At 32.8% G+C, this 56732-nt stretch carries 69 protein-coding genes and 3 pseudogenes (2 of these 72 only partly in view); 48 read left to right on the top strand and 24 right to left on the bottom strand.

Annotated features, from left to right (window positions below):
- Positions 1–248 carry the 3' end of an AI-2E family transporter gene (locus AC3EMB_RS14335; protein ID WP_000837894.1) on the top strand. The gene continues 838 nt to the left of window position 1, outside the view, so only the last 248 of its 1086 coding nucleotides appear in the window; its start codon lies beyond the left edge, outside the window; its stop codon occupies positions 246–248.
- Positions 249–488: 240 nt separating this feature from the next.
- Here AC3EMB_RS14335 and AC3EMB_RS14330 read toward each other — a convergent pair whose 3' ends face one another.
- The 7 genes from AC3EMB_RS14330 to AC3EMB_RS14300 are packed head-to-tail and all read right to left on the bottom strand — an operon-like array spanning position 489 to position 1671.
- Entirely contained in the window at positions 489–629 is a 141-nt protein-coding gene (locus AC3EMB_RS14330) for a YrzI family small protein (RefSeq protein ID WP_000668497.1), read from the bottom strand.
- Between the two features lie 27 nt (positions 630–656).
- Positions 657–797: a YrzI family small protein gene (locus AC3EMB_RS14325; RefSeq protein ID WP_000669802.1), complete on the bottom strand. Its 141-nt coding sequence runs from the start codon at positions 795–797 to the stop codon at positions 657–659.
- A 52-nt stretch (positions 798–849) separates the two neighbouring features.
- Positions 850–990 (bottom strand): YrzI family small protein, encoded by a 141-nt coding sequence (locus AC3EMB_RS14320; RefSeq protein ID WP_000669810.1) that lies wholly within the window; start codon positions 988–990, stop codon positions 850–852.
- Between the two features lie 26 nt (positions 991–1016).
- Positions 1017–1160, bottom strand: a complete 144-nt coding sequence (locus AC3EMB_RS14315; RefSeq protein WP_000668963.1) for a YrzI family small protein — start codon at positions 1158–1160, stop codon at positions 1017–1019.
- A 27-nt stretch (positions 1161–1187) separates the two neighbouring features.
- A complete protein-coding gene (locus AC3EMB_RS14310) occupies positions 1188–1331 on the bottom strand; it encodes a YrzI family small protein (RefSeq protein ID WP_000668965.1) in 144 nt (47 codons plus the stop codon).
- A gap of 28 nt (positions 1332–1359) precedes the next feature.
- A complete protein-coding gene (locus AC3EMB_RS14305; protein ID WP_095690687.1) occupies positions 1360–1503 on the bottom strand; it encodes a YrzI family small protein in 144 nt (47 codons plus the stop codon).
- Positions 1504–1530: 27 nt separating this feature from the next.
- Positions 1531–1671 (bottom strand): YrzI family small protein, encoded by a 141-nt coding sequence (locus AC3EMB_RS14300; RefSeq protein ID WP_000156193.1) that lies wholly within the window; start codon positions 1669–1671, stop codon positions 1531–1533.
- Positions 1672–2112: 441 nt separating this feature from the next.
- On the opposite strand from AC3EMB_RS14300, the gene AC3EMB_RS14295 reads away from it, so the two are divergent.
- The 5 genes and pseudogenes from AC3EMB_RS14295 (at position 2113) to AC3EMB_RS14275 (ending at position 4474) form a co-directional block, all read left to right on the top strand.
- Complete coding sequence (locus AC3EMB_RS14295) at positions 2113–2706, top strand: DUF4825 domain-containing protein (protein ID WP_423099305.1); 594 nt, start codon at positions 2113–2115, stop codon at positions 2704–2706.
- Between the two features lie 13 nt (positions 2707–2719).
- Positions 2720–3207: pseudogene (locus AC3EMB_RS14290) on the top strand (hypothetical protein).
- A 13-nt stretch (positions 3208–3220) separates the two neighbouring features.
- Positions 3221–3328 (top strand): annotated as a pseudogene (locus tag AC3EMB_RS14285) (DUF4052 family protein); the annotation flags it as partial.
- A 39-nt stretch (positions 3329–3367) separates the two neighbouring features.
- The gene (locus tag AC3EMB_RS14280; RefSeq protein WP_089171274.1) at positions 3368–3847 is read left to right on the top strand and encodes a CcdC family protein; all 480 of its coding nucleotides are present in this window, start codon (positions 3368–3370) and stop codon (positions 3845–3847) included.
- A gap of 117 nt (positions 3848–3964) precedes the next feature.
- Positions 3965–4474, top strand: coding sequence for a 2'-5' RNA ligase family protein (locus AC3EMB_RS14275; protein WP_053564188.1), 510 nt, complete (start codon positions 3965–3967; stop codon positions 4472–4474).
- A gap of 14 nt (positions 4475–4488) precedes the next feature.
- Here the strand turns inward: AC3EMB_RS14275 and coaW are convergent, their stop codons facing one another.
- The 8 genes from coaW to AC3EMB_RS14235 form a co-directional block, all read right to left on the bottom strand.
- Positions 4489–5310: a type II pantothenate kinase gene (coaW, locus tag AC3EMB_RS14270; protein WP_063547606.1), complete on the bottom strand. Its 822-nt coding sequence runs from the start codon at positions 5308–5310 to the stop codon at positions 4489–4491.
- 86 nt (positions 5311–5396) lie between these two features.
- Positions 5397–5795, bottom strand: a complete 399-nt coding sequence (locus AC3EMB_RS14265; protein WP_065484095.1) for a 3-hydroxyacyl-ACP dehydratase FabZ family protein — start codon at positions 5793–5795, stop codon at positions 5397–5399.
- A 56-nt stretch (positions 5796–5851) separates the two neighbouring features.
- On the bottom strand, positions 5852–7051 hold the full coding sequence (locus tag AC3EMB_RS14260) for an LL-diaminopimelate aminotransferase (protein ID WP_000222704.1): 1200 nt from the start codon (positions 7049–7051) through the stop codon (positions 5852–5854).
- Positions 7052–7345: 294 nt separating this feature from the next.
- The gene (locus AC3EMB_RS14255; protein ID WP_095690690.1) at positions 7346–7708 is read right to left on the bottom strand and encodes a hypothetical protein; all 363 of its coding nucleotides are present in this window, start codon (positions 7706–7708) and stop codon (positions 7346–7348) included.
- A gap of 169 nt (positions 7709–7877) precedes the next feature.
- Positions 7878–8177, bottom strand: coding sequence for a hypothetical protein (locus tag AC3EMB_RS14250; protein ID WP_098827927.1), 300 nt, complete (start codon positions 8175–8177; stop codon positions 7878–7880).
- Positions 8178–8330: 153 nt separating this feature from the next.
- Positions 8331–9533: an MFS transporter gene (locus AC3EMB_RS14245; RefSeq protein ID WP_445117241.1), complete on the bottom strand. Its 1203-nt coding sequence runs from the start codon at positions 9531–9533 to the stop codon at positions 8331–8333.
- A 293-nt stretch (positions 9534–9826) separates the two neighbouring features.
- Positions 9827–10261 carry an exosporium protein ExsC gene (gene exsC, locus AC3EMB_RS14240; RefSeq protein WP_095690692.1) on the bottom strand — a complete coding sequence of 145 codons (435 nt, stop codon included), beginning with the start codon at positions 10259–10261 and terminating at the stop codon, positions 9827–9829.
- 167 nt (positions 10262–10428) lie between these two features.
- Positions 10429–10581, bottom strand: coding sequence for a YqbF domain-containing protein (locus tag AC3EMB_RS14235; RefSeq protein WP_000291907.1), 153 nt, complete (start codon positions 10579–10581; stop codon positions 10429–10431).
- Between the two features lie 478 nt (positions 10582–11059).
- Between AC3EMB_RS14235 and AC3EMB_RS14230 the strand changes: the two genes are divergently transcribed.
- The 9 genes from AC3EMB_RS14230 (at position 11060) to AC3EMB_RS14190 (ending at position 16761) form a co-directional block, all read left to right on the top strand.
- Positions 11060–11428 (top strand): hypothetical protein, encoded by a 369-nt coding sequence (locus tag AC3EMB_RS14230; protein ID WP_098852637.1) that lies wholly within the window; start codon positions 11060–11062, stop codon positions 11426–11428.
- Between the two features lie 195 nt (positions 11429–11623).
- Positions 11624–12409: a class I SAM-dependent methyltransferase gene (locus AC3EMB_RS14225; RefSeq protein ID WP_053564193.1), complete on the top strand. Its 786-nt coding sequence runs from the start codon at positions 11624–11626 to the stop codon at positions 12407–12409.
- A 69-nt stretch (positions 12410–12478) separates the two neighbouring features.
- The gene (locus AC3EMB_RS14220; protein WP_000621885.1) at positions 12479–12667 is read left to right on the top strand and encodes a DUF3970 family protein; all 189 of its coding nucleotides are present in this window, start codon (positions 12479–12481) and stop codon (positions 12665–12667) included.
- A gap of 77 nt (positions 12668–12744) precedes the next feature.
- Positions 12745–13710: a nucleoside hydrolase gene (locus AC3EMB_RS14215; RefSeq protein WP_182812906.1), complete on the top strand. Its 966-nt coding sequence runs from the start codon at positions 12745–12747 to the stop codon at positions 13708–13710.
- Positions 13711–13889: 179 nt separating this feature from the next.
- Positions 13890–14132, top strand: coding sequence for a GlsB/YeaQ/YmgE family stress response membrane protein (locus AC3EMB_RS14210; RefSeq protein ID WP_000638309.1), 243 nt, complete (start codon positions 13890–13892; stop codon positions 14130–14132).
- Between the two features lie 79 nt (positions 14133–14211).
- Positions 14212–14607 (top strand): hypothetical protein, encoded by a 396-nt coding sequence (locus tag AC3EMB_RS14205; RefSeq protein WP_000834885.1) that lies wholly within the window; start codon positions 14212–14214, stop codon positions 14605–14607.
- Positions 14608–14929: 322 nt separating this feature from the next.
- Positions 14930–15076, top strand: coding sequence for a hypothetical protein (locus AC3EMB_RS14200; protein ID WP_000959551.1), 147 nt, complete (start codon positions 14930–14932; stop codon positions 15074–15076).
- 135 nt (positions 15077–15211) lie between these two features.
- Positions 15212–16066, top strand: a complete 855-nt coding sequence (locus AC3EMB_RS14195) for an aminopeptidase (protein WP_488517780.1) — start codon at positions 15212–15214, stop codon at positions 16064–16066.
- A gap of 23 nt (positions 16067–16089) precedes the next feature.
- Entirely contained in the window at positions 16090–16761 is a 672-nt protein-coding gene (locus AC3EMB_RS14190; protein ID WP_488517078.1) for a YjgB family protein, read from the top strand.
- 170 nt (positions 16762–16931) lie between these two features.
- On the opposite strand, the gene AC3EMB_RS14185 is transcribed toward AC3EMB_RS14190, so the two are convergent.
- Positions 16932–18146, bottom strand: a complete 1215-nt coding sequence (locus AC3EMB_RS14185) for an MDR family MFS transporter (RefSeq protein ID WP_098127925.1) — start codon at positions 18144–18146, stop codon at positions 16932–16934.
- 101 nt (positions 18147–18247) lie between these two features.
- Between AC3EMB_RS14185 and AC3EMB_RS14180 the strand changes: the two genes are divergently transcribed.
- From AC3EMB_RS14180 to AC3EMB_RS14160, 5 genes are all read left to right on the top strand, one after another.
- Positions 18248–19984, top strand: a complete 1737-nt coding sequence (locus AC3EMB_RS14180) for an ABC transporter substrate-binding protein (RefSeq protein WP_488517077.1) — start codon at positions 18248–18250, stop codon at positions 19982–19984.
- Between the two features lie 159 nt (positions 19985–20143).
- Positions 20144–20767, top strand: a complete 624-nt coding sequence (locus tag AC3EMB_RS14175) for a YhbD family protein (protein ID WP_000102246.1) — start codon at positions 20144–20146, stop codon at positions 20765–20767.
- Between the two features lie 13 nt (positions 20768–20780).
- Complete coding sequence (locus tag AC3EMB_RS14170; RefSeq protein WP_001258371.1) at positions 20781–21491, top strand: bactofilin family protein; 711 nt, start codon at positions 20781–20783, stop codon at positions 21489–21491.
- 18 nt (positions 21492–21509) lie between these two features.
- On the top strand, positions 21510–22217 hold the full coding sequence (locus tag AC3EMB_RS14165; protein ID WP_454485014.1) for a cytoplasmic protein: 708 nt from the start codon (positions 21510–21512) through the stop codon (positions 22215–22217).
- 23 nt (positions 22218–22240) lie between these two features.
- Positions 22241–23776, top strand: a complete 1536-nt coding sequence (locus AC3EMB_RS14160) for an MDR family MFS transporter (protein ID WP_000229636.1) — start codon at positions 22241–22243, stop codon at positions 23774–23776.
- Positions 23777–23830: 54 nt separating this feature from the next.
- Here the strand turns inward: AC3EMB_RS14160 and AC3EMB_RS14155 are convergent, their stop codons facing one another.
- Positions 23831–24151 carry a hypothetical protein gene (locus AC3EMB_RS14155; RefSeq protein WP_001062742.1) on the bottom strand — a complete coding sequence of 107 codons (321 nt, stop codon included), beginning with the start codon at positions 24149–24151 and terminating at the stop codon, positions 23831–23833.
- A gap of 252 nt (positions 24152–24403) precedes the next feature.
- Between AC3EMB_RS14155 and AC3EMB_RS14150 the strand changes: the two genes are divergently transcribed.
- A complete protein-coding gene (locus tag AC3EMB_RS14150) occupies positions 24404–25183 on the top strand; it encodes a BC_2878 family exosporium-associated protein (RefSeq protein ID WP_095690699.1) in 780 nt (259 codons plus the stop codon).
- A gap of 310 nt (positions 25184–25493) precedes the next feature.
- The gene (locus AC3EMB_RS14145) at positions 25494–26264 is read left to right on the top strand and encodes a GNAT family N-acetyltransferase (RefSeq protein ID WP_454485010.1); all 771 of its coding nucleotides are present in this window, start codon (positions 25494–25496) and stop codon (positions 26262–26264) included.
- 402 nt (positions 26265–26666) lie between these two features.
- Here the strand turns inward: AC3EMB_RS14145 and AC3EMB_RS14140 are convergent, their stop codons facing one another.
- Positions 26667–27098, bottom strand: a complete 432-nt coding sequence (locus AC3EMB_RS14140; RefSeq protein ID WP_029442581.1) for a GNAT family N-acetyltransferase — start codon at positions 27096–27098, stop codon at positions 26667–26669.
- A 224-nt stretch (positions 27099–27322) separates the two neighbouring features.
- Here AC3EMB_RS14140 and AC3EMB_RS14135 point away from each other — a divergent pair, with 224 nt between their 5' ends.
- From AC3EMB_RS14135 to AC3EMB_RS14100, 8 genes are all read left to right on the top strand, one after another.
- A complete protein-coding gene (locus tag AC3EMB_RS14135) occupies positions 27323–28183 on the top strand; it encodes a DegV family protein (RefSeq protein ID WP_016081238.1) in 861 nt (286 codons plus the stop codon).
- A 290-nt stretch (positions 28184–28473) separates the two neighbouring features.
- A complete protein-coding gene (locus AC3EMB_RS14130; protein WP_488517076.1) occupies positions 28474–30057 on the top strand; it encodes a M3 family metallopeptidase in 1584 nt (527 codons plus the stop codon).
- 12 nt (positions 30058–30069) lie between these two features.
- Entirely contained in the window at positions 30070–30816 is a 747-nt protein-coding gene (locus AC3EMB_RS14125) for a WecB/TagA/CpsF family glycosyltransferase (protein WP_488517075.1), read from the top strand.
- Between the two features lie 15 nt (positions 30817–30831).
- On the top strand, positions 30832–31830 hold the full coding sequence (locus AC3EMB_RS14120; RefSeq protein WP_488517074.1) for a phosphotransferase: 999 nt from the start codon (positions 30832–30834) through the stop codon (positions 31828–31830).
- Positions 31831–31850: 20 nt separating this feature from the next.
- Positions 31851–32552, top strand: coding sequence for a 5'-methylthioadenosine/adenosylhomocysteine nucleosidase (locus AC3EMB_RS14115; RefSeq protein ID WP_226606927.1), 702 nt, complete (start codon positions 31851–31853; stop codon positions 32550–32552).
- 19 nt (positions 32553–32571) lie between these two features.
- Positions 32572–33231, top strand: coding sequence for an HAD family hydrolase (locus AC3EMB_RS14110; RefSeq protein WP_488517073.1), 660 nt, complete (start codon positions 32572–32574; stop codon positions 33229–33231).
- Between the two features lie 54 nt (positions 33232–33285).
- Entirely contained in the window at positions 33286–33990 is a 705-nt protein-coding gene (locus AC3EMB_RS14105) for an alpha/beta hydrolase (RefSeq protein ID WP_488517072.1), read from the top strand.
- A 335-nt stretch (positions 33991–34325) separates the two neighbouring features.
- Positions 34326–34778 carry a GNAT family N-acetyltransferase gene (locus tag AC3EMB_RS14100; protein ID WP_053564206.1) on the top strand — a complete coding sequence of 151 codons (453 nt, stop codon included), beginning with the start codon at positions 34326–34328 and terminating at the stop codon, positions 34776–34778.
- 188 nt (positions 34779–34966) lie between these two features.
- Here AC3EMB_RS14100 and AC3EMB_RS14095 read toward each other — a convergent pair whose 3' ends face one another.
- Positions 34967–35383, bottom strand: a complete 417-nt coding sequence (locus AC3EMB_RS14095) for a hypothetical protein (protein ID WP_000591776.1) — start codon at positions 35381–35383, stop codon at positions 34967–34969.
- A gap of 121 nt (positions 35384–35504) precedes the next feature.
- Between AC3EMB_RS14095 and AC3EMB_RS14090 the strand changes: the two genes are divergently transcribed.
- The 9 genes and pseudogenes from AC3EMB_RS14090 (at position 35505) to AC3EMB_RS14050 (ending at position 44187) form a co-directional block, all read left to right on the top strand.
- Positions 35505–36152, top strand: a complete 648-nt coding sequence (locus tag AC3EMB_RS14090) for a response regulator transcription factor (protein ID WP_000865979.1) — start codon at positions 35505–35507, stop codon at positions 36150–36152.
- The gene (locus AC3EMB_RS14085; RefSeq protein ID WP_340719968.1) at positions 36145–37524 is read left to right on the top strand and encodes a sensor histidine kinase; all 1380 of its coding nucleotides are present in this window, start codon (positions 36145–36147) and stop codon (positions 37522–37524) included. Before AC3EMB_RS14090 ends, AC3EMB_RS14085 begins: the two co-directional genes overlap by 8 nt.
- 185 nt (positions 37525–37709) lie before the next feature.
- A complete protein-coding gene (locus AC3EMB_RS14080; RefSeq protein WP_048656243.1) occupies positions 37710–38555 on the top strand; it encodes a peptidylprolyl isomerase PrsA in 846 nt (281 codons plus the stop codon).
- Positions 38556–38873: 318 nt separating this feature from the next.
- Positions 38874–40613: a Xaa-Pro dipeptidyl-peptidase gene (locus AC3EMB_RS14075; protein ID WP_454484993.1), complete on the top strand. Its 1740-nt coding sequence runs from the start codon at positions 38874–38876 to the stop codon at positions 40611–40613.
- Between the two features lie 226 nt (positions 40614–40839).
- Entirely contained in the window at positions 40840–41604 is a 765-nt protein-coding gene (locus AC3EMB_RS14070) for a class I SAM-dependent methyltransferase (RefSeq protein WP_088114752.1), read from the top strand.
- A 203-nt stretch (positions 41605–41807) separates the two neighbouring features.
- Complete coding sequence (locus AC3EMB_RS14065) at positions 41808–42071, top strand: hypothetical protein (protein WP_016081250.1); 264 nt, start codon at positions 41808–41810, stop codon at positions 42069–42071.
- A gap of 269 nt (positions 42072–42340) precedes the next feature.
- Positions 42341–42571: a hypothetical protein gene (locus AC3EMB_RS14060; protein ID WP_000789031.1), complete on the top strand. Its 231-nt coding sequence runs from the start codon at positions 42341–42343 to the stop codon at positions 42569–42571.
- Between the two features lie 535 nt (positions 42572–43106).
- Positions 43107–43594, top strand: a pseudogene (locus AC3EMB_RS14055) (ankyrin repeat domain-containing protein).
- Positions 43591–44187: a DJ-1/PfpI family protein gene (locus AC3EMB_RS14050; RefSeq protein ID WP_488517071.1), complete on the top strand. Its 597-nt coding sequence runs from the start codon at positions 43591–43593 to the stop codon at positions 44185–44187. Before AC3EMB_RS14055 ends, AC3EMB_RS14050 begins: the two are co-directional and overlap by 4 nt.
- Positions 44188–44206: 19 nt before the next feature.
- Here AC3EMB_RS14050 and AC3EMB_RS14045 read toward each other — a convergent pair whose 3' ends face one another.
- Positions 44207–45133: an aldo/keto reductase gene (locus AC3EMB_RS14045; protein ID WP_095690711.1), complete on the bottom strand. Its 927-nt coding sequence runs from the start codon at positions 45131–45133 to the stop codon at positions 44207–44209.
- Positions 45134–45417: 284 nt separating this feature from the next.
- On the opposite strand from AC3EMB_RS14045, the gene AC3EMB_RS14040 reads away from it, so the two are divergent.
- The 6 genes from AC3EMB_RS14040 to dltD all read left to right on the top strand — a co-directional run bounded on the left by AC3EMB_RS14040 (position 45418) and on the right by dltD (position 51846).
- Positions 45418–45774, top strand: coding sequence for an FtsB family cell division protein (locus tag AC3EMB_RS14040; RefSeq protein WP_001228736.1), 357 nt, complete (start codon positions 45418–45420; stop codon positions 45772–45774).
- Positions 45775–46070: 296 nt separating this feature from the next.
- A complete protein-coding gene (locus AC3EMB_RS14035) occupies positions 46071–46397 on the top strand; it encodes a DUF3870 domain-containing protein (RefSeq protein ID WP_000271314.1) in 327 nt (108 codons plus the stop codon).
- 186 nt (positions 46398–46583) lie between these two features.
- Positions 46584–47645 carry a dipeptide epimerase gene (locus AC3EMB_RS14030; protein WP_001038451.1) on the top strand — a complete coding sequence of 354 codons (1062 nt, stop codon included), beginning with the start codon at positions 46584–46586 and terminating at the stop codon, positions 47643–47645.
- Positions 47646–47685: 40 nt separating this feature from the next.
- Entirely contained in the window at positions 47686–48687 is a 1002-nt protein-coding gene (locus tag AC3EMB_RS14025) for a C40 family peptidase (protein ID WP_488517070.1), read from the top strand.
- A gap of 19 nt (positions 48688–48706) precedes the next feature.
- Positions 48707–50329, top strand: coding sequence for a peptide ABC transporter substrate-binding protein (locus tag AC3EMB_RS14020; protein ID WP_488517069.1), 1623 nt, complete (start codon positions 48707–48709; stop codon positions 50327–50329).
- A 335-nt stretch (positions 50330–50664) separates the two neighbouring features.
- Positions 50665–51846, top strand: a complete 1182-nt coding sequence (gene dltD, locus AC3EMB_RS14015; RefSeq protein WP_098127586.1) for a D-alanyl-lipoteichoic acid biosynthesis protein DltD — start codon at positions 50665–50667, stop codon at positions 51844–51846.
- A 40-nt stretch (positions 51847–51886) separates the two neighbouring features.
- Here dltD and AC3EMB_RS14010 read toward each other — a convergent pair whose 3' ends face one another.
- The 3 genes from AC3EMB_RS14010 to AC3EMB_RS14000 form a co-directional block, all read right to left on the bottom strand.
- Positions 51887–52111, bottom strand: coding sequence for a hypothetical protein (locus AC3EMB_RS14010; RefSeq protein ID WP_000558692.1), 225 nt, complete (start codon positions 52109–52111; stop codon positions 51887–51889).
- Between the two features lie 168 nt (positions 52112–52279).
- Positions 52280–52885 (bottom strand): undecaprenyl phosphate transporter UptA, encoded by a 606-nt coding sequence (gene uptA, locus AC3EMB_RS14005; RefSeq protein ID WP_000952913.1) that lies wholly within the window; start codon positions 52883–52885, stop codon positions 52280–52282.
- 234 nt (positions 52886–53119) lie between these two features.
- Positions 53120–53884 carry a DUF1836 domain-containing protein gene (locus AC3EMB_RS14000; RefSeq protein WP_000447231.1) on the bottom strand — a complete coding sequence of 255 codons (765 nt, stop codon included), beginning with the start codon at positions 53882–53884 and terminating at the stop codon, positions 53120–53122.
- Positions 53885–54142: 258 nt separating this feature from the next.
- On the opposite strand from AC3EMB_RS14000, the gene AC3EMB_RS13995 reads away from it, so the two are divergent.
- The 3 genes from AC3EMB_RS13995 (at position 54143) to AC3EMB_RS13985 (ending at position 55767) form a co-directional block, all read left to right on the top strand.
- On the top strand, positions 54143–54592 hold the full coding sequence (locus tag AC3EMB_RS13995; protein ID WP_000914478.1) for a hypothetical protein: 450 nt from the start codon (positions 54143–54145) through the stop codon (positions 54590–54592).
- On the top strand, positions 54580–54888 hold the full coding sequence (locus tag AC3EMB_RS13990) for a YxcD family protein (protein WP_053564214.1): 309 nt from the start codon (positions 54580–54582) through the stop codon (positions 54886–54888). The genes AC3EMB_RS13995 and AC3EMB_RS13990 overlap by 13 nt, the downstream gene beginning before the upstream one ends.
- 156 nt (positions 54889–55044) lie before the next feature.
- Positions 55045–55767: a hypothetical protein gene (locus AC3EMB_RS13985; protein WP_053564215.1), complete on the top strand. Its 723-nt coding sequence runs from the start codon at positions 55045–55047 to the stop codon at positions 55765–55767.
- Positions 55768–55824: 57 nt separating this feature from the next.
- On the opposite strand, the gene AC3EMB_RS13980 is transcribed toward AC3EMB_RS13985, so the two are convergent.
- A protein-coding gene (locus tag AC3EMB_RS13980) for an NAD(P)/FAD-dependent oxidoreductase (protein WP_416474343.1) crosses the window boundary here: on the bottom strand, positions 55825–56732 show its 3' portion. It continues 337 nt past the right edge of the window; 908 of the gene's 1245 nt are visible here — the last part of the coding sequence; its start codon lies beyond the right edge, outside the window — the gene reads right to left on this strand; the stop codon is at positions 55825–55827.

The following is a 56732-nucleotide window of genomic DNA, read 5'->3' as shown; positions in this document are numbered from 1 at the left end:
TGCAAGCCTTATACGTAATTATTATCGTAACAATTGTACAACAGTTTGAAAGTAATATTATTTCACCGCGTATTATGAGCTCGAAATTAAACATTCACCCATTAACAATTATTATCCTAATTTTAGGGGTAGGTAACTTTGCTGGAATCATCGGAATGATTTTAGCAGTACCAGTTTATGCAGTAACAAAAACTGTTGTTTCGAACTTAGTGAGATTGTTTAAGACAAAGAGAAGTAATCGGAAATAGTGAAACCTGAGAAAGATACACCGCTTTTTAAGTGGTGTATCTTTTGTTTATAAATAAATAATTAAAAGCGGGTTGATTTGATTTTATTATATATTTTTTATACATCAAATTCAGTGATAAACTTGTGTGATATAAGCTCTATAAAACTATGTGGAATCCCTCTGAACTATCCAAATCATTTCCTTACAGCGTGCTATCAACATCATAATCGACTCCTTTCAATTCTATATAGTTAAACGATTAAAGGTGAGTGTAGTATTTGCTTCTACGATCTCGAATTTCATCAATAACTTGTTTATATTGTCTTTCTTGTTTTAATTCATTTTGAGATATTGTTTCTTTTTGAATTGTAATCGTTAAAAAGAAAAGGTGAAACTTCATATGTGAATTCCTCCTTTCGAATTGGAATTACAGATGACTACAGTAATGACTTTGTCTTTCTTTTACATGATCTATAGCCTGATTAATTTGTCGTTCATGAAACATTTCAGACTCAGAAAATTTATTTTTTTGAATGGTAATGGTTAAAAAGAATACTTTAAATTTCATTAGATAATTGCCCCTTTATAAGTGATTTAGAAAAAACGAGTGTAATAAGAAATTACAGATGACTACAGTAATGACTTTGTCTTTCTTTTACATGATCCATAGCCTGATTAATTTGTCGCTCATGAAACATTTCAGACTTGGAAAATGTATTTTTTTGAATGGTAATGGTTAAAAAGAATACTTTAAATTTCATTGGATAATGACCCCTTTATAAGTGATTTAGAAAAGACGAGTGTAATAAGAAGATTGGCGCTCTTTTACTTCGTCCATAATGTTTTGAATGTGTTGCTCACGTAAAATCTCTTTCTGTGAAAGTTTACGTTTTTGAATAGTGATAGTTAAAAAGAATGCTTTAAATTTCATTAGACTTATGACCCCTTTATAAGTGATTTAGAAAAGACGAGTGTAATAAGAAGATTGGCGCTCTTTTACTTCGTCCATAATGCTTTGGATGTGTTGCTCACGTAAAATCTCTTTTTGTGAAAGCTTACGTTTTTGAATGGTGATTGTTAAAAAGAATGCTTTAAATTTCATGAATATATTACCCCTTTAAAATATATTTTTAATACATTTGAGTGTAGTATGAACTTTTAATGTCAGTTATTTTATCAGTCAGTTGTTTTAACTGTTGTTTACAATTGATTTCAGTTTCAGATAAAGTATTTTTTTGAAGCACAGTCGTAAAAAAGAAAATATGAAAAGTCATAAATGAATTCCTCCTTTCGAAAAGGAATTACAGGTGATCACAGTAAAGTGCTTGGCGCTCCTTAACATCATTCATAGCTTTTTCAATTTGCTCATTATGAAGAATTTCATCTTTAGAAATTGTATTTCTTTGAATCGTAATACTTAAAAACAATACGCTAATAGTCATTGAATGTTGCTCCTTTCTTAGAAAAATAATGTAAGAGACTAAAAAATCGCGCAAAAAAACCACAGGAAGATACAGTTCTCCTATGGCTGGGCGTGAAAAAGCCACAGGAAAGTATACGACCTCCTGTGGCGAATTTATGAATTAAATGAAATAAAGTACGATTTTCAATTCTCCATTAGGGTGGTCGAATTCATATTTAATTGTCCAGAAAACACAGGTGCAGTTAACGCTAAAGTTAATGCATGTAATTGTAATTTCATCATTTCCTTCGACCTCCTTTTAGAATTTTTTTCTTACGTTAGTAAGTATATACAATTAATGGATAATTGTAAACATAAAAAATGAAAATTTTTAATTTTGATTAAAATGCGTATATTTAAAAAGGGATTTGAAAATAAATATTGTAATTAACGAAATACCGATAAAAATGGGGGATGCTAAATGAAATATATGCATCATAACATGATCGTTATGCTAACAATTTTTTTATTCATTACGGCTTGTTCTAATGGAGAAAGAATAAAAGATATATATGATGTTAGGTCAGATGATTTTAAGAAATATACTGGGACATACGTTGGTAATAATTCAGATGTGGTTGCAATTGTTAATCATTTACCCGGTGGTGGAACAGTTCAAAGTATAAGTTTAGAAAATGAAAATATAAAAGTGAACTATGGCACAAAAGAAAGTGGGGCTCTTACAGAAGAAATGATTGAGACGTATTGGTTTGATGAGAAGGATACGATGAAGAAGAATTTTTTCTTTAATGCTATATATTTAGTGATTTTAGTGCCTAATGCAAAAAGTTATGAGTTTCAGGTAGAGAATAAAAACTTTAAGATAACGAGGGAAGAAATGTTATCAATTTTGCATAGGATATTCGATGATTTTCCAAAAGAAAAAGATATATGGGATAAAAATAAAGTTATAAAGTTCTTTAACAGCAATGAAGAAAAAATTAAAATGCTTGTGGAAGATAAAAATTTTCGGAAATCTTTATTTGCTAAATATCCAGTGAACCAGTTGAAATAATGGAGGGGAGAAGATGGAGTTAGTATACAAAATTTCTTATCATAGAATGCAGGATCATTATTTACCTAAGTTAGTACAGGCAATTAGGCCCGTTAGTGAAGCAGATTTGTTGAAACAAGAGACCTCTGTTAATTCAATTGATGGAATCGTACTACATATTTGTGAACATTTACAGAGAAATACAAGGCGTTATAAGGATCCAAATATAGTTTTTGAAAATGGAATTGAAGAATATTTTTCAGTGAAACAAATAAGCTCTGAAGCTTTGTTAAAAACTGTTGAAGAAATATTTGATGAGTGGGGCAAAGCATATATACAGGTCTGGGAAGAAAAACGCATATTGATCTTCAAAGTCTATTACAATTGGTTGAGCATACAAGTTATCATTTAGGGCAAATAGTAGATCGTACAAAGTCAATAAAGGGACAACAATTTAACTTTTGTCAAAATGGTATAAATGAAAAGAATTTGAGAACAAGAGTTGAAACTTCGAATTTTTAGAAAGAGAGACATTTTAAGAGATATCCCTTATTTTATTGTTATTTCAATTGGATTAACAATTCTTTATATCATAACTAGTAGTATATTTATTCGTAAAGTATCATTTGAACGAACAGTTTAAAATAGTGATAGATTATTCTTTTAGGGAGAAGGAAAATATATGGGAGACACGTCCTCACTAATAACCGTCTTTTTATGCATTGCACTACTAATATTTTGGCGTCGTTATCGCTCCATGCATAAGCCAATAAAGGGATCGGGAAAACGTATTTTATGGCCATTACTATTTTTAACACCAGGTATTGTATGGTTTTTAGGTCCCGTACATCCAGCTATATTGCAAGTAATTATAGCGGTATTCATTGGTGTACTTTTTGCTGTGCCGCTTATAGTATTAACAAATTATGAACGAAGAGATGATGGGAATATTTATACGAAAAAAAGTGCAGCTTTTTTAATTACTTTTATTGCAATTGTCGTTTTGAGATACGGTTCAAGAAAATATATTGTTGACTTAGATCAGCAAACAATAGGTTTATTATTTTATGTTGTTGCAGTATCGTATATTTTTCCTTGGAGAATTGCCTGTTATATAAAGTTTAGAAAAGTTTGGCGGGAAAATAATAATCATGCTATATGAAAACTTCTCATTTGAGAAGTTTTTTTATTTTTACAGGTAAGCAAAACAAGTTGTTGAAGGGCAGGCTGTCATAGAATATGATACATATTATAATGAGGAAAAGTTGAGGGGATAAAAATGCGTACAATTTTACTTTTTCTAAACAACATGTTCATTAGCGAAATCGAGGACATTAGGCAAAAACATGATCCTTTATTTGGATTAATTCCACCGCATATTACAATTGTATTCCCATTTGAAAGTTCGATTTCAAATGATGAGCTGAAATTACATATTATAAATGTATCAAAACCGATACAGAATATAGAAATTGAATTTAAGAATCAAATTACAAGTGAAAGAGAATATTTGTTTTTACGAGTTGAAAAGGGGAAAGAACAAATAGAGGAACTACATAATATTCTATATACAGGACCTTTATTACAATTTTTGAAAGAAGACATTCCATACATCCCGCATGTAACAGTCGGAAGAAAAGAGAGTGCCGAATTAGCTGCTGAAGTAGTGAAGGAGATTGCTAGTTTTCATGGGAAGTTAAATTGTGTGATTGATAGAATAAGCGTGGAGCGAATTGGAGAGAACGGGGAATCAATTATTGAATTTGAAGTGCCATTTCTAAAAAGCTGACAAAAGTCAGCTTTTTATTTCGTAGCATGAAGTAATGCACCAATTGCACCGCTATTACCACCATCTTGTAAAAAGATTGGTGTTTTATTTTGATATTCGGTGTAGCTACTAATAATATGTTGAAGTTGTACGTTATTACATAAAGTCGAACCAATATAAATAATATGTTCAATGTTTTTTGTTTCAGCGAATTGAAGGCTTAATGCAGTAACGACTTCACCGACAAGTCCTTGTACAGTAGCTAGTATATCGGAGCTACTATTATTTGATTCTGTAATGGCTGCTTTTCCGAAGTTACTAGCAGTTAAGTTATTATCGATAGGGGAAAGAATACCACCATAAATATCTCCAACCGTAATATCTAGTTCTTTTCTAGATCCTACTTTTGTTAGAGGGATTACATCTTCAAAATGATCTATATTTGTTAACAATTTTGAAAGTCCCATAATAGTCCCACCGCCAACTCCGGTTCCACCAGCGCGAATATATTGTTCATTATAAACGTAATGGATAGAAGTACCTGTACCGATATTGGTTAAAATAAAATTGCGTATAGCATGTTTTTCTTCTTTTAATATGTATTGGACACCTGCAAGAGTAGCTTCAAATTCGTTTAGCTCTATTATTTTATATGAACCTGTAAGCAGTTGCTGTAATAGTTTCGATTTACCACCCGTAATACATATTTGTTTTATGCCATTGTTGCTTTTAATCCAATCTATTATTTTATGTTGTTCATGCGAATAAAATTTTTCAAAAGTTAATAGCCTTTTTTCGTTAAAATAAGCTATTTTCGTTAATGTGCCTCCAGCATCGATACCGATAGTACGTTCCATTTTCCTGCTCCTAACTACGTAATATGTTTTCCTATTTATTTTTAATTGGTTGAGAATAGATATTCCCAACTGATATAAGGAACAATTTAATCTGCTTGATATATTAATAGTTTTTCTATAGTTACAATAGGCTGGTCGTTTACAGTTGCAATACCTTTACCAAGAACAAAACCTCGGCGATTGCGCGTTAGTTCATAATGTAAATCAAGTTTATCACCGGGATATGCTTTTCCTTGGAATTCAACTCCATCTAAAGAGGAGAGGAATCCTAGTCCTTCAGAATCACTTGTATGTACAAATGCACTAAGCTGAGCAAGTGCTTCTACAATTAACATATGAGGCATATGTTTTTGACTATCATTTATAAACCATTCGTTATTTGTAATGAGTTTATATCCTGTAACGGATTCACCTTGTTTTACATTTGTTACTTTATCAGTCATTAAAAATGGATAACGATGGGGAAGAGTGTCTTTAATATGCATATGAAAGTACCTCCAATTAATAATACCCCTGCTAAATTTAAGCAGGGGAGTGGGAACTAATTTTTAACTAATTCATTTACTTTTTCAAGAGTGAAAATGCCGCTATTTCTAATGTTTTCAACAACTTGTTGCAACACTTCTTTATCTTGAACGAGTGCAATACGTACGAAGCCTTCTCCGTGAGGTCCAAATGCATGACCAGGTGTAACAACGACATTCGCACGATCCATTAATGCATAAGCGAAGTCTAGAGAAGTCCATCCTTGTGGAATTTCAGCCCAGACAAACATACTACCAGCTGGCTTATCGACATTCCAGCCAAATGTTCGGAATCCATCAACTAAAGTATCTCTCCGTTCTTGATAAATATCGCGGTTTTTCTCACAAAATACAGCGCCATTTCTTAGTGCTGCAGATGCCGCTTTTTGAATTGGTAAAAATACACCGTAATCGGTATTAGATTTAAATTGAGTAAGTGCACGAACAATTTCTTCGTTTCCAATCATATATCCAATACGGCTACCTGCTAAACTATAACTTTTTGACAAAGAATTGATTTCTACACCAACTTCTTTAGCACCATGTACAGAGAGGAAGCTAATTGGCTTATTACCATCGAAATAAAATTCAGCATAAGCAAAATCATGGACAACGATAATATTATGCTTTTTCGCGAATGCGATTACTTCTTTAAAGAAATCTTCATGAGCCATTGCTGGAACGGGATTCCCTGGGAAGTTTAAAATCATCATCTTCGCTTGATCGGCAATTTCTTCAGGGATGACTCCTAAGTCTGGTAAGAAATCATTCTCTTTCTTTAAAGGCATGTAGTAAGATGTTGCACCAGCCATTTGAATACCTGTTTCATAAGCTGTATATCCTGGATCAGGAACTAATATAATATCACCTGGATTTGCATAAACCATAGGTAAATGAACGAGCCCGTCTTGTGAACCCATTAATAATAAAACTTCTTTATCCGCATTTAATAAAACGTTATGAGTGTTGTTGTAATATTCAGTTACAGCTTCGTGAAATTCTTGAATACCTGATAATGTATACCCGTAGCTCTCTTTCTCACTCGCTGTATGTACCATTGTTTCTCTTACAAAATCAGCGGGCGGCATATCAGGATTTCCGATGCTCAAATCAATCATGTTATGACCTGCTGCAATTTTTTCTTTTTTATAGGCTCCTAATTCACTAAATATAGAAGATTGGAATGCTTTCATTCTAGTTGCTAACGTGTAAGTCATCAAAACCCCTCCTAAAACAGTGCTTTCATTCTGCGTTTTTAATTATTCTGAAAACACATGTTTATATTTTATCATTTTTTTATGAAAATTAAAACGATTGACAAATTTAGAGGAAGGATTAGCCTATTTTGAAAAGTATCGATGTAAATAGCGTAGACGTGTTAATTGAAATGTCTATTATAGGATTCATTTTATATAACTTAAGTTATTTTATAGTTTTTATTAAGTATTTGTGGAAGATTTCTAAAGTGAAATAACGCAGAAAATATTTTCTGCGTTTCCTCTGAAATGTAATCATTTCTTTTTATATGTGCATAATTTTTCAACTGTCAAAAAGTATACATTTAATGTACCGTCGGCAACTTTTAAAGTTTGCTCTGATGTAAATGAATTACCATAATCAATGTGATATACATTAGAATTTTTGACAAATGAGCCTTTATATAAATCGTCTTTATTCTTTGTTGTCTGCATTTCTACTAAATTTTGCACAATTTCCTCTTTATTTTCTTTTTTGACAACTGTTTCAAATTTATAATATACAGGGCATTCACCATTTTTATTGTCAACGACTTCCCAAGAACCGTATATATCGTTATTGCTGCATCCACTAAGTAGGATGATTAGTATAGGAATTGTAAGTAGAACCTTTTTCATTTTGTGCTCCTTTCTTTTAAATTTGAATAAACGTGCGAATACGATAGGGATATTATAATAAATAAAGTTTAAATTTTTTTAAAGAATTATTTAATTTCATATAAAAATTTAGGAGAAATTAAATAAGCATGAATCTAGTGTAAAGTCAGATTCATGCTAGTACTATAGCCTATGTTATGTCTTTTTTGAGGATAAATAAAGAGGAAAGCAGAATCACTATTCCATTTAATATATATAGGCTTGCGATCATAAAGGCTAACGTACCTGCGCCAAATCCTGCCTTATCGAATATAGAAGCAAATGTTGCGATAGTCAAAAAGATAATGGGAGTCAGTAGTAAAAATATGAAACCTGCCACGATTCTTTTTTTAAAACTACGTCCAGATAAGGAAATGGATAAAAAGTTTAGGATGCTAAACAGAGCAATTGCAAAGAGCAGGACAATAAATACTTCAATGCCATCAGACATTTTACCACTCCTTTTATAAAGAGTACTTTTTATAATCTATTCGAAATAAAAGAGGGATACTCCTTTAGGTAATTTCAATAAACGTAATAAATAGGCGTATTATAAAACAAAGAAGTATGGATTCAATATTATATCCATACTTCTTTGTTTATTTTATAAATTCGCAGATTGCGAATGCTGTTTTTCATAATGTTTCTGCTTAGAAAGGGAAATAGAAATAATCAATAATGAAACGACTCCGAAGATGAGAACCATATATTGTAACCCAATTGTATCTAAGAAGAACCCTGTGCCAAGTAAGACGATTTGGAACATAACCCTCTCAAACATATTACGGAATGAGAAGAGGCGACCGTGATAACTTTTTTCAACTTTCGTTTGGAAAATCGTCGACATAATAGGGAAGAAGCAGCCAACACTAAACCCAAACAAACCAAATGATGTAAGAGCCATCCATTTTATATCGCTAAAGAACAATGATAGGTGTGCAAAAGCAGTACAAACTGCGAAGAAATATAGTAATTTTTCAGGTTTGAAATGATCAGATAGACGTTTAATTACGAAGGCACCTAACATAAATGCGACTCCTTCAATTGTATATATGAACCCTTTAATCGTAGGATCATGTTGCATTTCGCTAATGTTAATAACCATTAAATTAAACCCAGCTATAAATAAAAGAGGGATAATACTTAATATAAGTGCTGTAAAAGCAATAGGAATTCCTTTTAAAATACGAAATACTTCCATAAAGCTATTATCTTTTGCAGCTTGTTTACTTGGTGTTATTGATTTCTTATCTTCGAATTGCAGGAAGAAAGTCGAGAGGAATAATAAGGCGTATGCTGCCATTGAGAAGGCATACATGTACTGTAAACTCATCACAACTAAAAGAATTCCACCTAGTGAAGTACCTGCAATACGAGCGATTGTACCAACATTCATATGTACACCGTTCATTTGTAATAACTCATGCTCACTTACGATGAGTGGAATCACAGATTGTAATGCAGGGAAATAAAATGCTGCTGAAATTTGAAGAGCAACCATAAATGCAATCATAAATGCGATACTTTCAAATTGAATAGCGAAAAACATGAAAATAACACTTAAAACTCGACCAAACCCAGCGTAAAGAAGAACTTTTTTCTTTTCATACTGATCGATGACACGGCCAGCCATAGGTCCAACTAGAACACCGGCTAATAGTCCGATAAATAATATAACTGATTTCATGAAATCAGAAGGGACATATTTTTGCATAAATTCAAGGTTGCCAAGAATACCAAGCCATAATCCTAGACCTGCAATAAACTCCCCAATTAAAACAATCCAAACGTTTTTATTACGCCACATAACATAAAACCTCTCCGTCTTTTAAAATGAAAAACTCGTATATAAAACCTCCTTATTTATGTAGTATTTTTATACGAACTTTTTTAGAGTCAGAGTCTATATTACGTGTTTCATAATTGGATTTCAATCTTTTTGATTTGTAAAAATTTGATGTATTAATTGATGAAATAAGTGAATCAAAACGTAAAAAATTTATGATTTAAGCTAATAGAAAGCAAGGATAAATATAAAAAAGCAAGAACGTATAACTACGTCTTGCTTTTACAAAGTACAAAATTAAAAATTAATTTCACTTAGCAACATCTACGCTCTTGTCCAATAGCTAAAGCGCTAAAAGATAGTGGGCCAACAACTTCTGCGCTTGCACCACTAGTAAGGTTTTCTACAGTTAATGAATATTCGTGTGTTCCACTGCTAACGTTTTGATCTATAGCTTGAAATGTTTGTACGTAGAATTGTTCAGAATCTGTAGATTCAATACCTACTTGTGCATTAAAAATTTCAATATTATCACGAAAAATTCGGAATAAAACTTGTGAAGTCCCAGTTATACCTTCTACACCAATTGTAGCGATTAATTCTACTCGATTATTACGTGAATCTCTACTTGAAATTCTCAATTTCAAATTTGCTAAAATTGCTTTATTTGGAGAAGCTGGGATTGCAAAAGTTGTTTCACCAGTTTTACTTATAGGTTGAGTAGCTTGGTAATCAATGATATGAGTCATATTCTTCACCTCCTCATATACTAGAATATGAAAATAGTGAAGAATTAGCTTGGACAAATACTAGATTATTTAATAGAGTCAACAACAATTATTGAAAGAAGAAATTCACATAAAAGCATCAAGAATATATCACAATAAGATGATATTTTTCTTAATGCTTTTTGTAATTAAGCAGAATATTCTTCTTTACGTACTTCAAAAAATTCATTACGTCGTAAGTAATTATAGATTTTCTCTGAAACCTTTTCTTCTTCAGACACTAAGAAACGATGATCAAAAGCGTAGAACGATTGACCTTTAATTAATTTTACGTAATACATATTAAACGCCTCCTGACACTTGATTATTACTTGCTTCATATTATGATGGCCTATATGTCTGCTAAAAATACTTGGAGTTTCAAAAGGGGGTACGTAAAGTGATGAAAGAGCTTACAATTCTGTAAGGTTTATGTCACCTTTTTCGATAGTTTACATTCACCAATTTCTTCTATACTACAAATAAGTTACATAAAATAAGGGGGTAAAAAGATGGATGAAGTAATTGGAGAAGTTGTAGCAGGTATTTGTGAATTTGTAGTGGAAGTAACAGCAGATGCTATAGGAAGTTTAGTTTCCGGAAATGATGAGGAAAAAGAAACATTATAATAATTTGTAAAAGTATAAAGTTGATCAAATTATAAAGGCTGATTTCTAAAGGGAAGTCAGCTTTTTTATTTTTTACATTATATTAATCTGATTTGAATATTCATTTGTTATTATATTGAAGAGACCTATATAAGGAGGTGAATAAACAAATATGTCGAATTCGGGGGCTGATTTATCTGTTTCTCGTTTGATTGTGGCAAATGTAGAGGAAAAGGAATATCATTTTATTGTTCGTGAACATCCGATTGTAGGGAAATTTATATCGCTATTTGAAAATGGAAAAGAATATGGTTTACTAGATAAACAAATCGCTAATAAAGATAAATTTATTACATCGGAGCTTACTAAATTAGATTATTTTAACCTAGATGTTTTATATCATACACCTGGATGGATATGGATTGGTATGGATCAATTTGGATTACATGCTCGTGAGGCTACTTATAACGAAGTAGATGTTATTATGAAGTTGAAAGAGGATTTATATTATATAGACGTATATGAAGAAATGAAAATGTAATAAATATTTAATCAGGTTAGGGGAGAAGTTCCCGTAGCCTTTTTTGTTTAATAGTAAAAGTAAAATTTATATTATGTTGATGATAGGACAGCACGATAAGAAGTGAGATGAAAAGAGGATTTGAAAATACATGAAGAGAATTGTAATAATTATATGAATCGTATATGTAAATTACAATAGAAAGAAGATGATAAAATGAGTAAAGAGGAGCTTGTGAAAAAACAGTTTGGCAGTAATGCAGATAAGTATGTGAATAGTAAAATACATGCTAAAGGACAGGACTTACAGCATGTAGTTCAACAAGTTGAATCTCGCCATAATAATCGTCTTCTTGATGTTGCTACTGGCGGCGGACATGTTGCGAATATGCTAGCACCTATGTTTGAAGAAGTAGTTGCACTTGATTTAACAGAACAGATGTTAGAAAAAGCAAAAGGTTTTATAAAGCAGAATGGTCATGAAAATGTGTCTTTTGTAGCAGGAAACGCAGAGGATTTACCATTTGCAGATCATTTTTTTGATACAATTACATGCCGGATTGCAGCCCATCATTTTACGAATCCGGCTCAATTTATTTATGAAGTAAATCGTACGTTGGAGGATAATGGATTATTCATCTTAATAGATAATGTTTCGCCAGAAAATAATGAATATGATACATTTTATAATTTTATAGAAAAGAAGCGGGACCCAAGTCATGAACGAGCTCTAAAAAAGACAGAATGGCTTACTTTATTAGAAAAAAACGGTTTGCAAATGCAGTCATGTCTTACTTTTGATAAGAAGTTTGATTTTGACTGGTGGTGTAATATGATGGATGTCCCTGTACAAAAGCGTGAAAAATTAACAGAATGTATGATGAAAGCACCAAACGAAATGAAGGAATATTTTAATATTCAACTTAAAAATAATAAAGTAGATTCGTTCTATACTGAAATGGCTATGTTTATATGTAAAAAAAGTACAACATTAAAAAGATAAATGTGTTGCAGTCTTTCTGAAGTACGATATACTTAGTACAGAGAAACTGTGAATTGAGGAATAGTTATTATGATTCGTGTACGCATTGAAGGTACTGAGGAAGAAATGCTTGAATTTATGGGGAAAATGCCAGACATTCCTGGATTTGAAAAGACACATATGAGAGAGCCAAGAAAAGGAAATAACCCGAAATACGATTCAAGTAAAAATGTACTAGCATATTTGTCTTATAAAAAGATTGAAGTCGCCAATAAATAGGCGGCTTTTTTAGTTTGCGCTGTTTCACCGCCTTGTCTTTTTCACATAATAATAATAGTAGATTATGCTGAAGAGGGGTGAGAATAGTTAATAAGAAAATCATCTTTTTTGGAGACTTTGGTATTGATGACGCCGTAGCGTTAATTTATGCAAATAAAACATGTAAATTAGATATTCTAGGTATTGTTGCAGAGTACGGGAATGTATCACGAGATATCGTTACGGAAAATGTTTATTTTTTAGAAAGGTACTATGCTACACAAGTGAAAATTATTGAAGGTGCGAGTAGGCCGATGACAGCTGAAGAACCTTTGTTTTTCCCTGAAATCCATGGGGATCATGGTTTAGGTCCTATTATTCCACCTGAAATGAGAATTTGTAAACGAGAAAATTTTTGTGAATTAATCAAATTAATCGAACCTTGTCCAGAAGATATTATAATTGTGGCGACAGGAAGACTAACGACGCTTGCTACGTTATTTTTATTGTATCCAAATATAATGGATCGTATTTGTTCGTATTATATAATGGGCGGCGCTTTCCTATTTCCAGGTAATGTTACACCAGTATCTGAAGCGAATTTTTATGGTGATCCAATTGCAGCAAATATTGTTATGAAATATGCGAAAAACGCTACTATATACCCGTTAAATGTAACACAGGGTGCGCTTATTACGCCTGAAATGGCCAATATAATAGATAAACAAGGAACTGGACAGGCGAAACTCATTAAACCAATGATTGATTTTTATTATGAGAATTTTTATAAAAAAGAATATCCAGGTATTGGTGGAAGTCCCATACACGATTTACTACCGTTTATCTCGTTTATAAACGATAGTATTTTCGAATATAAAAAATCGGCAGTGTGGATTAGTACGACAAATGATGTGACTAGGGGCCAAAGTGTAGCTGACTTTAGAAAAATAGCTGAACCAACAAGGTTTGATGATCGGCCGATTCAGAGAATTGCTGTTGGTTTTAACTATCCTGCTTTTAAAGAAGAGTTTATGCGAACAATATTGAAGCCAGATTGTCCTTAATGTGTGTAATAACAAGTCGGATAAATCGTCAGTTCGAAAAATAGTTTATCGGTGTGAATTATTCTCAAAAATCTTATAGTTGAGCAGCATGAATAACTTATGAAAAATGTCACATAACTAATGGTAAGCAATTGTTTCTAATTATATTTTGATTGGTTAAATATAAAGGAGGTTATTATATGATTTGGTCTTTAATCGTTGGTGGTTTATTAGGATGGTTTGCAAGCTTAATTACTGGAAGGGATGTACCAGGTGGTGTAATTGGTAATATTATTGCTGGTATTATCGGTTCTTGGATTGGTACGAAATTACTTGGTAGTTTCGGTCCTGTAATAGGCGGATTTGCAATCATTCCTGCTTTAATTGGTGCGATTATTTTGATCTTCATTGTGAGTTTTTTACTACGAGCAATGCGGAAATGAATGTAGCAGGACTGTTTACATTTGTAAGCAGTCCTTTTTATATGTTATGCTAGTATTATACAATCAGGAGGTGTCAGCATTGAAATCATTTACAGTAAATTTCCATCAAGAAGATAATGCAAAAGCGACAACAGTACATAAATTAAGTGAAGAGGACTTCAATAAAGCAACTGAAAAAGGTACTCGTCATTTATTTGATTTAGACACAAACGTTGGCTTCTTCGTATTCTTTGATGCAGAAGATGCAGAAGGAAATGATCAATACTTAATGTTACAATATGAAGGAGATCATGAAGAACCAACTGCGTGTTATGGATTTGATTTAAAACTATACTATCAATTTTTAGCACTATACTTAAATGATCTGGAATACCAAGGTGAAACAGATGAGGAAGAGGAAGAATATGGTCCAATTCATCATTTAGCTCACTTACTTTATCATATTGTTGAAGACGGTAAGTCAATCGAAGTGTAATATACATATTTAAAGCTGTCCTTTTGGGGCAGCTTTTTTATATGACATTGAAATGGTGTACTTTGAGCTAAATAAAGTGAAGTTTTAATCAGTGGGGGGTTCATCCCCACTGATTATTAGCCCTACCAATCGGGCTTTTACGGGCAGCCCTTACCCCCATCTAACTTCTTTGCTTCGACGTGGGGATCTTACTGCCCGGCAAATAGCGGGATAAATTAATAATAGAAATTTATTTATTAAGTAGGATTATTTATTACTTTCATGTTAGTATCGTAAAACACCTGTTATAATGATTGTAATTAAATTCATGGAGGCTAATTCTATGCTTGTAGATGTAAAAGCTTTTATTAAAGCTGCAGGTTTAACATGTATTTCATCATTAAGTGGAGATAATACATTTGCTTATAATTTTGAAACTGTAAAAAGCACTATCGCTACATTTTTTAAGAAACTAAGATTTACCGTTTAATTTCATTTCAACCAGTAGGAAAAGAGCAATCACTTCCTACTGGTTTTTTTCTGTTTCAAGGAGCTGTTGTGACGGCATATTTTCAGCTATAGATAGAGGATATTATCATTGAGAAGAGAAGGTTTAAATAAGGAGATGAATACAGTGATTAACAATATAATTCCAAGTTTTTTAAAATTATGGGAAAGTGACGATTTAGAATTAGAACTCCTTAATCGATACTTTACTTCGCATTCAGAGATATTTGAAGAATACTTTAAGTATCATTGTCCTAAAACGAAAGAACGTCTTTCTAATGCCATTAAACAATATCCCGCAAAAATAGAAGATATTCGTATTATTGCAGAATCATTACCAATCATTATTCAAGAGGTAACAAATGAATATCGTAATAAATATAACTTTGATGTAAATATGAAATTCCATTTATTCGTTGGAGGATTTGGTTCAAATGCATTTGTAGAAAGGGAAATCATTGGAGACATATTTTTTGCGGCAGAAAAATTATCTCCAGATTTGAATCATCTTCGTGTTATTGCTGCTCACGAAATAGGTCATATATATCATAATGTTATGCTACAAAATACTGGAATGGATTGGACTAGGGCTGAATGGACCGATGCGTCGGTAAGTTTGTATCGTGAAGGTGTTGCAACTTATTTATCAAAAAAAATCGTTAAAGATTTAAATGAGTCTGTTTACTACTCATATAATAGTGACGGTGATTCATGGCTACAATATTATAAAGAAAATGAAGAGAAAATAAAGAAACGTTTTTTAAAAGATTATGTTGAAGGATGGACAGATGAAAAAGAGAAAGAATGGTTCCGTTTATCAGGAGGTAGTTACTTCGGATATAACAGACTTGGTTACTTTTTAGGAACAGCTTTTGTAACATATTTTGTACAAGCCTTTGGAGAGAATGAAGCACTGACTTTTTGGAACAAACATAATTTGAAAAGTATTGTAATGGGTTGGTTATCGAAATGAATAAGATGCAATAGGGGGGGGAAATGATGAAAGGGTATTTGAAAATAGTCATGTTGTTTTTGGCTTTAGCATGTATGTTTGCGCTAGCAGCATGTAATGGGATAGACGAAAAAAAGGAAACAAATCCAACCTTGGAAAATAATAAAAATGAACAAAGCAATTCTTCAGAAGAACAGAAAAATCCTGAAGCAAAACCAAGTAATGAAAAAACAACAAAACCATCACCTGAGCAAGATTCGAAAGATAGAACACTTAATCAAAAATCAATTAACCACGTTAAAGATTTGTTTGAACTAGCAAAAGAAGGAAAAGTACCTAATGTACCATTTGGAGCCCATACAGGGGATATTGAAGAAATTGAAAAAGCGTGGGGAAAAGCAAATAAAACCGAATATGCAGGGAATGGAATGTACGCAACTTTTACAAATAAAAATGTTGTTTTCGGATTTAATAAAGGGTCACAAGTTTTTGATGTACGCTCATATCATGCAGAACTAAAATCGATTACATTACAAGAAATTGAAAAAGCGTTAGGAAAACCATCTTCAGTTAAAGGGAATGGTGAAGATAAAATATATGTATACAAAGTAAATAACCAGTATGAGCTGAAATTTGTCATTCCAAAATCGACTGGTAAGGTAGATCATATTTCTGTATTTTCACCAGAGGATAGTATTAATAAAATGGCAGGATAAGAAATTAAGTGATTTCAAAAACACCTCACTTTATTGAAGTGAGGTGTTTTTAGTTGTAAATAAGGAACGTCTCCTGCCATATAAAACATACTTTCATATGCGAAATACTTCACTTTTGTTTTTTAATATTCATCCAATAAGAAATATTGATCTACTGAAAAAGTAGTAACTTATAAATTGTGTGTAGGATGGTTCACGATTTTTTTACGTTCCAAATGTTGAACGAACAGTGCTTGAACGATGCCCCCAACTAATAAGAAGCAAGCGCAAATATAAAAAAGCATACTACCACTTAGTTTACTTAATAAAACTGCACCAATAACTGGTCCACACGTTCGAGATATATCCCAATGTATACCGTAAATTGAAAAATATAAACCACGTTTATCATGAGGTGCAATTTCTGAAACGAATCGTAATAAATGGTTTAGAGCAATACTTTCTCCAATGACTAAAAAGAGTAAGGTGAAGAATAACGACAATATCGTCGTTGAATAACTAAAGCCAACTGCAGCTATTGTAAAGCAGGTATAAGAAATAAGGATGATTTTCGCCATAGAAAATCGTTCAGACCATTTTACGAGGAAGATTTGTAGAATGATTTCCAAAATGGCTTTGCATGTTGAAATAAATGCGAGTATGAATACGAGATTAGGAAATACATGTTCTGCAAAAATACGATAATTCGTCTCAGTTTGTGCATAAAAAAAGCTAATAGGAAGTGTAGAAAACATAAGACCGAATATGGCGTAATGTTTAAAAACAAATTGCTTTGGTGAACTTGCCTCAATTGTTTGTTTCGTCTTACTTATAGTCGGAACGGTTTCTGGGAGCTGGGTCCAAACAACAACGGCATATATCGTAAGGGTTACACTTTGCACGATAAATAAATATTCTGGGTGAGTATTATAAAAACTTGCACCGATTAAAGGGCCGATTACGGATCCAATTGCTCCCATCGTTTGTAGAAGAGCAAAAATTTCTGCTTGCTGCTCTTTTTTTGTTAAATCAGCAATTTGTGCACGTTGAGCCGGAATATATAAGGAACGGCCAATGCCATTAATGACATATAACAGTGCAAATATAAAAATGGATTGAGCGAAAACGAAACTACCGATTGCAACACTTTGTAGCAATAAGCCGAGTAACATAATCTTTTTTCGGCCATATTTATCAGTAATTCCTCCAGCAATAAGTGTAAATAAAATGTCTGAAAGTGGCTGTAATCCGAAAATCAGCATAGTTATTATTACATTGCCGTTTAACATTTTATTAACGTAAATAATCATAATGATAGCTAACATAGATTCAGTCGTTCGGGTTAATAATTCACCACACAGTCTAATAAAAATAGGTTTATTGTAACGAAGTAAGAGATAATTCAATATTAATTCCTCCTTTCTATATTGAAATGATAAGATGAAAGAAGAATTGGAAAAAGGGTAGAAACAATAGGGAGTATTTTTCACCTTTTAGGGGGATTATGATGTTTATTTTAGATCAATATATTGAACTATGGATTGCTTATGGAAAAGGGAAAAAAGAGGGAGAACGATTGGAAGTAACAGTGCAAAATATATCTGAAACATTATTTTGTACAGAGCGTAATAGTAAATTAATTATAAAAAAATTAGATGAGTTAAATTGGATCAAGTGGTTTCCAGGTCGCGGCAGGGGAAATCGTTCTAAGTTAATATTTCAAAAGCACCCGATGTCTTTAATTTTAGATAGAGGAAAAGAAATAACGAAAAAAGGGGATGTGAAAAGCGGAAGCATATTTGTGGAACGCTATAGCTCACATTTTCCGTCAGTAAAGGGAGAATATCACTGCTGGGTAGATTCAATATTTGGTCATAAGATTGAAATGACATCTGAAGGGAGAAGAGATGTACTCCGGTTGCAAGTACAAATGAATTTAGATATCACATTAGATCCTGTATACGCTACAATGCGTTCAGAATGTCATATGGTAAAACATATATTCGACACACTCGTGTATGTAGACGGTAATACAAACATTATAGAGCCAAGACTTGCATTTCACTGGGAATATAATGACGCTGAAAAAATATGGACGTTTTATTTACGAAAAGGAGTTCACTTTCATAATGGAAAACAACTTACTGCACATGATGTTATATACTCATTGAATCGATTTATGAAGCTGGAAAATAATGCACACGCTTGGATGTTACAACACGTTGAAAGTATCCGTTCAGTGGATGACTACGTTGTCGAAATTCAATTACATACGGAAAATAAAATATTTTTACATATGATAAGTGCAGAACAGTGTTCTATCGTGAATGAAGATGAAGCAGGAGAGCTAATTGGAACAGGGTCTTTTCAATTATATAAAAGTAATGAAAATCTGTTCATTTTAGAAGGTCATCCTTTATATTTTCGTGAAAGACCTTTTTTAGATCGTGTTGAGTTGTGGAATGTAGAACAAGGTGTAAGTACATACGATGTTTTAGTAAAGGCGCAGTATAAAGATAAAGAAAAACATAATAAAGAATTGTCTCGGCTTGAGTCGAACGTGACATATCTAACATGTAATCTTACGAAAGAAGGACCAATGCAAGATGAGTTATTTCGGAAAGCGTTATATAAAATCATTCATGGTTATACAATCGTTCAAGAACTCGGCGGAGAACGTGGAGAAGTGGCAAAGAAACTAATATTAGCAGGTGAAAGCATTGTAGAGATTGAGGAAGATGTAGAAAGTTTAATTAAAAGGAGTACTTATCATAATGAAGTGCTACAGCTCTACACATTTACAGGACGAGATCATGTTGAAGATGCACAATGGATACAAAAAGAGTGTGCGAAGTACGGGATTCGTGTAGAAAATAATTTTCTTGATATAGAAGAGCTATTGGAAGTAAGTACGATACAAAAGGCTGATATGATGCATGATAGTGCCACAATAAGCGAACGAATAGAAGATAGTCTATTATATATGTTTCTTACAAAAAATAGTTTTATTCATGGACAAAGCAACATGGACTTTTATGAAAAGTTGTCTATTTATTTTAAACAAGAAGAATTAGAAAAAAGAGTTACATTGTTACGCGATATTGAGGATACTTTGTTACGTCAAATTCATATTATTCCTTTGTATCGTAATAAACAAGAGGTAAGTACACATGAAAAAGTCCAAAATATAATGATTAATTCACAAGGTTGGATTGATTTTTATAATATTTGGTTTAAATCTTGATATATAAGGGCTTTTGCGCATTTTCATAAGATGTGTAAGAGCCTTTTTTGTATGTAGGAATAGGTTTGTTTTACACATTGTTACGCTACTTGTGATAAAAGTCTATTTACAGCGTAACAGTGTTATGTTACATTGTTATCAGGAAGGAGTGTTATACAGTTGAGTACAGATTTGATTTCAAAAAAAGATTTATTAGAACTAACTGGCATTTCATACGGACAGTTATATAGGTGGAAAAGAAAAAATTTAATACCGGAAGATTGGTTTGTACGAAAGTCAACATTCACGGGTCAAGAGACATTTTTTCCGAAAGAAAAGATATTAGAGCGTATTGATAAAATCCAAACGATGAAAGAGGATTTATCACTTGATGAACTAGCGAATATGTTTTCACCGAGTGTGAGAGAAATTCTTTTAACAAAGGAAGACATTTTACGTAAGGGGATTGCATCAGAACCAGTTTTACAATTTTTCATAGAACAAACGAATAAAACAGCAGAGTTTCAATTTGTAGATATTCTTTATGTGTACATGTTAGAAGAATTATTACAATCGGGAGATATTAGTTTAGAAGAAGGAAAAATGGTCTTGCAAGTTTTACGTGAAAATTATGAAGCAATTAAACATAAAACTTGTGATTTAATCATTGTACGAAAGTTAGGGATTTCTACATGTTTATTAGTTTCAAACGTGGAAGATTTAATTTTTGAAAAAGGCACTAAAATCGTTTTACGCGAAGCGATTATGAAATATACCGAAGCATTAAAAACGAAATTGTTGTAGTGGAGGAGAAAGTATGCGTACAGATAATTTGATTATAAATGGTTACGGTTCATCGAATGGTGGCGAGTTTCATAAAGTGCAATTAAACGGAAAAGGTACTGTGAATGGAAATGTTGAATGTGACCAATTTGAATGTAACGGTTACGGTGCCGTTACTGGAAATTTGAAAAGTAGCAATGCAAGAATTAGTGGATCAGGTAAAATCGACGGTACAGTTCATGCTGAAACGATGCGAATTGATGGAAAAGCAACAATTACGCAAGATGTGAAGGCAAACAGTTTGAAAATTGCAGGAAAAGGTACGGTAGGTGGAAATGTCACTGGTGAAGAATTTAAAGTCAATGGTCAAGCGACAATTGATGGTAATTGTGAAGTGGATACGTTTTCTTCAGAAGGACAATTTACAATTGGTGGATTACTAAGCGCTGATGAAATAAATATTAATATTCACGGTACATGTCGAGCGAAAGAAATTGGTGGTCAAACGATTAAAGTAAAACATAGACTAAGTACTTTTAGTAGGCTGTTTAAATCAGTATTTGGTATGCAATTAGAGGCTGAACTATTAGAAGGTGACAATATCGATATTGATTATGCTCACATAAGAACGGTAAGAGGAAATAATGTTACGGTAGGACCAAACTGTGAGATTGAACTGATCGAATATACGGGTGTTCTTACTGTTGATAAAAGCGCAAATGTAAAAGAAATGAAGCAGATTTAATGGAAGGGAGAAAATGATATGGAACATCAACATAGTCTTACTGTTAATGGTTCTGGTAGTTCAGCAGGCGGAGATTATAATAAAGTGAAGATTCGCGGTGAAGGAACGATTTCTAATGACATGAGCTGTAATGAATTTAAAACGTACGGCACGAGTGAAGTGTGCGGTAATATGAAAGTGAAAAGTTATGTCGTGTATGGAGATAGTGAAGTACAAGGAAATGTAGATGCGGAATATGTAAAAGTATACGGAAATACACAAATGCATAGTGATGCTCATATTGAAAAAATAAAAGTAAGAGGTATGATAGAAGTTAAGGGGAAATTAACTGGTGATTTCGTAGATGTGAAAGGCGCTTTAAATGTAAAAGGAGATATTGAAGTTGAAGAACTGTCACTAACTGGTGGCCTTGAAAGTGATGGATTACTTAATGCTGAAAATATTGAAATTTCACTTCGTTATGAAGGTAGCAAAGTAAGAGAAATTGGCGGTAAGAAGATTACCGTTCGTAAAAAAGCGAGATTTATTCCATTTACAAATCATGCTGGAAGCCTCCAAACGTCTATCATTGAAGGAGATGAGATTTATTTAGAGCATACGATTGCTGAAGTAGTAAGAGGAAATAATGTTACAATTGGTCCCGGATGTGAAATTAGTGTTGTAGAATATCATACTAGTCTTAATCAAAAAGGTAATGCAGTCGTAAAGGAACATAAACAAATATAAGTAGTACGAGGGAGAGCAAGGTTATGGTTGAAAAGAATAATAAGCTCGGCTTTGTTGTAGCGGGCTTATTGCTAGGTATTTTAATGGCATCAATGGATAATACCATTGTCGTAACAGCGATGGGAACAATCGTTGGTGATTTAGGAGGCCTTGAAAACTTTGTATGGGTCGTTTCTGCCTATATGGTCGCAGAAATGGCAGGTATGCCGATATTCGGAAAACTATCAGATATGTATGGTAGAAAGAGGTTCTTTATTTTCGGTTTAATCGTCTTTATGATTGGTTCGGCGCTTTGTGGTACTGCTGAAAATATTACACAGTTAGGGATTTATCGTGCCATTCAAGGTATTGGCGGCGGGGCATTAGTGCCGATCGCGTTTACTATCGTTTTTGATATTTTCCCTCCTGAAAAGCGCGGGAAAATGGGTGGTTTATTCGGAGCAGTATTTGGTTTATCGAGTATTTTTGGTCCGTTGCTTGGTGCGTATATTACAGATTACATAAGCTGGCACTGGGTATTTTATATTAACTTACCGCTTGGCGTTTTAGCACTTATTTTTATTACATTCTTTTATAAAGAGTCACGAGTTCATAGAAAGCAAAAAATTGATTGGTTTGGCGCAATTACTTTAGTTGGTGCAGTAGTTTCTTTAATGTTTGCGCTTGAACTTGGCGGACAAAAGTATGATTGGGATTCTAACTTTATTTTAAGTTTATTTGGTGGATTCGTTATTTTAATTATTGCATTCATTTTTATTGAACGTAAAGTAGAAGAACCGATCATTTCATTTGAGATGTTTAAACAACGTTTGTTCGGAATGAGTACAATTATTGCTTTATGTTACGGAGCTGCATTTATGTCAGCAACTGTATACATTCCATTATTCATTCAAGGTGTATACGGTGGCACTGCAACAAACTCAGGATTATTACTTTTACCAATGATGTTAGGCTCAGTCGTAACAGCGCAGTTAGGTGGTTTTTTAACGACAAAGCTTAGCTACCGAAACATTATGATCATTTCTGCGGTTATTATGCTAATTGGACTATTTTTATTAAGCACATTAACGCCAGAAACAAGTCGTGCATTATTAACAGTGTATATGATCATTATCGGATTTGGAGTCGGTTTCTCATTCTCTGTACTAAGTATGGCAGCTATTCACAACTTCGGTATGGAACAGCGCGGATCTGCGACTTCGACGAGTAATTTCATTCGTTCATTAGGTATGACACTTGGTATTACAATCTTCGGAATGATTCAAAGAACAGGTTTCCAAGATCAATTAGAAGAAGCATTTAAAGGTATGAGCGGGGGAATGAATACAAACACATTAAGGGATTCAAGAGCCATTTTATCAGAATCGGCAAGATCTCAAATCCCTCCGCAAATATTAGATAAGATTATTGATGCTCTTTCTAGTTCAATTGTTCAAACGTTCATGTGGGCATTGGTACCAGCTGGATTAGCATTCATATTCATTTTCTTTATGGGAAATGAGCGCATGGTAATTAAGAAACAACAAAAGAATAAAAAGAGCGAAACATCAAAAGCGTAATGAAAAAGCTCCTTTCCAATTGGAAAGGAGCTTTTTCGTATGTATGGTGTTAGATTAGCCTTCGATAATTTCGTATTCTTCGTCTGCAAGTAATAAAATTTGTGTTTTCTTACCTTTGTTTTGAACTTCGATTACATCGTATGCACCTAAGTCTCTTACTTTGCTTTGAGAAGCGTTAACCATAACTTCCATAGAATCGATTAAGATATCTTCTTCAATGTATGATTCAGGCAATGCCATATCTTCAGTTTCTAATACACATGCATATAGATTTTGTAAGTTTTCAGCAGTTGGGTTTTGTTCCTCAACATCAATGATGTTTTTTACTGCTTCCATATTTTCTTCTTTTACTTGGTATACTTTAATTTTAGCCATTGTTTTAATCTCCTTTATAACGTAATCGTAGAGGCTACACTTCATTATAACGTTTTTTTCATGAAAGATGAAATTGTTATATGTATTTATAGTAAAAATTATGTGTTATTACTCATTATTGGTGTAATTCCCTTACTAATATTATGAATAGGTAACGATATTCCTACGTTAAAGTTATATTGTCCAAGCTTTTTTGTTTTCCTTTCATATATATGTATTAGTTATTCTATATAGAGAAGGGATGGAGTGTAAGTGGATTGTGAGCCGAAACGTGATTGTGGATGTTGCCAAAATAGTATATGTGAATTTTTACAAAGTCTAGAACCGTATACTAAAGTTGAAAGTATTGTAATAGCAGGAAACGAAATCGTTGTATCCTATTTTCTTTCGTTTAATGTGATGAAAGGGATTGTATCATTTGTACAAGAAGACAATGAGGTTATTTTTGTAGATTGCTCAAAAATTGATGCAATCCGAATAGGAAAAGTTTGTAGTTGCAAATCGAAAGTTAAATATATTGAAGAGGACTTTAGCTTGCTAGGAAATGTTTGCCCGCAATGTTTAACAGAGGGGAGTACAATCTTTTTCGATTTTAACAATCCTGAATTAAATGTGTCTTTCCAAGCAACAACAATTAATCCACCTAGATGTACTGAATTTACAGATGAACTTGGGAATGTAGTAAAGCAAATTACTATAGTAGGTGAAGCGAGAGTTTCTAGAGATTTTGTTCAAGTACCTGAACTGGTAGGTTTTCGATTACTTTTATCACATCCAGCTGGAGACCCTTTAAACTACGGATTATTATTTATTAATTTTCCTGATACGATTTTTATTTTTATATTGGCATCAAGCGGATACCTTTCCATTTCGAACTGTTTAAAAATAGAGGGCGGAACTGGTGATGCCGAAATAGAAGAGATGAAAAAAATGATAGAGGATGACGTTAACACGTACAAATCAGTTGTTAAATTGACTAAAGTATATAAGAACGGTGAGACGGAATCTTTTATTTATAAAAATGAGTTATAATACATGTATTTAAATGCACCCTCAAACTATTGTTGAGGGTTGTTACATAATTAATTATGTTGGTCCTTCAAACCGTTTGTTAACGGGTAAGAAATATATTTATTGTTGACTTATTTTATATGTTGATCATTTTATAGTTAGTAGATGTTATAATCATTTTATGTTTACTGATATTTTATAAATATTCGAAGTTTTAATTTAATAGTCAATTGCTTTTATGATGAACAGGTGGGTATGTATATGAATACGAATTATGGAGCGCTCATGAAAATGTTAAGAGTAGTTGATTCTAAAGAAGGCGGGAATGTAAATGATATATGAAGCGAATATACATACAAGAAAAAAACTAGTTTCTATGTTTAATGATTTCAATAACGTTGTTTTACTTTCTTATTTACAAGGGCATATGGGTACTGCTTGGGTAAATGATCTTGAAAATCCAACAGTAGCACAAGTTACGGTAGGAATTTTCACATTTTACGCTGGAGACCCAAACGTGCAAGAAACAGAAGAGTTATTACGTAATATTCCAGAAAGAATTTTAGTTATCGTAAATAGTGAAGAGTGGAAACAACGCCTAGAAACATTCCATGAAAGAAAAATAGATAAGTTTTTACGTTATAAATTCAAACGAAATCTAGCAGTTTTTAATCGTTCAAAATTACAATCTTTTATATCAACACTTCCAAAAGGATATGAGTTAAAAAGAATAGATAAGCATATCGCAAATAGCCCTACATTACATAAGATCTCCGAAGATTTTACAAGTCAATTTCAGTCGGTAGAAGATTATATAAACCGTGGTATAGGTTATAGCATTTTATATAACGAAGAAGTTGTATGCGGTGCATCCTCGTATAGTATTTATAATGATGGCATTGAAATTGAAGTTGCGACTGATCATAATCATAGAAGAAAAGGTTTGGCAACTGTAGTTAGTGCAGCTCTTATATTGGATTGCTTAGAAAATGGAAAGTATCCAAACTGGGATGCAGCGAATACTACATCTGCTAACCTAGCAGAAAAGTTAGGATATGTTTTTGATAAAGCGTATGATACTTATTTTGTGGATAATAGATGAGTGAAGGAATTACATACTAAAAAATAAATGCGCCCTAGTACGTAAGTCTAGGGCGCATTTATTAGTTGGTAAATATCTTCATAACAATCTTATCACATTTTATCTTTTGAATGTTTGGAATTAAAGATATTTATGTGACTTTTTGAAAAAATAAAAGAGCAGCTAGCAAAAGCTTACTGCTCCTCTCCAAGGGAGAATGGAGAAATACAATCATGTTACCTATAGTATTGACGGAACATTAAGTTTTAATCAGTCATTTATAAAAAGAGAGATAAAATATCTTTGATTAATCCTTTGGCTCCGATTAGTAGTACTGATAGAAAAACGATTGAGAATATACTTTGTTATCCCGCATTAACGGGCAGTAAAACCCCCACTGATTAAAGTTTCGCTTTATTACATTTACAATTTAAATAGTAGAACGTGTTTTTCGTAGTTCTCCAAACACCAATTATATTTTTTTAGAATAATTGGATGGACTGCTTCTTTCGTAGTATCGACTTCAGTATAGCCATATTTCTTATAAAAGTTTTCTAATTCCTCAAAAGGAAGACAATATACATCTTGTATTTGTGATTTTCTCGCAGTTTCTACTAAAAATGAAACAAGCTCACCAGCTAATTGTAGCCCTCTAAATTGAGGTAGAATAAAAATTCCACCCATTTCTAAAGTATCTGCATCTATTTGGACTAATCGTCCAACACCTGCATACTCGTTGTTATATGTAATAATTGCAACTTTATCTCTCTTTAAATCACTTCTTACAAATCCTATCGATTCATATTGATTATTAATCCATTCTAAATCATTAGATGTAGCTAGTTGAATACTCATGTGCATCCTCCTTTGGCCAACTTGCGCTATTTTCATTATATAGAAAATAATTTTAGGAAAAAAGTAGTTGGAATCGCATAATTTTCATTAATAGTTCAAGTTTTGAAGAATAGTGCATACAATATAAAGTGTTTTCCTTTCTTCATTTAAGTTTTACGTATATAATTTAAAAGTACTATTTTTATTTTATTATTTTATATTTATAACAGAATAGAGGTTTAAAAATGGGTGTTAAAATCATTACGGATAGTGCGGCGGATTTACCAGTAGAATTGCTGCAAGCATATGATATTGATTTAATTCCACTCCGTGTATATGATGAAGCAGAAACAGAGTATTTAGATGGAGTAACATTAGAGTCAGTTACATTATTGCAAAAAATGAGAGAAGGCGCTGTTTATAGAACGTCATTGCCTTCACTTGAAACTTTCCAAGAAAAATTTGTTTCTTATGCAAAAGAAGGTAATCCTTGTATATATTTAGCTTTTTCATCTGAACTATCTGGTACATATCAATCATCAGTTGTCATTAAAGAGGAAGTAAAAGAAACATATGCAGATTTAGATTTAGAAATTATTGATACGAAATGTGCTTCGCTTGGTCAAGGTCTTGTCGTTTTAGAAGCTGCTAAAATGGCAAAAGACGGCGCATCAAAAGAAGATATTTTAAACCGTGTCGCTTTTCTAATGAACCATATGGAGCACATCTTTACTGTAGCTGACTTACAGTACCTTGTTAGAGGTGGACGTTTAAGTAAAGTAGCTGGTTTTATCGGTGGTTTACTAAACATTAAGCCGATCTTAAACGTGGAAGAAGGAAAACTTGTACCACTTGAAAAGGTACGAGGGAAAAAGAAAGTACTTGGCCGAATTGTAGATATTATGGAAGAGCGCGGAAAAGACCTTAAAGGTCAAACAATTGCTATGACTCATGGCGACGACTTAGAAACAGCTGAAGCATTAAAATCATTAATTACGGAAAGATTTGGCTGTGAAGTATTTATCGTAAATACAATTGGTGCAGCAATCGGAGCACATACAGGTCCTGGCGTTATAACGTTATTTTTCTTAAATGAAGTAGAGTAAAGGATTGATCTTTTGATCAATCCTTTTTTATTTTTTAATCTGTGATAATCGGTCGATATGGTATTGATGAAGATAAAATCTTTGAAGTTTTCCTATATCAAATGCCCTCTTGTAGAGGGAGTATTTTTTATATGTGGAATGATACTTAATGGTAGAAGAAAAGAGTATAAATACGAATGTATTTATAGGAATCTGAATATTTAATGATATCGAAATTTTGTCATTTCATATATAATTGTGTAGGGAGAAATATCTGTAACTATTTGTAAAAATAGGAGGCGGCTATAAAAATGCAAGAAATTTCTAGATGGGATTTAAATCGATTGTATTTGAATGAGGATATTCTATTTCCGATTTTGGAGTTGAAAGAGCAATATTTTGTAACAAAAGATGTAGAGGTTCTTTCAAAGCTTATACAAGCTATTGAAAAAGCGGAATACTATTTCTACTGTCAATCGGTTGAAGAAAGTGTTTCATCTGACCTTACTAAATTGACTGTGAAAGTGAAGGAACTAAAAAGTGAAGTACAGCAAGTAATAAAACATAATGAAGTGGAAACTTCAGATAATACTAAGTTAATAAAAGATGAACTTAATGCGTGGGAAAATATGTACATACAATTACGGGATAGAATAGAAATAGAGCACAATAATAAACTATTATCCTTTGGACAAGCAAATACTATTGCAATGAATAGTGATAATGAAAAGGAAAGATTAGAAGTATTCGAGTTACTTACAAGTACTTTACATAAGGAAAAAGAAATCTTTGCTACCGTATTAAATCAAATAGGGAGATTGCGTAATATAAAGAGTAATGAAATAGAAGAGAGAGAGATTTTAACACAATCTTTTCATGCGAATGGCATTTCAGAAACTGTATTATTACAAATGTGGAATGTGACAGAAGAAAATCTTGATAAATTAGTAAGTGCTTTAAACATGTATAAGAAAGGGAAGGCTTCGATTACATGGCATGAACTTATGACAGTAAAGGAAAGTAATGAGGTTACTATTCCTTTTTCAGTAGCAGTACAAAACGTTTATGATGCATGTAAGAATATTGATGAAGAATTAGCAGAATTTGCACGTAATGCGATAGAAAGTGGATGGATAGATGCTGAACCGAGAGAGAATAAACCATCAGGTGGGTTTTGTGCTCCATTTTTCAGTGAGAAAGAATCGAGAATCTCCATGCGTTATGATGGGAGTATAGATAGTGTAAGAGTGCTCGCTCATGAATTAGGACATGCTTGGCATTTTTATAATATGAGTTTTGAACAATCTACATCTTTTTTAGATGATTATTTGCCGATGAGTACGGCTGAATCAGCATCTATTTTCTTTGAAACGGTACTCTTAAATTATCTAATTGAAACAACGGATAGTAAAGATATGAAAAAGGCATTGCTTAGCTGGAAAATAAGAAATAGTTTTAATTATGTAATGGCAATACGAGCATCGTATCAGTTTGAAAAAACATTTTATGAAAAATGTAAAGAGGGTCTATTAAGTGCTGATGAAATTGAGAAATTATCTATAATGGCACAAAAAGAAGCATATGGAAATGCTTTAAGTGAATACCAGCCGTTTGTATGGATGAAATATATTCAATTTTATATAGCAGATGTTCCTTTTTACAATTATCCATACACATTTGGATATTTAGTAAGTTTTAGTTTATTAGAAATAGCTCAAGAAAGTAAAAGTACTTTTCATCCGAAATATAAAGAGTTTTTACGAGAAACAGGAAAGGCTCCAGTAGAGGAGCTTATGAAAAAATATTTTGAAATAGATATAAGGAATTATGAATTTTGGAATAAGGCTTTTATTCAAATTTCTAAAGACATTGATGAATATTTGCAGCTTATTTAAGGAGAGAGTATAGTGGATCAGCAGTTTATAAAAGGTATACCTTTTTCAACTTTAGAATATGCAAAAGCTATAAGTTTATTAAAAGGTTGGCTACATGAGCAGCAAGAGAAACCAAGGTTTGTAGTAACTGCAAATCCTGAAATTGTTATGTCTGCAAAGGAAAATACGGAAAAAGCAAAGCGCTTTAAAAAGATGTTACTATCTGCGGATTTAATAACAGCGGACGGGATTGGTGTCATAATTGGCTCGAAAATATTAAAAGGAACTTTGAAAGAACGTGTTACTGGGGCGGATTTAACTCGTGATTTAATAAAATATTGTAACGACAATGAATATCGTGTCTTTCTTTTTGGAGCCGCTCCAGAAAGTAATAAAAAGGCATTAGAAAAATTAAATGAGCAGTTCCTAGGAGCACAGTTTAAAGGACAGCATGGATTTGTAAATGGTGAAGAAATAGAAAAAATAAAAATTAAGCAATTCAAGCCGCATTTACTACTCGTAGGACTAGGTTCACCAAAACAAGAAGAGTTCATCTATGAAAACATACAAACATTAAACGTTCCGCTATCTATTGGTATCGGAGGCATGATTGATATAATATCTGGTACTGTAAAAAGAGCACCGAAAATGATGAGGGATACTGGAACTGAATGGCTGTATAGGTTACTCTCACAGCCGAAAAGATTGAAGAGGCAACTTGTACTTCCGAAATTTTTATTGTCGGTTATGTTAGAGAGAGTGAAAGGAATGCCAAGCTAAGAAAGGACAAGTAAGATGATAGAGCCGTTATCTAATGAAAAAGCTACAATGATTTTTCAAGAACTGAAAGTAGAATGTGAAACTTTATTTGAATTTAAAATTCGAAATGCAATACCTATTCATCGTGGTTGGCTAAATTTGAAGTGGAAACTCGAAACGGATGTAGGGGATTTTGTATTAAAGCAATATAATCAAGAACGGTACAAAATGTATAACTCAGACCTTTTAATACAAGCATTACAACAACAGCAAAGATTACATAATAATGGTGTAAGTTGTCCAAGGGTATTAATTTATAAAAATAATGTAATGCATAAATCAAAAAGTGATGAAAGATTTATAGTATTAGAACATAAGGAAGGTAGCTTAGTTTCACCAGGAAAAGTGAATCAAAAGGAAATTCACTCTCTTGGTCAGACGATAGGTTATATGCATAACTTGTTAAATGATGGCTCTTTAATAAAAGGAGAAAATCCTAAATTTGTTCCACCTACTAAAGAGGCGAGATTGAAACATTGGGAAGAAAAAATGAGAGAAGTAGAGAAGCTAGGAAAAGAGCACATTCTCCCTTATATAAAATTACAGCAAGAAGCAACACAATTGGTAAATACAGAACAATTTCATAATAGCCAACGGGGATGGGTGCACCGTGATTTATGGGTAGATAATTTCTTGTTTCTTAATGATAAAGTATCAGCGATTCTTGATTTTGATCGCATGGATTACGATTATGTAGAGTTAGATATTGGCCGTGTAGTTATATCGTGCGCATTAAGTGACGGAGTATTAAATAAGAGTCTTGTTGCATCATTTTTAGAAGGGTACCGCAATGAAGTAGACTTTCCAGTAGGGAATATTGTTCAGGCAATTCAAATGCTTTGGTACATGGAGAGTACTTGGTGGATCCATGCCAATATGGATCAGCATAGTGTACCACCTTCACGCTTTGCAGATGAAATGAATTGGATAGCTGAAAATTATGGTGTATTACATCATATATTGGCCGACTTATAAATAAAGAGGAGACTACATACATGAACAGAATCGGCATTATTGGAGCAATGCAAATTGAAATAGATTTACTTTTAGAAAAACTAGTTATACAAGAGGAACAGACAATAGCGGGAATGCCTTTTTATATTGGAGAATTCATGGGAATAGAAGTAATTATTACACGTTCTGGTGTAGGGAAAGTAAATGCAGCTGCATGCGCGCAAACATTAATTCATAAATTTGTTGTAGATTCTATCATTAATACAGGCGTTGCTGGCGGATTACATTCAGATGTAAAAGTCGGCGATATAGTTATTTCAACGAATGTTACTCATCATGATGTAAGTAAAACTCAAATGAAAAACTTATTTCCGTTCCAAGAGGAATTTATTGCAAGTAAGGAATTGGTAGAGTTAGCACGTAAAGCTTGTATTAGTAGTAGTTTACAGATTGCAGTTCATGAAGGAAGAATTGTCAGCGGTGAATGTTTTGTTGAAGATTCAAAGTTAAAGGCGAAATTAATAGACGAATACGCACCTCATTGTACAGAAATGGAAGGGGCAGCAATTGGACATGTTGCCTATATAAATGATATACCGTTTCTCATTATAAGATGTATTTCTGACAGCGCAGATGATGAAGCTCAAATTTCTTATGATGACTTCGCGAAAACTGCTGCGAATTATTGCTCAGAAATTATTATTGAGATGCTTAAAAATATAAAGAGTAAAACTGTACTATAGTTCAAAAGGAGAGAATGAGATGTTACAAGCATTAATTTTTGATATGGACGGAACGTTATTTCAAACAGATAAAATTTTAGAATTATCGTTAGATGATACTTTTGATCACTTAAGATCACTACAATTATGGGATACAGTAACTCCAATTGATAAATATAGAGAAATTATGGGTGTGCCGTTACCGAAAGTTTGGGAAGCTTTATTACCGGACCATTCTATTGAAGTAAGAGAACAAACAGATGCATATTTTTTAGATAGACTTATTGAAAACATAAAAAGCGGAAAAGGCGCTTTATATCCGAACGTAAAAGAAGTATTTACGCATATAAAAGAAAATAATTGTTCCATTTACATTGCTAGTAATGGTTTGAAAGAATATTTACGAGCAATCGTAACTTATTATGCTTTAGACAAGTGGGTGACTGAAACGTTTAGTATTGAACAAATACAATCGCTAAATAAAGGTGACTTAGTTAAAAGTATTATGAACAAATATGATATAAAAGAGGCAGCCGTAGTTGGTGACCGGCTATCTGATATAAATGCAGCGAAAGACAACGGTTTACTTGCAATTGGGTGCAATTTTGATTTTGCGCAAGAAGATGAACTTGCTCAGGCTGATATAGTAATAGATGATTTAATGGAGTTGAAGGGGATATTGCCTGCTGTACAGAGATAAATAAAGTGTGTGCATTTTTTCCAAGTCCTATATGTCTTATTTTATGGAGGGAATATGTTTAAAAATAATTTTAAAATTAGTAATATTCCCGCGGTCTTGTGGGGAGATAAGAGTGAAAAAATTTTTATTGCAGTACATGGAAATATGTCAAATAAGGAAGATGCAGTTATTCAAATATTAGCTGAAGAAGCCAATCGAAAAGGTTATCAAGTATTAAGCTTTGATTTACCTGAGCATGGAGAAAGAAAAAATGATAACACTCCTTGCAAAGTACAGATTAGTGTTAGTGAATTATCTATAATTATGAATTATGCAAAAGAACATTGGAAAGAAATAAACGTGTTTGCATGTAGTATGGGAGCGTATTTTAGCCTTTTAGCTTTTCAAAATGATGTGATAGAAAAGGCGTTATTTTTATCACCAGTAGTTAATATGGAACGAATTATCGAAAATATGATGAAATGGTTTAATGTAACACCGGAGCTTTTACAAAAAGAAATGACTATAGAGACACCTATTGGTCAAAAGTTATATTGGGATTATTTATGCTATGTAAAAGAACATCCTATTAATATATGGAATATAGATACATATATTATGTACGGAGCCAAGGATGAACTGTGCGAATTTGAAACTATTAACTATTTTACAAAAAAACATCGTTGTGAATTAGAAGTTATGGAGACGGGTGAACATTACTTTCATACTGAAGAACAGTTAAAGATATTTGAACAGTGGTTACACAAACATATCGATTAACAAATTACAATTTATTTTGAACCTGTTAGAGAAGAATGAGAAATATATAAACTTATTGTATATTTGAGAGAATTTATAAATGGTGAATGTATACACTTAAACAAACACATGCTTTAATTCAATAAGAATTAAACAATTTTAAAGAGCCTTATCACACACTAGATTGTAGCAAGGCTCTTATATTTTCATAATAAAATTAATCAACTGTATTATCGGTTTAGATATGAAGTGAAGAATACGCACGCTATGAATTAAATAAAGTAACAACCATAAAAATGCTCAGAATAAATGATTCTCGAGCATTTTATATATTTTCGTACTTAGGGGGAATGGACTTGAAAGATATACATATTCAACAAATAGAAAATTTAATGGGATATGAATTCAGTCATCTCGTTCAAGACAGTGAAGAAGAAGGTTTTAATTTCCTTATAAGGCTAATAAGTGAATATAAAAACGAAATAAATACATTCAATAAAACTGGAGAATGTTTATATGGTATTTTTCAAGGTGATATGTTAATTGGAGTTGGAGGTTTAAATGAGGATCCGTACACAAAAGACAATAAGATTGGGCGGTTAAGGAGATTTTATATTTCAAAGGATTTTCGGCGTATAGGGTTAGGGAACTTATTATTGAACCAACTATTATGTCATGCGGAAAAGTATTTTGAAGTGATTGTATTACATGCTGACACGAAGCAAGGAGATGCGTTTTATACTGCAAATGGATTTGTAAAAGAGGGATTATATAAGGGGTCTAGTCACTACAAAGTATTATCGAGGTAGCTACCAAAAGAATAGACGGACAGGTTTTTTGTTGGTAAATCGATATATCTTAAAAATCGCTGATATATGAAGTTGCGATCCTTATATTAAAAACCAACTTTTATAATTTCATTTACTGAATTGTTATTATAAAAAAGAGCACCTTAGCTTTTAAAATTTAGCTTATAAGGTGACTCCTTTTCAGTCAATTACGTTTTAACGTTCATTTGTTTCAATAATAATCCTGGTTTACCTTTTACATAATAAAAATGCGGATTATTTTCATCATCATAAAGCATAATATAAGGCTTTTCATTTAGTGGGAGCAGTATAAGTACTTCGTCTATTGTAGTGTGTAACCATTGATTAGTAATAGAAACCGGCTTAGATAATGGGATTTTTATCATATAGCCATCTTTTGGAACGACATTTAAGTTTTTAAATGGACCAGTAATTGCTTTAGCGTATTGAACTGCTTCTTTTTGGACTATTGGATCTAAAGATTGTTTTTGAATGACCATTTCTTTTTGACAATCAAACACTTCAATTTGTTGATTTGTATTTGCTAATGCATTTGTTGATAATAGAAATAAAAGAAGAGAAATGACCCCGATTTTTTTTATCATAATACAACACCTCACCATTACTATCCCCTCAAAAGCTTTAAATATTTTTCTGTCACATTCATGTAACAAAGATGTTGTATGATACAATTGGTTTTTGTTTAAAAGCAATGGAGGAAAAAATATGAAAGTTTTAATTGCAGATGACGAACAAGATATGTTAAGAATTTTAAAAGCTTATTTTGAAAAAGAAGGCTTCGAAGTTTTATTAGCAAAAGACGGAGAGGAAGCACTTCAAATATTTTATGATGAAAAAATTGATTTAGCTATTTTGGATTGGATGATGCCAAAACATAGTGGTATTACTGTCTGTCAGGAAATAAAAAAGAATTCAAGCGTAAAAGTATTAATGCTTACGGCGAAAAGTGAAAGTGAAGATGAATTAGCAGCACTTCAAAGCGGGGCAGATGAGTACGTGAAAAAACCATTTCATCCAGGAGTACTAATTACGCGAGCGAAAAAACTTATTCAGCATGATGATATTATTCAAGTACAAGATGTAAAAATAAATTTCGCCAAAAATAAAGTATATAAAAATGATATAGAGTTAGAAATTACAAAAACAGAGCTCGAATTAATAAAATGCTTTTTAAATCATAAAGGAACGATTTTAACTCGTAAAAAATTGCTAGATATTGTATGGGGATTTGACTATTTTGGAGAAGAGAGAACGGTTGATACACATGTAAGAAGGCTGCGTAAAAAAATTGGAGAAAATATTATTAAGACGCATCGCGGGCTGGGCTATAGTTTGGAGGAACAAAGTGAATAAACTTGGGAAAAAGTTATTTTTAAGTATTTCTGCAACTGTTATTCTCATCTTTATGATTTCATTATTATTCATTAACAATCTCTTACCGAACTATAATATTTATAAAACACGTGAAAACTTAAATAAATTTACAACACAAATACAAAATACAACAGTGGAAAATATAGAGGATGTTATTCATACAATTGAAAGTGAAAATAACGTTACAATTGCGTATACGCCAATTAATCAGTCAGAAGATGCTATGAACGAAGCGTTACGCATGCAACTTACGAAAAAGAAAGTAACTTTAAATAAGCTTTGGATTACGAAAGACGAAGTTATGAAAGTGAAGACGGAAGGGCAATCCAATAAACTGTACGATCAAGGAAAGGTAAAAGCGAGTTTTTTTGCTAAATATATTGCGAAAGATGATACGATAATTTTAATTGGGACTTCCATTGCGAATTCAAATGAAATTATAAATACGTTAAATACATTTTACTTATACATCGTATGTTTCTCGCTCCTTCTTATTATTTTACTTGTGTGGATACTTTCAAAAATAATAACGACGCCACTGAAGGAGCTAAGTGATGTGGCTCAGGATATTTCACATTTGCAGTTTAAAAGAACGAAAGTGAAAACGAATGATGAAATAGGAGAGTTGGCCAATAGTATTAATATCATGAGTGAAAAACTACATGAAGCACATCAAGACTTAACTAATCGTAATGAACATTTAAAACGATTTATGGGTGATGTAACGCATGAATTAAAGACACCGATCGCATTAGTAAAAGCATATTCTATGGGGATTAAAGATGGATTAGATGATGGGACTTACGTAGATACAATTATTAAACAAACAGATCAAATATCAAATTTAATTGAAGAACTATTACGATTTTCTAAACTAGAAAGAGATATTTTACAAAAAGAAGAATTCCCCATTGAACCACTGGTCCAGAGTATATTAGATAAGCATCAGATTGACCTGGATTCGAAAGCAATTGACTTACAAGTAAACTGTAATACGGGTGATACAATCGTTTATGCAGATTTAAATAAAATGAGAATGGTATTTCAAAATTTAATTTCTAATGCAATAAAATATACCGCAAATCAAAGCATAATAATTACTTTAGAAGATAGAAATAAAAGTATATATTTTCAAATAAAAAATGGCATTCATACGGATAAAATTAAAGATATCGAGAAAATTTGGGAGCCTTTTTACGTACTAGAATCTTCTCGTAGTAAAGAAAAATCAGGTACAGGATTAGGACTAGCGATAGTGAAAAGTATTTTAGAAAGACATGGTTTTGAATATGGAGTTTCCTCTATAAATGGAGAAATTCAATTTTATATAAATGTGAAAAAGGACAAATGAAAATTTAGTCCTTTTTGCAGCTTTAGAGGTTAGCGATACAGGATGAATCACCATAATTTTCAAAATTGATGTATTAAATGGAGAATTAGCAAATGTTCTACTTTCATTAAATTCACGTGAAGTTCACAGGGAAACGTTATATTTACATAGTTACATTTGAATTTAATGAAGTGAGGTATTCGGATTTGAAAAGAAAGAAATTAGTAATTGGTAGCATTTTAATGGGGATGACGTTATCTTTATCTGCATGTGGTTCATCAGATAATATTGTAACTACAAAATCAGGAAGCATTTCAGAAAGTGATTTTAACAAAAAATTAAAAGAAAACTATGGTAAACAGAATTTATCTGAAATGGTAGTAGAGAAAGTATTAAATGATAAATATAAAGTTACGGATGAAGAGGTAACGAAACAACTGAAAGAATTAAAAGACAAGATGGGCGATAATTTTAATACATATATGGAATCTAATGGTGTGAAAAATGAAGATCAGTTGAAAGAGAAATTAAAGCTTACTTTCGCTTTTGAAAAAGCTATTAAAGCAACCGTAACGGAAAAAGATATTAAAGATCACTATAAGCCAAAGCTTCAAGTTAGCCATATTTTAGTGAAAGATGAAAAGACAGCAAAAGAAATTAAAGAAAAATTAAATAGTGGCGAAGATTTCGCGGCATTGGCTAAACAATACTCAGAGGATCCAGGTTCTAAAGAAAAAGGTGGAGAACTATCTGAATTTGGACCAGGTATGATGGTGAAAGAATTTGAGGATGCTGCATATAAGTTAGAAGTTGGTCAATTGAGTGAACCTGTTAAATCTTCTTTCGGATATCATATTATTAAGCTAACGGATAAAAAAGAGCTTAAACCATATGAGGAAGAGAAAGAGAATATTCGTAAAGAATTAGAACAGCAACGTATACAAGATCCTCAATTCCATCAACAAGTTACTAGAGATCTGCTTAAAAATGCAGATATAAAAGTATCTGATAAAGACTTGAAAGATACCTTTAAAGAGTTAGAAAAAAAATAAATGGAATGTAAGACAATCGATAGAAATATCGGTTGTCTTTTTCTCTATTTTTCCGGCTATTTGCCGGGCAGTAAGACCCCAAAACTCAAAATTCAGCGGAAGCAAAGAAGTTAGGTGGGGGCCCCGCTGCCCGTAAACGCCCGATTGGTGAGGGCTCACTTTATATAGAAGCTGGGAGTGGGAAAATACTTTCACACCTGTATTGAATTTTACTTAATAAGAAATCTTTGAGTTTCTCAACTATTATATAAAAATAAAACTGAATTTTCAGTTATTTTGTTATATAGTAAAAGAGAACGAATAAGGGGAGGGAACATTTTGAGTAAAAAGAAAATGGCAATTACACTGTCAGCAATGCTATCTGCAACAATTATACCTAGCTTTACTATGGATGTGCATGCAGAGAAGAAAGAAGAGACTAAAAATACGAAAATTGAATTAGAAAATGGGATGACAAAGCCGATTTATTCTCTCGATGAAGCCATTATCGAAAATTTATATGTAGAGACAGAAGTTGATAGTGATCGCGACGGTAAGAAAGACAGAGTATCGATAAAAGTTATGCGTCCAAAGACAGATTCGAATGTGAAGGTTCCTGTTATTTATGAAATGAGTCCATATCGATCTGGATTAAAAGATGTTCCTGTATATAATGTAGATGAAGAATTGTATGCGTATGAAGGAAAACCGTATGGAGCGGTTAATCTTGGTTCGTATGGGAACTATTACGTGCCAAGAGGTTATGCAGTTATTCTAGGCGAAAGTATCGGTACTGGAAAATCAGATGGATGCCCTACAACTGGAGATGAACAAGAAATACTCGGTACAAAGTCTGTTATTGATTGGGTAAACGGTCGCGCGAAAGCATTTACAGAACAGGGTGAGGAAGTTCAGGCAAATTGGTCTACAGGAAATGTAGGTATGACTGGAGTTTCTTATAATGGTACACTACCAAATGCTGTTGCGACTACTGGAGTTGAAGGTTTAAAAACAATTATTCCAATCGCAGCAATTAGTAGTTGGTATGATTATTATCGTGCAAATGGTGCAGTAATTGCGCCAGGCGGATATCAAGGAGAAGATACAGATAATATGGCAGAAGCAGTACTGACAAGGGAAAATCCTGAAGTTTGCGGACAAGTTATAAAAGAGTTAACGGCTGGACAAGACCGAAAAACAGGTAATTATAATGATTTTTGGGATAAACGCAATTATGTAAAAGATGCTAAAAATGTAAAAGCAAGCGTATTTGTTGTTCATGGTTTAAATGATTGGAATGTTAAGACGAAGCAGTTCGCGCAATGGTGGGATGCACTCGGAGAAAATAATGTTCCTCGTAAAATGTGGCTACACCAAGGTGGTCATGGTGGGACATCAAGTAATAACTGGCAGCAAACACAAAATAAATGGTTAGATTATTGGTTGTACGGAATTGAAAATGGAATTATGGATGAACCAATGGTTGATGTGCAAAGAGAAAATAAATCGTGGCAAAAGATAAAAAATTGGCCAGATCCAGCGGCTGTACCTTCAAAAATCCGTATGTATTTAAGTAATAAATCAGTCAATTTCCCACTAAGTATGGGATCGGCTAATAAAGTTTTCTCATTCTTAGATGATGCACAAATGAAATCAAATCAATTAGTAGCAAACCCAGAATTAGAAGTAGCCAATCGATTAGTATATACAATGCCTGTACTTCAAAAAGATACACGCATAAGTGGTACACCAAAGATTTCAATTACAGGAAATATTGATCGATCTGTATCAAATTTAACAGCATTACTTGTTGACTATGGAGGAGCGAAGCCGGAAATCGTAACGAGAGGCTGGATGGATCCACAAAACTTGAATAATATAGAAGATTCAACAGCGATTCAACCGGGCAAAGATTATACATTTATATGGGACATGCAGCCAGATGATTATGTCTTTAAAGCTGGACATCAAATAGGGGTCGTTTTAATTGCTAGCGACTATGATTATACAATTAGACCGAAAGCGGGCACGAAACTTACAGTGAAATTAAGTGAAGTGACATTGCCGATTGTGAAATAAATATTTTTTCCAAAGAGCTTACTAAAGTAAGCTTTTTGTTTTATAGTCTGAATTTTTAATTTTATATTTCAAATTGGAAGGTTATGTAATACAATATCATTATATTCTATGGAAAGTGAGTGATATATTATGACAGTCAGCTCTTTCGAAAGCGCATTAAATTTAGAGGTACAGGAAGATTAGTTGAATTGGAATCTTCCGTACGTAAAAACGGAGGAGAAAATAAATGTTTAGTTTTTATAGTACACTTTGTACGGAACTGTATGATTACACAAAACCAGTCGGTTATTCTTTAAATGGTGATATTGAGTATTACAAAGAACGTTTAAAAGATTGTAGAGGTAGAATTCTCGAAGCTGCAGTAGGTTCAGGGCGTGTCATCATTCCGCTTCTAGAGGCTGGTTTTAAAGTGGATGGGATAGATTATTCACCTGAAATGCTTGATTCTTGCCGTAAGCGGTGTAAAGAGAGAGGCTTACATCCTAATTTGTATGAAGGAAGCTTGCAACAATTTTCAATTCCGCATAAATATGAGGCAATTATCATTCCTACTGGATCTTTTTGTTTAATTGAAAATCGTGTGGATTCTATAAACGCATTGAAATGTTTTTATGAACATCTTAATCCAGGCGGACGATTAATCGTAGATATTATGCTTCCGCATGACTGGAAGACTGGGGAAATTCATACATCGACTTTTTCTTTGCCGAACGGAGACGGAATCACATTAGAAAATAAATCAATTGAAATAGATTGGCTGAACCAAGTTACTGTATCATATTTGAAATATGAAAAGTGGAGTAAAGGACAGCTAGTACAAACAGAGTTACAACGTTTTGCGCTGCGCTGGTATGGAATAGTAGAGTTTAAACTCCTTTTAGAAAGTATAGGTTTCTCTAACATTACTTGCTCTGCCGAATATGATTATGAAAAAGAACCGTCAAATGCAAATCAAATGATTACTTTTGAAGCTGTGCGAAACGAGAAATAAAAGAACTATCTATGAAAATAAGGCAATTGATATAATATCGATTGCCTTATTTTAATTGTATATCGCTTACATGTTATTAGGTTTTCATTGTCCAAGCATTCTGCTACTTACTACATATACTATTTATGTTAAAGTCAGCTACTATTTTATATAGGGCTGTTATTTCCTATAAATGCTATTTTAGTGAAGTGGGAGGAATCAATTTGGAAAATATAGAACAAGATAGAATTGAAAATCAAGTGTATTCAAATCGTGTAGTAAGATCAGAATTTGATGCGAATTGGGAAACTTGTATATCAAAGAGTGGTTATGTAATTTATGTAGCAACAAGTAATAATGCTGAAGTAATAGTACTTCTTGCAGATGGTTCAAGTAAATTATTAATTTTCGAAAAAGGCGGTAAAGTGGTAGTAGGTGGCGGTGGAACAAGTCATTACAGTAAGCCACATATTGCAAGAAATATTTAAGGTAAAACATGTTAATTGAGAAGAAGCTGGAAGACGGTTAGTCATTCATTTTTAGAGAATGACTAACCGTCTTTAAATGTAGTTTTTGAAGAATTATATAACCAATATAAAAAGCATTTCCTATTTCGGGAAATGCTTTTTATATGTTATAGTATAATAGTGTTTTAAAACAATGTTATTTTAATATATTTCAAATTTTGTTATGTATTATTTTTATATTAAATTAGCACATAAAGTATTTTTTTATATAAGGAGTAGTAATTAGAGAAATGAAAAATATAGACTTTATACTAGAAAGTGATGAGGCATTAAAACCGTCTGAACGATTAGTACTATTATTATTAGAGAAGCATAGAATGTTATATACAAACGATCTATTGGCATTATCAAATTTATCATATAAAACATTAACAGATTCATTAACGGCGCTTGTTTTAAAATCGTATGTGTTAAAGGAAACAGGTAAGGGAAGAAGACAGAATTGCTATAGATTAGTATGATAAGGCAGCTGTTTTAGAGATTTTTACATATGTTTTTTCAATCGTAAGGCGAAAATAAGTTTTTTGTTTTCAAACGAAAAGCTCACTATAAGAGGGACAAAGATAGTGGCGTTTCATTTTTGTAAACGTAATTATTTCGTCATTGAAAATACAAAAATAAAATAAAACCGCATAAAACAGAAATAAAAAAACAATCCATTTTTAAAATGGATTGTTTTTTTATTGGAATAATATTATTTGATATGTTGAAAGCATGAATAGCAGAATAAACATTACCTGTTTTAGTTTATGCAACTGAACGAATATGATGAAAACTATGTGTATAGTTTTTTTAATTGCTTTTTTCAGTAACTCTAATGAAATCATAGTCTTTATTGTTTAAAGGTATTATTTTTAACATTATTGCTATTCAACATTAGTACAAAAGTGATTTATAATATTATTATGTAAACTTAAGTTTTTAGAAGGAAAATGTAATAATTAATAGAACATGTAGAAGGGGATGCTTAAATATTTTGAAGGATAGGAGATTATTATGGAGCATTTACAATCAATAGCACAAGCTGTTTTAAGTGGTCATAAGGAAAAAGTAGTGGAGTTTATAAAGGCGAGTCCAAGTATTGTTAACGAATGTAGTGAAGATGGATGGACACCACTTCATTTAGCAGCTTATTTTGGACAGAAATAGCGAGTTTTCTTTTAGAAAGCGGTGCAGATATACATAGTAGAGCGAAAAACGAAAATGAAAATACGCCTTTGCAAGCAGCAATTGCGAACAAGCAAAGTGAACTTGTTGCTTTCTTAATTGAAAAAGGATCAGATGTAAATATTATGCAAAGTGGTGGCTGGACAGGACTTCACGAAGCGGCATTATTAGGAAATGAAGAAATAATTATGTTACTCCTTAAAAATGGAGCTAATAAGATGATAAAGAAAAATGATGGGAAAACAGCGTATGATATTGCATTAGAAAAAGGATATGATCATCTATTACATCATTTGAAACAGGAAGTGAACTTATGATGAATAAATGGAGTGTTGGTATATTTTTATTTAATGAAGTAGAAGTGTTAGACTTTGCAGGGCCATTTGAAGTTTTTTCTGTAACTGAGGTGAATGAAGAAAAACCATTTACTGTTTATACAGTTAGCGAGAATGGGGAAATGATTACAGCAAGGAACGGATTGAAGGTACAGCCAGATTATAGTATTGAAAATTTACCACCAGTGGATATTTTAATAATTCCGGGTGGGCTAGGTGCTAGAGAATATGAAATAAAAAATGAAATAGTAATAAAATGGATTCGCCAACAAATGAAAGAAGTAACGCTGATGACTTCAGTTTGTACAGGAGCGCTATTACTGGCGAAAGCAGGTTTACTGGAAGGTTTAAAAGCAACAACACATTGGGCTAGTATTGAAAAGTTTCAAAATGAGTTTCAAAATGTTGAAGTTATAGAAAATGTAAAGTTTGTAGATGAAGGACATATTATAACATCTGCTGGAATTTCAGCTGGAATTAATATGGCATTTCATATTGTGAAAAACTTGTTAGGTATGCATGTTGCGGAGGACACAGCGAAGCGAATGGAGTATGATATTAGTTTGTCAAATTAAAAAGCCCGAATTGGGCTTTTTATATTGAATGAATATAGTTAAGCTCTTCATCACTCAAAATAGGGCGAACAGATGCATTTGCATTTTCTTGTGCTTGCATTCCGGTTTTGGCACCAGGAATTACAACACTTACTGCCGGATGAGAGAGTACATAGCGAAGTGCAAGTTGCCCTAGGGTCTGATTTTTATTTGAGAGCAACCGAAGTTTCTCTACGGTTTGTAAGTCTTCTTGAAACCAAGTTTCATTTGGCCAATCTTTGCGTAAATCTCCATCTGGAAAAATTGTTTTATTTGTGAATTTTCCAGTTAAAATGCCCATTTTTAATGGACCACGAATAATAGCTCCTAGATTTTCCTCTTGTAAGAATGGTAAAATATCTTTTTCAGGTTTTCGATTTAATATATTGTAATCAAGTTGTACGATATCAATTTCGTTGTTGTTATTGAAATGATGAATGTATTGTAAATCATGAGTCGAAACACCGACTGCCCTTACTTTTCCATCACGTTTTAATATGTCAAATGCACGTAGAAATGCTTCTGTTTCTCTACGATTATGCCACCAAATATGACAAAAATAAAGATCAATATAATCTGTTTGAAGACGTTGTAAACTTGTTTCAAATACAGCGATGATTTTTTCGGGAGTATCATATACAGGAACTCCATTAGGGTCGTAGTGGTGTCCGATTAAACCACCTTTCGTTGATAGGATAATATCATTACGATGTCCTTTAATCGCGGTGGCCACCAACTTTTCACTATGTCCTAAACCATACACATCCGCAGTATCAATAAAATTCACACCACACTCAATTGCTTTTTTTATAGCAGTTATAGATTGTTTATCGTTAACAGGTCCCCATTCATCACCACCGATTGCCCATGCCCCAAAACCTATTTCAGAAACAGTTATTCCAGTTTTACCTAATGTGCGGTAATGCATATTTCCCCTCCTTGTAAGCATGTTATAACATGGATATGTGGGGTAAGAATTTTTTGTGTGAAAAAACTCTTCTACAATAGTAGAAAAAGAATTACAGAAACTACTATTTTATAGCAGCATGTATAAAAAAAAACGGTGTAAATGTAGAAATGTCGTCGAATGCTATCTTTAATTGGTTAATTTATGGGATATTTTTGTGAAGGAGTTTATTTTATAAGAATAGAATTTAGTTTAGTAAGAAAACGTGCCGATGGTAGTGAAAAATATGGGTTAGGGGGATTTGAATGAGGAAACTCAAACGAGTAAATGTTCCTAATATACCAGAGCAATCATCACAACCTAGTGACAAGCGTAAGATAAATAAAAAGAAGTTAAGGCGTCTTATTTTAATGGTCCTTTTTATTGCGGCAACTACTCTGTACGTTCAATATATTTTAACGAAACAACAAGAAGTAATTGATAAAAAGAAAGATATGATTACGGATCAAAAGAAACAATTAGTATCTTTAAAGAAAGATAAAGGTTCTTTAAAGACTAACATAGAAAATTTAACAGACGATGAAGAAGAAATTTTGAAGTTTGCGAGAAAAGAGTATCAATTTTCTAAGTCAAATGAAACTATATTTGTGATGCCAAAGTAATAAAAAACAGTTAGCCATTGAACTGCACCTCCAATTGTTAGACACCGTCTAACAATTGGAGGTGCAGCTTTTTATGTATGAATGTCATGGTACAAGGAACAATCACATATTGTAAAAATGAAGAGTTTAAGCTATTTGCATAAATATGGAATATGCACTAAAATAAATGTTGTTAAAATTCTGTCAATTATATTATAATACAAGGTATGCGGATACATTTTTTAATCAACGTTGAGTTCCTCGCTCATACGACTATTAAGAAACCCGTTATCCTCGTATAAGAAAGGAAGATAGCTGTGTACGCTTCAAATACAATTTATATCGTAGGGGATGCGAAAGCACCTCAAAATAATCCCATTACTGAAAAGTTTAAAAGCTATTTTGTAGCATTTGTACTTGTTAAGGATACAGGGGAAATTGTAGATGCAGACTGCTCAGCGACAATTGCATTAACATCTCAATTTGTTAAATATTTATTTCTACATAAAAATATAAATGACCCGGCGTTAGTAATGGAAGTAAAGAACCGATATTTCGGCTCTTCTCAAAAAGCGTTACTTGTAGCGCTAAAAGATGCACAGAAAAAATATAATCAGATTGCTGCTTTGTCTACTCAATCATAGACAAAATCCAGCCGTAAGAATCATTCTTATGGCTGGATTTTTTTATTTCACATTATCGTTCTACATCAAAAGTAAACGAAAACAAAGTAGAGTGATAGAAGAGTAAATGCCCAATGAGTTTACCTAATAATTCGTGGGTATAAATCTCCGGTGGATTAAGATTTCACTTCATTGGAGAACGAAAGGATGAACAAAATGAAAATTACAGATGTAAAAGTAAATCGTAGACGTATAAAACTTCATACACCGTTTAAAACCGCGCTTCGTACTGTAACAGAAATTGAAAGTATAGATGTTTATATTCATACAGACGAAGGAGTGATTGGTAAGGGGGCTGCAGCCGCAACGCCAGTTATTACGGGTGATTTCACCAGTGGAATGGAAGAAGCGATTTTAGGACCGATGCGTTCATGTTTAATTGGTCAAGATATCATTCAGTTTCAGCAGTTACTACAGCGCATTCAAATGAGTTGTATTGGAAATTCAAGTGCGAAAGCAGCGGTAGATATCGCTTTATATGATGTATATTGCCAATATCAAAATGTGCCGTTATATGCATTGTTAGGCGGGAAGAAAGAAATTTATACCGATATTACAGTGAGTGTGGATGAGCCTGTATTAATGGCAAAAGAAGCGAAGAAACATATAGAAAAAGGATTTCAAACATTAAAGATTAAAGTGGGTAAAGAGGCGCATTTAGATTTGGAACGTATTGAGGCAATTCGAAATGTGGTACCAAGAAATACGACATTACGTTTAGATGCGAATCAAGGTTGGAGTCCAAAAGAAGCGATCTCTATCATTCAAGAGATGGAAAATCGTAATTTAAATATAGAATTTATTGAACAACCAGTACACGCGAAAGATTGGGATGGGTTAAAGTACGTCAAAGATCGTGTGCAAACGCCAATTATGGCCGATGAAAGTATATTTTCAGCAAGTGATGCATTAAAGCTCGTTCAAGGAAGATACGCAGACTTAATTAATATTAAATTAATGAAATGTGGTGGCATACGTGAAGCATGGCGTATTGCAGATATCGCAGAAACGGCTGGTGTGAAGTGTATGGTGGGAAGCATGATGGAATCTTCACTTTCCGTTAGCGCTGTTGCACATTTAGCGGCAGCACATCCTAATATACATTATTTTGATCTTGATGCACCGCTTTGGTTAATGGAAGAGCCAGAAGGAATGACTTATTCTGGATCAAAGGTAAACCTTCAATCAACAGTGAATAGTAAGTCTTAGGAGAAGAGACTAGTAAACTATTTTTTTAAGGGGGATATATATGAAAAAAGTAGGAACTGCATTTTTAACAACTTTATTTATATTTTCATCGTTTACATCGGCAAATGCTGAAGAAAAGAAGGATAATAAAGCATTTATAGATGTATCTGCTGCAACGTTATGGACAGCACCTGATTCATTAAGGTCAATCGATACACCGAGTGCAACAAATCCAGTGGATCTTTGGAAATGGACGAAATCAATGACACTTGACGAGAAACTATGGTTAACAAATGCAAATAAATTAGAAACACAAGCGTTACTCGGTCAAGAAGTAACTGTTATTGATAAGAAAGGCGAGTGGGTGAAGGTATTAGTGCATGGACAGCCAACACCACGAAATGAAGAAGGTTATCCGGGCTGGATGCCTGAAAAGCAATTAACATATAATCAAGAATTTGCAGATAAAACAAATGAACCTTTTGTGTTAATAACTAAGCCAACAGCGATTTTATATATAAATCCTTCTGAAAAACATAAATCACTTGAAGTCAGTTATAATACAAGACTGCCGCTATTAAGTGAAGACACAATTTCATACCGTGTATTGTTGCCAAATGGTCAGAAAGCATGGCTACGAAAAAATGATGGAACAGTTTACCGTTCTCAAACTGATATTCCAAAACCGACAGCTGATGATTTAATTAACACAGGGAAAATGTTTTTAGGTTTACCGTATATATGGGCTGGTACAAGTGGTTTTGGATTTGATTGCTCTGGCTTCACGCATACGATCTATAAATCGCACGGCATTACAATTCCGCGAGATTCTGGACCGCAATCAAGAGCAGGAATTGCAGTTGATAAAGAAAACTTACAAAAGGGAGATTTAATCTTCTTTGCACATGATCAAGGGAAAGGTAGTGTCCATCACGTTGCAATGTATATTGGTGATGGCAATATGATTCACTCACCAAGAGCTGAAAGGTCGGTAGAGATTATACCGCTAAATACACCAGGATATACAGAAGAATACGCTAGTGCACGTCGTTACTTACCTTAAAAATAGAGGGGGTTTTCAAATGAAAAAAATTGTTCGTTACTCATTAGTTAGTACTCTATTAGCTTCTTCATTTTTAGTTGGCTGCGCAAAAGAAAAAACTGCAACAAAGCCGAAAGATGAGAAGAAAGTATTGCAGTTACTAGAAATAGGTGAAATTCCGTCGTTAAATTCAGGAAAAGTAACAGATGCAGTCTCGTTTAACGTTTTAAATAACGTAATGGAAGGACTATTCCGTTTATCGAAAAATGATGAAGTAATTGAGGCAGGCGTACAAAAATATGAAGTGAGTAAAGATGGAAAGACATATACATTCCAATTGCTTGATGCGAAATGGTCTAACGGAGATCCAGTAACCGCTCATGATTACGTATACGCTTGGAAGCAATTGATTAATCCAGATACCGCTTCTCAATATGCATACATTGCGTACGATGTGAAAAACGCTGAGAAGATAAATAAAAAACAACTAGGTCTAGATGAATTAGGAGTAAAAGCGAAGGATGATAAAACATTCGTCGTAGAGCTAGAACATCCTGTACCGTATTTTACGAAATTATTAATTTTACCATCCTTCTATCCAATTAACGAAAAATATGCGAAAGAGCAAGGTGATAAATACGGATTAGAAGCAAATAAAGCGGTATATAATGGACCATTTACATTATCAGAGTGGAAGCATGAAGCTAGCTTTACAATGAAGAAAAACGATAAGTATTGGGATAAAAAAGAAGTGAAGTTAGATGAAGTAAACTATCAAATTGTAAAAGAAATTTCAACTGCGGTAAATTTATATGAAACAGATAAAGTTGATAGAGCTGTTATTTCTACAGAATTCGTAGATAAATATAAAAATAATAAAGAGCTAAAACAATACACAGATCCAGTTATGTACTTCTTCCGATTTAATGAAAATGTACCGATTCTTAAAAATAAAAATGCAAGGCTTGCGCTAAGTACAGTTTTTGATAAGAAAGGACTCGCAGATTCATTTTTAAATGATGGTTCGGTTGCTGCAAATTATTACGTACCAAAAGGATTCTTAAAAGGCCCAGATAAGAAAGATTTTAGAAGTACGGCTGGTGAGTTTAATAAGACGAATGTAAAACAGGCGAAGGAATATTGGGAGAAAGCAAAACAAGAGACAGGTACAAATGAAGTGACGTTAGAACTATTAAATTATGACTTAGAAAACTTTAAAAAAGTCGGAGAGTACATTAAAGAGCAGCTTGAGAAAAATTTACCTGGATTAAAAGTGAATGTGAAATTACAGCCACATACGCAAAAATTAGCACTTGAGAAGAAGAAAGAATATGAAATGTCGTTATCACGCTGGTTACCGGATTATCCAGATCCAATGACTTACTTAGAAGTATTCCTTTCTGGAAGCAGTGTTAATAATACAGAATATGCAAACCCAGAATTTGATGCGTTAATTAAGAAGATTAAAACAGAATTAGGTAATGATGAAAAGGCTCGCTGGAAAGCAATGCAAGATGCTGAAAAAATGCTACTTGATGATGCAGTAATTGCACCGGTATTCCAGCGTGGATTATCTTACTTACAAAAACCATATGTGAAAGGTTTATATGTACATCAATTTGGTCCATCTACAAGTTTAAAATGGGCAGATGTACAAAAATAAAAGAATGGGGAAACAGACTTCACGTGTGTGATAGTCTGTTTTTTGTACAGTTCCGAATGAAATATAGACATTTCATATGTTTTTTCACGACTTAAAAATAAAATTATTACTAAAATTCCAGTGTGAAATTTATGTAGAATCTTGTATAATTAACGTGTTTCTATGGAAACATTTTCTGGCGCTATTTATATAGGGCTTAATAGAACAAGGAAGGAAATACATACATGTATATAATAGATAAATAGAATGGAACATGTATAGAGAAAAAGGAGAGAAAAGATGACGTGTCAAAAACAAGGGTTACAAGTTAATAACGATAGAAAGAGGGACAGAAGATGAAAATGAAGCATGCTTTTGGTCCTATAATTTTAGCGTGTGTGCTGTTTTTCATTATCATTCTAATCCCATCGAAAAGTTTGGTATCGCTTATTAGTGATAAGAAGGTAGAAGATGCGGCAACTTCTTTACAAAAAGAGAAATTACAAAGTGCTTTCTTACAGCAAAAAATGTTAGATAATTCACAGTATTTACCGATGTACGGTTCATCAGAATTTTTACGAATGGATGCATATCATCCGTCTAATTATTTCAAAGTAAATCCAGCTGGTTTTACACCGTTTTTAATTGGAACTGGCGGTACACAAAGTTTAGCTCATATTTTAAATATGACATCTACTATGGATGAATTAGAAGGTAAAAAAGTAGTCTTTGTTCTTTCACCACAATGGTTTACAAAGACTGGTGTTTCACAAGGGGATTTCACTAATAATTTCTCCAAACAACAAGCATATCATTTTATTTTTAATGATGAGATAAATCCAGAAATGAAGAAGCAAATCGCGAAACGGCTATTAGATTATAAAGTTGTTCAAGAAGATGATATATTAAAAAATTCATTAGAAGGTATTGTATATAATGATACGAAACATAACATAAAAGCAGGTTTAGTTAAACCACTTGCTTATATGTATCGAAATATTTTAGATCATAGAGATTTATTTAACTCTTTATTTAAAATCGAACCGATGAAAGAGAAAACCAATAGCGGGCTTCGTTCAATTTCTTGGGAAGACGCACGTAAACACGCAGAACAAGAAGGGAAAGCTGAGTCTACTACAAATACATTCGGAATTGAAAATCCGTATTATCATAAGAATAATCTGAAGAAAAAACTAAAAGGTTTAAAAAACTTTAGAGCAAATGAAACATATGATGAATCACCAGAATATGATGATTTACAAATTATTTTAGATTTATTTAAAGAGAAAAATGTCAAACCACTCTTTATTTCTGTACCTGTAAATGGGCCTTGGTATGATTATACTGGCTTCCCGAAAGAACGCCGTGAAGTGTATTATAATAAAGTTCGAGAACAGGTTGAGAAAGCAGGATATCCAGTAGTTGATTTCTCTGGTCATGAATATGATAAGTATTTCTTAAAAGATACGATTCATTTAGGCTGGAAAGGTTGGATTTATTTTGATGAAGCAGTGCAGAAATTTTATTCTGAGAAATAAAGTATAGAAATCGGAATGGCTATGAGCCGTTCCGATTTTTTTAGTATAGAGGATTTTGGTGAGGACAATTTGGGAATGCATGTATATCTTGAACCTGTCTATAATCATAATGTTTCATTGCGAACTGGGCTTGATAAAGGTATTCATACACATATAATTGCCCATCATGCGCTGAACATAATACACCTGAAGTTCCTTGCCCATTTATGAAGGAAATACCGATAGGGCGTCCGATTAAGTATGGTATTTTTTGCTGCCAATGCATAGGGGAATCACTCCTTTTTGAGATAATATACGAAAGGAATGATCGAATGGTTGGTTATCCATGTAAATGTAGATGGAAAGGTGTTATATAATTCCTGGAGATTAATTCATATATAAATAGAAAACCGCTATAATTCCGAATGAATTTATAGCGGTTTTTATTATATTCTTAAGCAAGATTTTTGCGCTTTTTTGTCCATTTTTTTATAACGAAGTATAAAAGTATAAGTACGACGCCACCAATTGCAAATGATTTCACATACGGACCAGCAATATCGTTTATATTCTCCCAGTTTTCGCCTAGTTTTTCACCTAGATAAATGAAAATGATGGACCAAGGGATGATTGCGAGTGCTGTTAATGTAGTGAAACGTAGTAAAGGCATTTTTGTAATACCAGCAGGAATTGAAATCGCATGACGCACTACTGGAATGAAGCGTGCTGTAAAAATGACGCCAGTTCCGTAACGATTAAACCAATCTTCTGCAGCATCTATTTGTTTTTTATGTATGAAAATATATTTTCCATAACGTTCTAATATAGGTCGTCCGCCGTATCGTCCAAGCCAATAAATAAAGATTTGGGCAATAACACCGCCAATTGTACCGAATACAACAGCACCTATAAATGAGATACTTCCATTGAATACTAAGTATCCTGCATAAGCAAGGACAATTTCACTTGGGATAATCTCAATCATAAGTCCAAGCATAATGCCCCAATAACCTAATCCTTCAAAAAACGTTAATACTGAATGAATAAAACTACTTAACATTGTTGCACCTTCTAGTTTATGAATTTTTGAGTATAAGAACCATTTATTTAATGACATAAAAGGTTCACTATATGTAGATTATACCTTATTTACATAGGGGATTGCTATTTCAATTCTTTTATGTCTCTTATAAGTATTATAGTAAAGGATATAAGCCGCGTTTTCATGAAGGGTTAATGAAAAGATTATTAAAAATTTCTCATAAAAAAATAGAAGCATTTCTGCTCCTATTTTTTAAGGCTTCACATCTAAGTTCTGTAAAAATAAAGTTGCTGTTACGTAACGCTTTGCTAACATTTGTACATAAGCGGTATGTACAGAAAGGGTCGCAATAATAATAGCGTTACGAATTGCTTCGCGTTGTTCGTTATTAATTTGATCGAACTTGCTTGCGATTTTATCAGCTTTTTCTTTTACGATGTTTTCAATTGTATGAACGGTATCTGTTGCATTTAATTGTAAGCAATTCCCTTGATTGAGTTCTTCAAATAGAGAAGAGTATGCTACATATAAATGAACAGGATTGATTAAATCATCACTTCGATCGGCTGGGTCATTTACAATAAGGCGTAATAGCTTACGAATGGATTCAAAATCAAGTGCTGTTTTTAAATCTTCGACAATAAATAGTAAGGCTGCTTGTTCAATTGAATATTTTTTCCCTTTTTGAGGAGAGCCAATCATTTCTTTTATATCTCGTTTCACCCAGTTTTGCATAGCAGTTACAGAGAAACTTGTGTTTTCAATCTGATTGCCAAGCGCAACTATTTCATTTAAAGAAAAACCGACATCAGTATCGTCAATTTTAATCAGCTTTTCAAAAATAGGTGAAAGTGCGGTAGTAATAAAAGCTGTAACGCTTTGTCCGCTTTCAATATCTTTTTTATGTGACTTTGCCCAAGCTTCTTGTAAAATACCGAGAGGCTTTTTCGTATTCCATCCTCTTAGTGATAGAAGAAGGGTAGCCATTTCGTTTCGTGTGAGATGAAATGTTTCCATCTTTTCACCTCCAAAATAATAAAAAGTTCTTATGAACTTATAATATGTTTTGTTTCATTTAAAGTCAATTCTGTTTTGCTTAAATTTTCCTTTGTCACCAAACTGTCGGAAGTAAATAATACTTGCATATTTCGACAAAAGTTCATATAATAAGTTCATAAGAACCTTTAAAATGTTCTTAAAAACAAATCTATCATTCTGAATTTACTAGAAAGATAGATTTCACATATATCTATATAAAAGGAGAATGGATATAATATGTTGAAAAAACTTGTAGCAGTAATGACAGCATTTATGGTTATCTTTGGGGCTAGCAGCTTTATGTTCGTAGATCATGCGGCAGCGAAAAGTTACAAATCTGGTAAAAAATCATTTACACCAAGTTCAGGTCAAAAGTCAAAAGTTGATTTAAACAAAAAAGACTCAAATGTAAATTCTCAAAAAACGACTCCAGATTCAAAAACGAAAGCAACAAACACAGCACCAAAAAGTAATAAAGGAAGCTTTATGAAAGGTTTATTACTAGGTGGTCTTGGTGGTTTACTAATGGGTAGCTTATTTGCAAATATGGGAGCTCTTGGTTCTGTATTAGCGTTTATGGTAAATATGTTAGTAATGGCTGGTATCGTAATGTTAGCAGTTCGTGCATTTAAATACTTCAAAGACCAACGTAAAAAGAAGGCAGATGAAGTAGCATGGAAACAATAAGAATTTCTGAACAAGAATTAATAAATGCGCTTTGCGTATATATAGCTGAAAAAAGACAAGTGGGTCCAGAAGAAGTGTTAGTTGAACTCATGTATGACGATGACTACGGTTTCTCTGCGGAAGTAGAGGTAAATGGTCGCCAGCAAATTTTAATTCAAGCAAACTTAATCGAAGCATTACGCTTATTGCTTGACAGAGAATATAATGTCAATTCATTCGCAGCGAGATTACAACTTGAATTAGATGATGAAGAAGGTATTTACGCATTAGCGAAATTTAATAGTGATGAACAATAAGACTGTTAGGGCTTTATGCTCTAGCAGTTTTTTATTTTAATTTCTATTTTTAGTATGTTTCCTATTTTAGGATAAAATTCAATTTTTAATAAACTGATGAATTGGTAAAAATATGTTATTCTTATTAAGAATGTTTTATATTAATAGGAGGATATTATGAAAAAGAAATTATTAGCAACAATTGCTGCGGTATGTTTATCTTTAACTGCTTGTAATTCAACAGAAGAAACAAAGAATGTAAAGGCGAAAGAGCAAACGGAGAAGAGTGTAGAACAAAAAACTGACACAGCAAATCAAAAAGTTAAGGAAGTAAAATCAGCAAGTACAGTAGAACAGTTATCACAAGACCATAATGTGTCAATAGAAGGAGATGGTAAAAATTCATCTGATTTCTTTGAGTTGAAATCTGGTTTTGTAATTGCTGATGTAGAACATACAGGGAAAAGTAATGCAATCCTTCATTTGAAAGATGAACAGGGAAATGATGCGGGAACACTTTCTAACTTTATTGGAAATGGTAAACAAAAAAAATTAGTTGTTATAAAAGAGAGTGGAAAGTATTTCATTGATGCACTAGCAGACGGACACTGGAGTGCTAATATGTCTCAATCTATTCCGATGGATAAAGTAGTGACGACTCCAGGGGTAGTAAGTGGGCATGGTAGTGATGTTATATTTGTAAAATTAGAAAAAGGTTTAAAAGAATTTCATGGGGTACATAATAATGGGAAAAGTAATTTTATCGTTCATCTAAATGATAACACTTTATTTAACGAAATCGGAAACGCTGATACTACAAAAAAAATGCCTGTAAAAGAAAACGGTATACATATATTTACTATTCAAGCTGATGGTGATTGGACAATTGAAGTGAAATAATTTGAAAAGCTCTCCTTATGTTTTTGATAAGGAGAGCTTTTTGAAAAATAAGTCTTATTAAATAATTTCTTGTTGTTTATAGAAATCTTTATCATTTGTTTGGAATTTATGCCATAAATCATTCATTTTTCGTCTACCGATATCTACCATCGGATTAAACTGAATTGCAGCTTTTTGACGAACAGAGTGAACGTTTTGCATGGCGTGATATAATTGTTGGTCGACTATATCATGTTTTTCACCTGCATATTTAGCAATTGATAGACCTGCAACAGTTCCTTGCGCCATCGCAATTTTTCCGCTTTCAATGCCTGTAATATTGCCAGCTACAAATAAACCAGGAAGAGGGGTTTCCATTGTTTCGGAATGGAGAGGAACGTGTCCGCCTAATTCTGAAATGTAATGGAAGGGACAACCAGCTACAGCTGCAAGTTCGGCAAGTGGGTATAATCCCCCAGCAATACAAACAAAATCTGCTTCATATATTTTCTCGGATCCATTAATAACATTTCCTTTAGAGTCAATATTAGCAATACGTACACCTTCAACTTGATCTGTTCCGATAATTTCAAGAGCTGCTTTCCGAAGGTGAAGTGGCGTTCCGTTTATTTTCATTCCGCTGTTTGGATAGAATGTTAATCCAGCTTTTCGAATCCAATCATATTTCATAAAGTGGCTACCTATTCGTAAAATAGCAGAAGGAGCGAGATGTGCTGCATTTAAAAGAGAGTTTAAAACTTCTTCAGGTTCACCAGCTTTTTGACTTAACTCGCTTTTTTCAGGGAGTACAATATGATCTACTTTAATTCCCGCTAATTGCAATTCACTTAAAATGGCGAAAGACAAAATGTTAGCACCAATAATGATTCCTTTTTTTCCAACTTGCACGCGATGAACATTTGTCATAACTTGAGCTGCTCCAATTGACATCACTCCTGGAAGTGTCCAGCCTGGAAGGGGAATAG

The organism is Bacillus sp. LQ16 (assembly GCF_057784645.1).
Note: the sequence above shows the minus strand (reverse complement) of the source record. Positions and strands in the feature narration are given on the sequence as shown.

Bases quoted from the DNA above. Each gene is read 5' to 3' on its own strand.
- AC3EMB_RS14250 (WP_098827927.1), bottom strand. From the start codon at position 8,177: ATGTCTGATGGCATTGAAGTATTTATTGTCCTGCTCTTTGCAATTGCT.
- AC3EMB_RS14320 (WP_000669810.1), bottom strand. From the start codon at position 990: ATGAAATTTAAAGTATTCTTTTTAACCATTACCATTCAAAAAAATACA.
- coaW (WP_063547606.1), bottom strand. From the start codon at position 5,310: ATGGAACGTACTATCGGTATCGATGCTGGAGGCACATTAACGAAAATA.
- AC3EMB_RS14300 (WP_000156193.1), bottom strand. From the start codon at position 1,671: ATGACTATTAGCGTATTGTTTTTAAGTATTACGATTCAAAGAAATACA.
- AC3EMB_RS14265 (WP_065484095.1), bottom strand. From the start codon at position 5,795: ATGCATATTAAAGACACTCTTCCCCATCGTTATCCATTTTTAATGACT.
- uptA (WP_000952913.1), bottom strand. From the start codon at position 52,885: ATGTTAAGTAGTTTTATTCATTCAGTATTAACGTTTTTTGAAGGATTA.
- AC3EMB_RS14090 (WP_000865979.1), top strand. From the start codon at position 35,505: ATGAAAGTTTTAATTGCAGATGACGAACAAGATATGTTAAGAATTTTA.
- AC3EMB_RS14305 (WP_095690687.1), bottom strand. From the start codon at position 1,503: ATGACTTTTCATATTTTCTTTTTTACGACTGTGCTTCAAAAAAATACT.
- AC3EMB_RS14245 (WP_445117241.1), bottom strand. From the start codon at position 9,533: ATGTGGCGTAATAAAAACGTTTGGATTGTTTTAATTGGGGAGTTTATT.
- AC3EMB_RS14095 (WP_000591776.1), bottom strand. From the start codon at position 35,383: ATGATAAAAAAAATCGGGGTCATTTCTCTTCTTTTATTTCTATTATCA.
- AC3EMB_RS14140 (WP_029442581.1), bottom strand. From the start codon at position 27,098: ATGAGTATTCAACTAGCTACATCTAATGATTTAGAATGGATTAATAAT.
- AC3EMB_RS14255 (WP_095690690.1), bottom strand. From the start codon at position 7,708: ATGAAAAAGGTTCTACTTACAATTCCTATACTAATCATCCTACTTAGT.
- AC3EMB_RS14120 (WP_488517074.1), top strand. From the start codon at position 30,832: ATGATAGAGCCGTTATCTAATGAAAAAGCTACAATGATTTTTCAAGAA.
- dltD (WP_098127586.1), top strand. From the start codon at position 50,665: ATGAAAATGAAGCATGCTTTTGGTCCTATAATTTTAGCGTGTGTGCTG.
- AC3EMB_RS14280 (WP_089171274.1), top strand. From the start codon at position 3,368: ATGGGAGACACGTCCTCACTAATAACCGTCTTTTTATGCATTGCACTA.
- AC3EMB_RS14060 (WP_000789031.1), top strand. From the start codon at position 42,341: ATGAAAAATATAGACTTTATACTAGAAAGTGATGAGGCATTAAAACCG.
- exsC (WP_095690692.1), bottom strand. From the start codon at position 10,261: ATGACTCATATCATTGATTACCAAGCTACTCAACCTATAAGTAAAACT.
- AC3EMB_RS14145 (WP_454485010.1), top strand. From the start codon at position 25,494: ATGATATATGAAGCGAATATACATACAAGAAAAAAACTAGTTTCTATG.
- AC3EMB_RS14180 (WP_488517077.1), top strand. From the start codon at position 18,248: ATGTTTATTTTAGATCAATATATTGAACTATGGATTGCTTATGGAAAA.
- AC3EMB_RS13995 (WP_000914478.1), top strand. From the start codon at position 54,143: ATGTTGAAAAAACTTGTAGCAGTAATGACAGCATTTATGGTTATCTTT.
- AC3EMB_RS14220 (WP_000621885.1), top strand. From the start codon at position 12,479: ATGATTCGTGTACGCATTGAAGGTACTGAGGAAGAAATGCTTGAATTT.
- AC3EMB_RS13990 (WP_053564214.1), top strand. From the start codon at position 54,580: ATGGAAACAATAAGAATTTCTGAACAAGAATTAATAAATGCGCTTTGC.
- AC3EMB_RS14200 (WP_000959551.1), top strand. From the start codon at position 14,930: ATGCTTGTAGATGTAAAAGCTTTTATTAAAGCTGCAGGTTTAACATGT.
- AC3EMB_RS14040 (WP_001228736.1), top strand. From the start codon at position 45,418: ATGAGGAAACTCAAACGAGTAAATGTTCCTAATATACCAGAGCAATCA.
- AC3EMB_RS14105 (WP_488517072.1), top strand. From the start codon at position 33,286: ATGTTTAAAAATAATTTTAAAATTAGTAATATTCCCGCGGTCTTGTGG.
- AC3EMB_RS14295 (WP_423099305.1), top strand. From the start codon at position 2,113: ATGAAATATATGCATCATAACATGATCGTTATGCTAACAATTTTTTTA.
- AC3EMB_RS14000 (WP_000447231.1), bottom strand. From the start codon at position 53,884: ATGGAAACATTTCATCTCACACGAAACGAAATGGCTACCCTTCTTCTA.
- AC3EMB_RS14230 (WP_098852637.1), top strand. From the start codon at position 11,060: ATGTCGAATTCGGGGGCTGATTTATCTGTTTCTCGTTTGATTGTGGCA.
- AC3EMB_RS14135 (WP_016081238.1), top strand. From the start codon at position 27,323: ATGGGTGTTAAAATCATTACGGATAGTGCGGCGGATTTACCAGTAGAA.
- AC3EMB_RS14170 (WP_001258371.1), top strand. From the start codon at position 20,781: ATGCGTACAGATAATTTGATTATAAATGGTTACGGTTCATCGAATGGT.
- AC3EMB_RS14315 (WP_000668963.1), bottom strand. From the start codon at position 1,160: ATGAAATTTAAAGCATTCTTTTTAACTATCACTATTCAAAAACGTAAA.
- AC3EMB_RS14130 (WP_488517076.1), top strand. From the start codon at position 28,474: ATGCAAGAAATTTCTAGATGGGATTTAAATCGATTGTATTTGAATGAG.
- AC3EMB_RS14235 (WP_000291907.1), bottom strand. From the start codon at position 10,581: ATGTATTACGTAAAATTAATTAAAGGTCAATCGTTCTACGCTTTTGAT.
- AC3EMB_RS14115 (WP_226606927.1), top strand. From the start codon at position 31,851: ATGAACAGAATCGGCATTATTGGAGCAATGCAAATTGAAATAGATTTA.
- AC3EMB_RS14030 (WP_001038451.1), top strand. From the start codon at position 46,584: ATGAACAAAATGAAAATTACAGATGTAAAAGTAAATCGTAGACGTATA.
- AC3EMB_RS14050 (WP_488517071.1), top strand. From the start codon at position 43,591: ATGATGAATAAATGGAGTGTTGGTATATTTTTATTTAATGAAGTAGAA.
- AC3EMB_RS14190 (WP_488517078.1), top strand. From the start codon at position 16,090: ATGATGAAAGGGTATTTGAAAATAGTCATGTTGTTTTTGGCTTTAGCA.
- AC3EMB_RS14195 (WP_488517780.1), top strand. From the start codon at position 15,212: ATGAATACAGTGATTAACAATATAATTCCAAGTTTTTTAAAATTATGG.
- AC3EMB_RS14025 (WP_488517070.1), top strand. From the start codon at position 47,686: ATGAAAAAAGTAGGAACTGCATTTTTAACAACTTTATTTATATTTTCA.
- AC3EMB_RS14165 (WP_454485014.1), top strand. From the start codon at position 21,510: ATGGAACATCAACATAGTCTTACTGTTAATGGTTCTGGTAGTTCAGCA.
- AC3EMB_RS14020 (WP_488517069.1), top strand. From the start codon at position 48,707: ATGAAAAAAATTGTTCGTTACTCATTAGTTAGTACTCTATTAGCTTCT.
- AC3EMB_RS14070 (WP_088114752.1), top strand. From the start codon at position 40,840: ATGTTTAGTTTTTATAGTACACTTTGTACGGAACTGTATGATTACACA.
- AC3EMB_RS14045 (WP_095690711.1), bottom strand. From the start codon at position 45,133: ATGCATTACCGCACATTAGGTAAAACTGGAATAACTGTTTCTGAAATA.
- AC3EMB_RS14325 (WP_000669802.1), bottom strand. From the start codon at position 797: ATGAAATTTAAAGTATTCTTTTTAACCATTACCATTCAAAAAAATAAA.
- AC3EMB_RS14160 (WP_000229636.1), top strand. From the start codon at position 22,241: ATGGTTGAAAAGAATAATAAGCTCGGCTTTGTTGTAGCGGGCTTATTG.
- AC3EMB_RS14330 (WP_000668497.1), bottom strand. From the start codon at position 629: ATGAAGTTTCACCTTTTCTTTTTAACGATTACAATTCAAAAAGAAACA.
- AC3EMB_RS14010 (WP_000558692.1), bottom strand. From the start codon at position 52,111: ATGCATTGGCAGCAAAAAATACCATACTTAATCGGACGCCCTATCGGT.
- AC3EMB_RS14260 (WP_000222704.1), bottom strand. From the start codon at position 7,051: ATGACTTACACGTTAGCAACTAGAATGAAAGCATTCCAATCTTCTATA.
- AC3EMB_RS13985 (WP_053564215.1), top strand. From the start codon at position 55,045: ATGAAAAAGAAATTATTAGCAACAATTGCTGCGGTATGTTTATCTTTA.
- AC3EMB_RS14225 (WP_053564193.1), top strand. From the start codon at position 11,624: ATGAGTAAAGAGGAGCTTGTGAAAAAACAGTTTGGCAGTAATGCAGAT.
- AC3EMB_RS14110 (WP_488517073.1), top strand. From the start codon at position 32,572: ATGTTACAAGCATTAATTTTTGATATGGACGGAACGTTATTTCAAACA.
- AC3EMB_RS14275 (WP_053564188.1), top strand. From the start codon at position 3,965: ATGCGTACAATTTTACTTTTTCTAAACAACATGTTCATTAGCGAAATC.
- AC3EMB_RS14155 (WP_001062742.1), bottom strand. From the start codon at position 24,151: ATGGCTAAAATTAAAGTATACCAAGTAAAAGAAGAAAATATGGAAGCA.
- AC3EMB_RS14310 (WP_000668965.1), bottom strand. From the start codon at position 1,331: ATGAAATTTAAAGCATTCTTTTTAACAATCACCATTCAAAAACGTAAG.
- AC3EMB_RS14210 (WP_000638309.1), top strand. From the start codon at position 13,890: ATGATTTGGTCTTTAATCGTTGGTGGTTTATTAGGATGGTTTGCAAGC.